This is a genomic window from Pseudomonas sp. NPDC088444 (genome assembly GCF_044900175.1).
Lineage (GTDB): Bacteria > Pseudomonadota > Gammaproteobacteria > Pseudomonadales > Pseudomonadaceae > Aquipseudomonas.
This window is the reverse complement of sequence record NZ_JBJDNK010000007.1, coordinates 345,170-388,965: the sequence shown is the minus strand read 5'-3', so window position 1 is coordinate 388,965 and position 43,796 is coordinate 345,170. Positions and strand designations below refer to the sequence as shown.

Genomic DNA, 43,796 nt, shown 5'->3' with positions numbered 1-43,796 from the left:
CCGATGCGACGCCCGTGGTTGATGCCGTACTGCACTTCGCTGATGCGGTTGCTGCTCAGCGCCAGGCGGCTGTCTTCGATGTAGTTGTTGGTGCGAAGGCTGGAGAGGCCGACATTGAGCGAGGTCTTGCTCAGGGCGTCGCGGTAGATGACCCGCTCGGCGCGCACCTGGTGGGTCAGGCTGTCGCCGCTCTGTTTGAAGTTGAAACCGTTGGCCTGCACCTGAGAGCGGAAATCGCTCTCGCTGTAGCTGTAACTGAAGTTCCACCAGCCCCACGGCAAGTTGTAGGCGAGCGAAGCGTTGTGAGAGGTGTGCGCCGAATCGGTCATCGCGTCGTGGCCGCCGCGCAGACTCAACTGATCGGCCAGACCCAACGGACCGTCCCACTCGAGGCCGGTGTTCCACTGCTGCTCGCCGGTGCTGCGCTGGCCGTCGTTGTTGCGCGACAGGCTGGCACGCCAGGGTTTCTGTGGGGTGTTCTTGACCAGCACGTCACTGCCGCCGACCTGCTGCCCCGGCGTCAATTCCATCTGCGCCTGATTGGACGGCAAGCGGTTGAGTTGGTCGACCATCTGCTCGATCTCGCGCAGGTTGACCAGCTGCCCTTCCCGCCCCGGGAACGCCATGGCCAGTTCACGATCAGTAAGGCCGCTACCGGTAGCGCTCTTGAGCTTTTCCAGCCGCCCTTCGATCACCAGCACTTGCAAGTGGCCCTTGGACAAATCCTGTTGCGGCAGGTAGGCGCGACTGGTCACCAAGCCTTTCTCGATGTAGAGGTCGGTGATGACCTTGAGCAGCTCGTTAAGCTGCGAGACGCCAAGGCATTGGCCAAGGTACGGCTGGGTCAAACGTTTGCGCTCAGACTCGGAAAGAGAATCGGCGCCTTTGAGTTCGATGGTCTGGATCGTGAAGCAGCGCGCATCCGCGGGCTTAATGGGTTGCGTTGGCGTCGCTTGCTTGCCGGGTAGATCCTTGAGTTCTTCAAGGCGGCGTTGCTGGTCTTGCAGCAGACGCTCCTGGCGATCGCGGATGAGGTCCTGTTCGCCTGGGGTAGGCGCGGCGACGGAGACAAGGGGTGATGTGGTCAGCAGGCAGAACAGCGCGACTCGACGAACGGGAAAACCCACGGAGCGTCCTTGCAATGGCACGGTGATATCAAAAGAGGTTGGATCCTATTCAGCCATTTGTTTGACGTCAATTAAATTATTTCAAGATGTAACCAACACGAAACGCAGTCGATACTCCCAACAATTTCCTACACGGCTGGAAAATCAGGATCGTACGATCAGCTACAGATACTGCGACTAGATTGCTCCAAACTTTGCACTTCATGAGGGCTGCGGTTACCGGGCTGAACCGGCAGCACCGCCCTGCCGCTGGCCTCATCGACGGGAAAGATCGAGTGTAAATTCGCCCTTCATAGTTTATTGACGTGCGTATTAACCGAGCTCGTCATCGGAACGATGTAGCTGGTGGTGCGGCAGAATTGACGACTGTCCGCTATGGGTTGATTCCTGCCGGTCAAGGCGCACCCAGTGCGGCAGGCAGATCCAACACAAACTACTGGTCAGGTCGAATGCAAATGGGTGGTCAAGTCCATGCAATTACACAACCAAGGGTGCTAGCGCGTGGGTTCCTTGTGTTAACGACGATGGTGTCGAGGTATTGCGACGCGCTCCCAAAAGTTAGGTCATTTGGGTGCCTTAACTCCAAAGGCCTACTAATTTTGACATTGCATATCAAGTCATCAAGAAAAAAGCTTTAAAAATCAATGGGCCTTATGCTGAGCAAATCTGGAAAGTGGGGCCTGCTTTCACGGTTTGAAATGAAAGGGGCTGCCAGCGATGGCGGCCTTTTTTACATGATCGGCTGACATGGACTCCATAAAAATCAGTGCAGCGCCATTATGGTAATCCTACGTGTCCAAAATCAGCTAATCGATAAGCCAATTCCAAACTGCCCTCAATCATGCCAAAATGATGGCACGTGGTATTCATTGGAACTGGACATGCTTGACAAAAATGAATTAATTCAGTTTCTCTACAACATCGAGAATTCTAAATATGCAAGGTTAGCGGGACTAATAATAGAACAATACTTATTAAAAGAATTAAAAAAATCTTTGAAAGCAAGAAATTACTCAGCCATGCAGTCGGGGTGGATTATACAAAACCCAAATATCAAGGCTGGTCAAGAAAATTGGTTCAAGCTGACAACACCCTCAACAGAGCTATCGCAGATTGATATAGAAGTCGTAAAAAAATTTTCAGATCCGAACAGAGATTTTTTTGTAGCGAGATGTTCCATTACGCCTCAACATGAAAAAATTTCCGTCAACATACAAATAAGCAAAATCTCAAAACACAACCAAAAAGAAACCTACCTGATCAATGCCACATCAAAAATGCAGGGGATTTTAGATGGATATATAGCCACAATAAAACAACAAACCACCAGCAAAAAACTTTTTTCGGACTGGTTTTTAAATTTCAGCCATTCGGAAATAGAGACACTAGTGATCCAGCGATGCTTCATGAACTCACTAGCTAACTGCATCGACATTGATGCCATAGCAATGAAGGAAGCAGAAAGCCGGCTTACATTCTTCGAATTCAAACGAAAATACGCTACAGCAAAAATATGGAAGATACCGAAAACAATTAGAGAAAAGTACAAATACATCTCAGAAAAAAACCAAACACTAATTCCTCTAATGAACGCCTTTCACAATAGACTGTCCAGCACACTGACGTACATGGAAAGGGGCCAGAAGCTGACAGAGGAGCTTAATCGCCTTTGCCTCTCACAACAAATTCCGCCACAATCCCGTGCAAGAAACCCTATATATTACAGCCTAGACTGGAGCCACTACGAAAAGTTACAACTATACACAACAAAAAACGTTGAGTATAAATTCATAGTCTGGAATTTCGATCCGCGAGGAATTGTAAATGCGCCTCAAAAATCAGAAGAGTATGAAACGCAAATAATGGAGAATTTACTTTCAAAAAATTTCAAAAGACATAACTCCGATTTCAGACATGCAGCACTAACGCCAGAGGATGCGTTAGGAATAACATTTACCCACGGAAGGAGCTCCGGTACTCTCAACAACGGGGTAAGATTTCAGGTTTTGTTCAACTTGGAAAACAACGGTGGTGACAGCCGAAAAAGCTAAACTATATTAGCGTCAATCTCATAATATATAGAGCCATGCAATAACCATTCAATAACCTTCTCAATCAAATTGGTATTTTTTTTCTTCATATCTCTCACCGCACACTCCCAGATTATGAGAATCCGCCACCCGTCAACAAGCAGCTTTGAAACATTTCGCTCATCACGTGTTTGGTTTTTTGAAATTTTTTCAGTCCAGAACTCAGCACGGGTCTGCGGCATCTTGAAATATTTGCAATTATGGCCGTGCCAAAAGCAGCCATGAACAAAGATGAGAGCTCTATATTTGGCAAGCACCAAGTCGGGTTTTCCTGGCAGGTCACTGACATGGATACGGAAACGAAATCCCCTTGCGTGCAGCGCTTTCCGAATCAGGACCTCTGGCGAGGTATTCTTGCCTTTAATCCCGGACATCATCCGGGATCTTGTAGCCATATCAACAATATCAACCATGAGAGCCTCCGCAATTCAAAGACTCTCTAATGACATCAGGCTGGCAGCAAAAATTCCAGCTGAGGCTGATGAGTTGATGCTTTTTCTTTCGCCAAAAGGATTCGGTCCTTCATAAGCCTTGCAACGGCCTCAAACACAGGGACCGCAACGGAGTTGCCGAATTGTCTGTATGCCTGAGTATCCGATACAGGAATCACAAACTTGCTCTCTCCCGGCTTGTCAAATCCCATCAAACGCGAGCATTCATGGGGGGTGAGTCTTCGGGGCCGGTGAAGCTGGTTTAGCTCGCTGTGAAAATCCAGGCGCTCGTCAAATCCTCGATCCACCAAGATTTCTGACCCGTCCTTGTGATATCGAGCGGATAGTGTACGAGCAACATCCCCCGGTCGCGTCAATCCAAAACCAAATCCATTGCCTTTTTGTCGATGCTTTTCGGCGTATTGGTAGAGGTACTCCCAAAGCTTCGGAGTAAGGATATATTTGCTGTCGACTTCTTTGTCAAGAAGTTCTCCGAAGCTAGGACGGTTCTTCGGGATAAGTTTCTCGATATCGCGTAAAGTGAAGCCATCGTGAACATTTAGATCACGACGAAACCCAACAATTACAATTCGCTCGCGGTGCTGTGGTACGAAATGTTTAGCGTCAATGATCTTAGGGTCGGATCCTTTGGGTGCATTCACATCCGCGACTTCGTAGCCAAGTTCGTCTAAAGCCTCGCAGATAATGCGAAAGGTGTTTCCTTTATCGTGGCTTTTGAGATTTTTGACATTCTCCAGCAGAAAAGCGGCTGGTCTCTTTGCCTTGATAATTCGAGCCACATCAAAGAATAAAGTACCTTGAGTTTCACATTCAAACCCATGCTTTCGGCCCAAGGAGTTCTTTTTCGACACACCGGCAAGAGAAAACGGCTGACATGGAAATCCGGCCAACAACACGTCATGATCGGGAATTTCCAGATTAATATTGCGATATGCCTCCTCTTCGCTGACATCAGGACTGTCTGAGAGAGTTATGGTTCGGATGTCCTGATTGAATCTGTGGCGATCAGGATCACAGTAGTGATTTGCTTTATAAGTTTTTACGGCATGTTCATTCCACTCGGAAGTGAATACACACTCTCCTCCAATCGCTTCAAAACCTTTTCTAATGCCACCAATGCCGGCAAATAGATCAATAAAAGTGAAGGAAGGTTTGTACGCCGGTTTCTTCGGAAGAAGTGACTGAAGGTGTTTGTACTCCCGGAAGGTAAGGCGAGGCGAAGCTTTACCTTTGATCCAGCGATTAACCGTCTCACGGCAGTGAGGCGATCCGATCTCATTCAGTTTTGCGGCAAGCTGACCTTGATCGTAGATCTCGAGGAGCTTCTGAAGCAGAGCCATGTCCTCCGCGGGGTGCGGATCAGGAAGAGAAACTGGCTGCCCCAGGGAGTCTGCTTCAGGTGTTGAGGTTTCAAAAAGATTCATGGGCCCTATTTTCTCTCTGGGTCAAACCTGTGACGAATGGTCACCATTCTATCCCTATCCTGCTGGAAGTAAATTGTTCATTTCTCCGCTAGGCTAGATGCGCTGCAGAGACTTCCGTGCACAAAAACTGTATATAAATACAGTACACCAGACGCCTTCGTCTTCCAAGCTGGAAGACGGCTCCGGGGTTCGCTCTGAGAAGGAAGTGGCGTGCTTTCCCACAAAATCGGAAACGCCCTACAGGCTTGAGCTGCGAAAGCGGCGTCCCCTAGAGGGGGAGAATGAACGCGGGACGTTTCTGCCGTAGCTCATCGTCAAAGAATTGTCTAAAGGTAAGGACATTGTCGAAATCGGCGTATGCCGACTCCTTCGCCTTCTTCAATGATTCAGGCACGACAAGCGAAATCGAGTTGCGCGCCATCTCCTCGATGGCCTCCGACGATACCCGGTCATCGACTGTCGCCAGAAAAATTGTCCCGAATGGCTTTTCCAGTGCCAGTTGCTTCCAGCGCTCACGAAGCGTTGTCTTTAAGGAGACAATGACGGCGTCGCCTTTCTCATTGAGCGCTCCCACATCAGGCAGCACAAAATCCGGGCGACGCCCCCCGAATACCGATTGGGCGCCATAGCGCACTCGCCCGTCCTTGAAAAGCCGCTCTACATGCAATTCAAAAGAAAGGCCGGCTCTGCTTTTTCTCATTTGAGCTGCGCTGAGAAATATTGAGTCCAGTTCAGAGAAGCTTCTGACAAGGTTTACGACAGGATCGCCACCACCGTGAAGAAGCAGCCGCGCTACTTGAGCAGCTCGGAACCGGACCTCGGCCTGCTTGTATATCGAATACTCAATGTCTCGACTGATGCTCATAACGGCATCGCCCGGATGCAGGATCGAGAATGGACTCAAATCTGCAAAGCCATTCTCCTCTAGCCATGCGTTCTGGGCGCGCGCAGCCAGGATACTTGGCGACGGAAGCGTCTGCTCCTTGATGAACTGCTCAAGCGTCCCATCTTTAACTGCCTTCGTGAGCTCTGTAATCAGTTGATCAGATTCAGACGCTGGCTCTGCTGAAACGGCAGGTTCAAACAAGCCGTAATGAAACGTAGCACCCAGCTCGAACCGAGTCTCGATGATCTCGGCCTCGTCACTCACTGAATCTACGACGATGTACCAATATTTGGTACCAGACAGCGTTTGCTTGAGCCGTCCAACAACCAGTAGAGAAGCAGGGGAAAGTGAGCGGAATTGATCCTTGGGAACTCCAGTGTGCTGCCACTCATACCTAGGCTTAGCTTTATCCTTATTATCGGGATTTCGCATAGAAAAGAACTTGATCGTGGCTGTCCTGATCTCACCTGAGGCAGGCCAAAACGCGGGGTACTCAGCATCCAGAATGTGGGGTTTGGCTGGATTAGTATTTTTCAACTCGGGGAAAAAATCAGATTCCGCGACGGGGCGAGGAATAAAAAAGCCGTTCTGATGCCCGTTTTTTGCGCTGTCCGCCCAAGAGGTGTCGTTACGTGAAAGCTTCTTGATGAAGAGACGCTCGCTTCGCTCAATCCAGGTGGAAATCTCACTCCATGCAGGATGAAACCCCATCATCACGCTCCATTTTTGAATTTTTGACCATGCGACCACCGCCGCCATCCAGATCAGACGAATGAACATCCAAATGATCGCGAGCCGTATCTCGATTTCGAGCCGCCTTACCGGTCGCGATCTTCTGCGAACTGTGGCATCGAAATCAAGCACATCAAAGACTCCAAACCACATCCCCCTTACCTCCCAGCGAGGGCGCCCTCACGCCGTCGCATACTCCCTTAGCAGTATGTGATCAATGTCGCACTTGAATTTTCAGAAATGCCCTATAGCACTGGCTATTACCGTGTCGTGCAAGTGGACAATTCGCAGTGACCGGGCGCAGAACGCGCGTTCCGAGGCGTTAAATCTGATGCGTAACCGTAAGGGTCGTTTGCCGAATGTGATGGTAGTGACGGCTGAGCCTACGCCTAGCCGTTTAGCCTCAATTGCGCTGGGCACAGGAGATATCGATTGCGTCTACCACTTCGCGCTGTATGAGCTTCAGGCAACACAGGAAGCGCTGAAAATGCACGATGCGATGGATATGCTGGCGATCATGGTGGACGGGAAGCGGCTGAAGGACATTAGCGATCTGCCGCTGGATTTGGCGAGTTGAAACGGGGGCTACCAAGATGTAAGCGCTACTAACAGCGCGAACGAAGAGAGTCGCCCATGTTTCACGCGCCATTTCGAAACGCCGCCTTCGCACGTGCTTCCTGCGCCCGGCTGAGCCGTCAGCGCTTGCGCGCCAACGCATTCAGATCGTTTTGCAGCGGATGAATACCGTTTTTTGCCACTCACCCTATCGATCTATTGAAATAAAATTCTAAAAATCCAGCAATTGCGACATCGCCCTTCCCCCCGTCCTGCCTGTTAACTGACGATCAGCGTGTAAAACCGCTCGCACCCTTCGTGGAAATGATTTATTTTTTGGAATCGAATTCTATTTTAATAACATACCGCCCCCGTACCGTCGGATCGCTTCAGGAGCACTCATGAGCTTCTTCCCCGCCCCAACCATCACCGAAACAACGGTCTTCACTCGTTTGCCTGAGCATTTTCGCAATCCACGACGGACGACGTGGGCCGATGCCAATCGCCAGGGAAAAGTCATCGATTCATTTCTGGAGGGTCCGTCTTTCGACAAGGAAGGCAACCTTTACGTCACGGACATCCCGTACGGTCGCATCTTCAGGATTTCTCCCTCTGGCGATTGGACACTGGTCTGTGAATACGACGGTTGGCCCAACGGCCTGAAGATTCACCAGGACGGCCGGATTTTCATCACGGATTACAAGCGCGGCATCATGTTGCTTGACCCGCAAAGCGGGAAGATCGAGCCGTTTCTGGAGTCGGCTGGCTCGGAAGGTTTCAAAGGGGTGAACGATCTGGTGTTCTCGCCAGCAGGCGACATGTACTTCACCGATCAGGGGCAAACCGGTCTGCAGGACCCAACCGGGCGCGTCTACAAGCTGGACGCCGCCGGTCAGCTCACGTGCCTGATCAATACCGTTCCCAGCCCCAACGGAATTGTGTTCGACCCCAAACTCAACCATCTGCTGATTGCGGTCACCCGTGCGCAGCAGATTTGGCGAATCCCGCTGGGTAACGGCTCAATCATCAGCAAGGTCGGCGTCTTCGCGCAGTTGCATGGCGGGCTCGGAGGCCCGGATGGCCTGGCGCTGGATGACGAAAGCAATCTGTATATCGCTCATACGGGGTTTGGCTCGGTCTGGCGACTCTCCAGAGTCGGCGAACCTACCCAGCGCTATGTCTCCTGCGAAGGTATCAGCAACACCAATCTCGCTTTCGGAGGGGCCGACGGCCGCACGCTGTTCATCACCGAATCGGAGACGGGTTCCATTTTGCAGGTTCGAACACCGGTGAAAGGCCTGCCGATGTATTCACATAGCTAAGCGGCTGCGAGACCACACACATGTCTTCTAAAACAACGATAAAAGAAGTGACGCCATGACTCCGGATACCAAAACGAACGCCCCGCTCTCCGATGCTGAAGGTGAAAAGCTGCTGCGCCGCGTTCTGCTGCGCATCGTTCCGTTCATCTTTGTCTGTTACGTGATCAGCTATCTGGACAGAACCAATGTCGGCTTTGCCGCCATCAGCATGAACAAAGACCTTGGCCTGACCGCGACGATGTTCGGTTGGGCGGCAGGCCTGTTCTTCTTCGGATACTTCATTTTCGAAATCCCCAGCAACCTGCTGATGCAACGCTTCGGCGCACGCATCTGGATCGCACGGATCATGATCACTTGGGGGCTGATTTCGGTCGGAACGGCATTCGCCACCGGCCCTGTCAGCTTCAGCATCATGCGCTTCCTGCTGGGGCTTGCCGAGGCAGGCTTCACGCCGGGGGTGTACCTGTATTTCACTTACTGGTTTCCCGGTAAATGGCGGGCGAAAGCCACAGCAACGTTTCTGCTGGGCATCCCCACCGCCAATATCTTCGGTTCCCCGCTTTCGGGATGGCTGCTGGACATGCACGGGGTTCTGGGCCTGAAGAACTGGCAATTTTTGCTGGTCGCCGAAGCGATCCCTGCTGTACTGCTGGGCATTGCCTGCCTGTTCGTCATGGTGGACACCCCGGCCAAGGCGCGCTGGCTGAGTGAGCGGGAGAAGACCTGGCTGCAAAACAAGCTGAGCAGTGAACAGGCCTCGATCAGCGCCAGCCATGGCAACACCTTGCGCGGCGCACTGACCAACCCCAAGGTCTTCGTGCTGGCAGCCATCAACTTCTGCTGCATCGTCGGTTCGATCGGCATCGGCATCTGGATGCCCCAGATCATCAAAAGCCTTGGCATGGAGAACAGCACGGTCGGGCTGGTCGCTGCCTTACCTTATGTGCTGGGCGCTGTGTCCATGACGATCTGGGCTCGATTGGCTAACGGCAGCAAGCACCGTCTGCCGTATGTGGTGGGAGCGCTGGCGTTAGCCGCGATCTCACTGGTCGCGGCTGCGTTGATCGAGCAACCAGTATTGAAGATCGCCAGTCTGGCCCTGGCGGTTGCCAGCATCCTGTCGTTCCAGGCGACGTTCTGGGCGATCCCGTCGTCGTTCCTGACCGGGCGTGCGGCGGCGGGCGGTCTGGCACTGATCGTTTCGATCGGTAACCTCGGCGGGTTCGTTGGCCCCTTCATGATCGGCTTGATCAAGGATGCCACGCAGTCCTACTCCGGGCCGTTCTATGCCGTGGCTTCGATTCTGATGCTAGGCACCTGCCTGATGCTGTGGCTTGGCGACCCAGCCAGGCAGCGGGCTAAGTCCGAGACGGTTTCAAAACCTGCTACCGAGTGCTAGTCGGCGCCGACGAGCGCGCTCGCCAGTAGAAGTGATCGAACACCACGTAGCCCAGCAGCAACACCCCGGCGGCTCCCATCGTCGCCGGGGCTCCCCAGACGACCGACACCAATCCCGCGAACAGACCACCAATCGCTTCGAAACCGAAGCGCATGGAGAGGTAGAACGCAACCACACGACCTCTCAATTCGGCGGGTGCCTGGCTCTGCAGAAGCATGTTGCTGCTGACGTTGCTGGCCGTGATCCCAAACCCCAAAACCGCCAGAGACACCATGGCCCAGCCCAACGGTATGTTCAATGCCAGGCTCGCCAGTCCGCACGCGCAGCACAGGGCGGCAACCACGATAAAACGGGTCAGTCGAGGCAATGAACCGGCCAGCGCCAGACCCAGCGAGGCCACGAACGCCCCGGCGCCGGCAGCGCCCCACAACCAGCCAAGCGTGGTGGCATCACCTTGATAGGACTCACGAGTGATCACAGGCAGCAACACGGCATAGATGGATGACAGCAGGTTGACCACGACCACGCCCATCAACAACCGACGCACTTCCAGGGTGTCCCACATGTAGGTAAGGCCCTCACGAAAGATTTGCCCGGTCTTGCCAGCCACCCGGGCTGAGGGCGCCCCTTTGACCTTCATCAAGGCAAACAACAATAAGGAAAATGCACAGGCGGTGACCAGGAAGCACACCGCTTCGCCGCTGTATGCGATGAGCGCTCCCGCCAACGGGGGGCCAACAAACCGCGCTGCATTGATCAGCATGGCATTGAGCGCCAGTGCATTGGGCAAGTCCGCTGGATCGGCAACGAAGCTGCCGATCAATGCCTGGCGAAGGGGCGTTTCGAACGCATTGAGCACGCCCAGCATGAGCGCCATCGCGATCAGCCAATAGCTGTTCATGTCACCCAGCCAGGTCATCACCGACAGAAACAACGACTGAGCAGCCAGCAAAGCCTGTGCGATCAACAGGAGCCGACGCTTGTCGTGCTTATCGGTCCAGGCGCCGGCGAGCGGACCGATGCACAGTTGCGGGGCCAACGACAGAAAGGTCAGCAACCCCAGCAATGAGGCCGACCCTGTGAGGTGATAGGCCAACCAGGTCAACGCAACCTGCTGTACCCATTTGCCAAGCGTGGAAACCGCCTGGCCGAAAAAATAAACCTGGAAATCGCGGTGAGCCAGCGCCCGAACGGGCGTCGGCCAAGGTTTACGGGACGGAATCTGGGACGTCATTCAGGCCTCTGTCGCGGGCCTCAGGCCGCCCGCTATGGATAGGAAGCAGGCGGCTCGCACAGGGTCGTGCATCGTGCGCCAGATTACTCCGGCAACTGACAGCCTTTCTTTTTCAATGCTTCGATGACCCAACTGCGGTCGTTTTCGCCTTTGGCAATCTGGTCCATCTGCTTGAGCTCCGCATGGTGCTTGGCGGTCGCGCGCTCGTACACCTCAGCCACGTGATCATACGGCACGCAGAGCAGACCATCATCATCGCCGATTACCAGATCGCCCGGCTCGATGACCATACCATCGATAGCGATAGGCACGTTGATTTCACCCGGCCCGTCTTTGTAAGGACCGCGATGGGAAATGCCTGCCGCGAACACTGGGAATTCACCGGCGCCAATACTGCCGGCATCACGGATGGCCCCGTTGATAACGATGCCGGCCACGCCACGCTTGACGGCATAGGCAACCATCATCTCGCCGATCAGCGCATTGCTCAGATCGCCGCCTGCGTCGACAACGATCACATCACCAGGCTGGGCGATATCGATCGCGTAATGCAGCATCAGATTGTCGCCCGGCCGCGCCTTGACTGTCAGTGCGGCGCCTGCCAGCACGCCTCCACGGTGCATAGGCCGCAGACGCGCACCGGCGGCAGTCATGCGGTGCATGGAATCGCTCACGTTGGCGACGGGGACTTCGCGATAGCGCGAAATCCACTCCGCGCTGACTTTACGGGAGGCATTCAGGACTCGGAATCCGATGGACATGGCATCTCTCTCTTGAAATTGTGGTGTGCCGACGGGAGCTACCCGACTGAAATAATAGAATCGCATTTCGATTTTCAGCATTCAACAGTTTTTATCTCAACCACACATACCCTTCATCGCCAAATTTATTTCATTATTGAAATGGCATTTCATTGTGCTAGGGTGATCCTGAGCACACGACGACCTCGTGGGTCGGTATTCACGATAAAAACAAGGTAGATATCCATGACTCGCAAAATCTTGCTGACAGGCCCGGCCCTGACGGCCGATGCCATGAATCACGCAGACAGCCTGGGCATCCAGATCATTCCCACCACGCCCTACATGCCCGCCGAAGCACTGACCGCCATCATTCGTGACGAGCAGCCGGATGCGATCATCGTTCGCCAAGGCAAGCTGACAGCAGCCATGATTGAGGCCTCAGCCAATCTCAAAGTGGTTGCCAAACATGGCGTGGGCTACGACTCCATCGATATTCAGGCGGCGGCAGAGCGAGGCATACCGGTCACCATCGCGGTGGGCGCCAACGCACAATCCGTGGCAGAGCACGCTTTCGCCTTGTTGTTCAGCGTTGCACGCCAGACTGCCTACCAGGACGCCCGGCTGCGCGCGGGGCACTGGGACAAATCGACGGCCAACGGCACCGAGCTCTTTGGCAAGACCCTTGGCCTGATCGGTCTGGGCTCGATTGGCGGGATTCTGATGGACCTCGTGGCTCCCTTGCAGATGAAGGTCAAAGTCTACGACCCCTTCCTGAAAGCCCTGCCTGATCGCTCACATGTCGAGCGTGAAGACGATTTCGACAAACTGATCGAGAGCAGCGACATCATCAGCCTGCACTGCCCGCTCACCGAGCAGAATCGCAACTTGTTCAGCACAGCCCAGTTCGCGCGCATGCGCCCGGGCAGCATTCTGATCAACACCGCGCGCGGCGAGCTGATCGACACTCCGGCGCTGGTCGAAGCGCTGCGCAACGGGCAGATCGCAGGTGCGGGCCTGGATACATTCCACCCTGAACCGCCACCTGTGGACAGCGAGTTGTGGTCCCTCCCTAACCTGGTGGCGACACCCCACGTTGGCGCCAACACCAGCGAAGCCCGCGACCGCGTGGGTCTGCTGGCCCTGCAACAGGTCATCAAGATCTGGGAAGGCGAAGCCATGGACCCAAGGTGCGTCGTTAACCGCCACTTGATCAATGACTGACCACACGATCGAATAAGTGCCGCTGCGCAGCGGCATGCGTCCGTTCCGAACCGTTTCTCCAAAAAAATAAACACAGGAGAGCACAATGGCCGTAAAGCCTGTCACCACCCCCGTCAGCGACCTCGAACGCGCCACGATGCATCGAGTTGCCTGGCGTCTGCTGCCGTTTCTGATTGTCTGCTACCTGATCGCAATCATCGATCGAGGCAACATCGGGATGGCGTCCCTGCAAATGAACCATGACCTGGGCCTGACGCCCGCCATTTTCGGATTCGCCAGCAGCCTGTTTTTTGTTTCCTACTTTCTGATCGAAGTGCCCAGCAACCTCGCGCTGCAGAAATTCGGCGCAAGAATCTGGATCGCCCGCATCATGATCACCTGGGGCCTCATCTCCGCAGGTACCGCTTTCGTCCAGGGTGCCAACTCGCTCTATGTCATGCGTTTTCTGCTGGGCGCAGCAGAGGCTGGCTTCTTTCCGGGCGTGCTGTTGTACATGACCTATTGGCTGCCGTCGGCATACCGGGCTCGCATGGTCGCGATCTTCATGGTGGCCATCCCCGGCGCCAACTTCCTGGGCTCGCCTCTGTCCGGCTTTCTTCTGACACTGGATGGCTGGATGGGGATGCGCGGCTGGCATTGGTTGTTCATCCTGGAAGGCATCCCTGCCGTCTTGCTCGGGGTCGCGTGCCTGTTCGTGCTTACCGACCGTCCAGAACAGGCAAAGTGGCTCAGTGACGAGCAGCGCACCTGGCTGGTCAACCGACTCGATGAAGAGAAGCAGCGCAAAACCAACATCGGTCACATCTCGCTGTGGAAGCTGCTCGGGCACAAGGACATCTGGGTCCTGGCGCTCATTTACTCCGGGGCCTCCGCCGCAGGCAGCACGATGAGCGTCTGGGCGCCTCAGTTGCTCAAGACCTTTGGCCTGTCCAACCTGGAAATCGGCTTCACCAACGCCATTCCATACGGCATCGCTTCGGTGGCCATGATCATCTGGGGACGCAGCTCTGATCGCACCAACGAACGTCGCTGGCACACCTCGCTCACGCTGCTGCTGATCGCCGCCGGTCTGCTGCTCGCGCTGGTGACCTCCTCGCTGCCCGCCACAGTGATGTTGCTCACGATGGTTCTGATCGGTGCCTACTCGATGAAAGGCCCGTTTTGGGCACTGGTGTCGACGTGGCTATCGAGCAGCACGGCTGCAGCGGGTCTGGCGGCGGTCGGTGCCTTGGCGAACCTGATTGGTGGCGGCCTGATGGTCAACGTCTATGGCTCCATCCATGACGCCACCGGAAGCTACGCACTGGCAATGATGCCACTGGCGGCCCTGTGCGCTGCGGGGGGTATTGCGGTATTGCTGATGGGCCGCAAGCACAAACACCCGTCCGTTGGAGAGCCCAGCTCGATCGAAGCACGTTGAGCCGGCAAACAGGCCCATCGCAACCTTTGGCCTGACGTCGCCGACCATCAGAAAGACGGCGTCGGTCGGCGCTCGAAAATCTCAGGCCTTCTGGGCTGGGAGGCAACGCATCACGGTGTTCAAGCCAGACTTGAGCACCTTTTTTACTCGACATCTACAACAATAATGAGAACTTCAGCATGACCATTAACCGTCGTCAGTTCGTTCAGGGTGGCGTTTGCCTGGGGGCTTTCATGTCGCTCAATGCGTTCGCAGGATTCCGCTATTCCAGCGGCGAGAACAATTCGAAGCTTGTGCCTCCGGCAGGTAGCGTGGATTGCCACATGCACCTGTACGATGATCATTATCCGGCAGCATCCGGGGCGACATTGCTGCCCCCCAATGCCTCGCTGGATGATTATCGTCAGGTGCAGCAACGCCTTCACGTCAAGCGCATGGTCATCGTCACACCCTCCACCTACGGAACCGATAACCGAGTCATGCTCAATGGTCTGGCCAACGCAAAAGGCGACGCTCGCGGCGTTGCAGTGGTCGCGGGCTCGATTTCAGACAAGGAACTGGAAGAACTCCACGCGGCAGGGGTGCGCGGTATTCGCTTCAACTTGAGCTATGGCGGCGCCAACTTGGACGATCTGGAACCGCTGGCCGCGCGCGTCAACGCACTGGGCTGGAACGTGCAGGTCGTTGCGCCTGGCACGCAATTGACCGATCTGGAAAGCCGCCTCGCGAAGCTGCCTTCTCGGCTGGTCATCGATCACATGGGCCACGTCCCTCAACCTGAGGGCGTGACCTCGGCCGCATTCGCGGCACTGACCCGACTACTGGACAACCAACGCACTTGGGTGAAATTGTCTGGGCCGTACATTCGATCCAAAACCGGGGCGCCCCGCTACGTCGACGTCGGTCAGGTCGCACAAGCGCTGGTCAAGATAAACCCGGAAAGGCTGGTGTGGGGCAGCGACTGGCCGCACCCGACAGTCGCCACCCACAAGCCCGACGATGCGGGCATTCTCGATCTGCTCACCGAATGGGCGCCATCGGAGCCTGACCGGACCCGCATCCTGCGGGACAACCCGGTCAGCCTCTACGGCTTCAGTTGATGTTTTCCAGGACGGGGGCGTGATGAGCGCCTTTGTCGTCCTTGAGAGTCTTGCCCCCCAGACTGCGAGTCAGGTCATCGGCCACTTCGATGAATACTTCGCGAAGGGATTTCGCGTAGTCGCTGGTCAGGCGGGTGGCCGGGCCTGAGAGGACCAGCGCGCCGATCACTTCCTGCGACGGCCCGAAAATCGGCAGCGCCATCGATGCCGCGTGGGGGTCGGTGGCGCCGCTGGAGTAGAACGGGTCCAACCCCTCCTTCGCGCGGCTGAAAGGCGTACGCAAGGCTTCCGCGCTCGCAGCACCATCCATCGGCCGCATGTCGCCGGGTTGCAGGTGAAGACGCAGGCGGTGCGGTGAGTTGACCCGGTACTGACAGAGCCGATAGGCGCCGTGACGCACATAGAACGAGGCCGTCTCACCCGTTTCATCCGTCAGTTTGTGCAGCCTGGGCAAGACATGCCGCTCGAGGTCCAGGGCATCCTGGTACACAGCGTTCAGCCGCATGACTTCGCTGGCCAGCATGTAGCGCCCGTCCGCCAGACGGTTGACGAAACCGTGGGTTTCCAGCGAGACCATAAGCCGCATGATGGTGCTTTTGATCAGATCGGTACGCTCGACCAACTCGACCAGACTCAAAGCGGTATCTCCCACCCTGAATGCAGAAAGAACGGTAAGCACACGATCCGCGGATGCCACACCGTTGACCGCCGGGCGCGGACGCGTTTTGACCATCGATGACTCCTTGCCGACTGACTGAACGTCGAAAGCGAAACTGACCGGCATTATCCGATAGCTGAAAAGGGATAGCTACCAGCTGGGTCAATCCGCGCGGGACAAGGTACCAACGGTTTCCCTGTCAACGTCGACACCTGGCCTTTCAAGAAGCAGCGCCCCGCTCAAATGTGTATTTTTGAAATTGTGTTTCAAAAATATCTTAAGAGTTCCCCTCTGGCGCCGACATAAGGATTTTCCACACCCCGTGGCAGTCCTTATCCCGCGCAGAGGTTAGTCCCATGATCCGCAACATCTCCATCGCTGCACGATCCGCGATCAGCTTCACCCTGATCGCTTCGATCGTGGTCATCGTCGGCATCTACGCCCTGTTCAAGATGTCTCTGATCGACAACACCAATCGCACGATCCAGCAGACGGGCATTCCATCGTCCGCCGCACTGGGTGCCATGAGGGAGGCCGTCCTTGGCCTGCGGATCAATTCACTCAAGCTGGCGCTATACGCCTCTGCCGACATGCGCGAGGACAGCAACCGCCGTCTGGAAGTCCAGCTCAAGAAACTCAGTGAAGCGCAGACCGCGTATGCCGCCAGCCTCGAAAAACCGGACGAGCGCGCCCTGTTCGAAAACATCAGGCCCATTCTGCAGGCCACCGAGCCCGGCATCCGGCAATTGATCGACCTGGGCAAGCAGGGCCGCGAGAAGGAGATGATCGAACTGCTCAACGGCACTCTGCGACAGAACTCCGAGCAGGCGTTTCCCAAGCTGTACGAGCTGACAGCCCTGAACGACCAAAACATGAAAGGGCTGTTCGAGGAGTCGACCCAGACCTACAGCAGCTCCCGTAATAACGTCGTGATGATCATTGTGCTCGCGGTACTGATTACGATTGCCGTCGCCCTTCTGGTCAGCCGCAGCATCGTGCGTCCGATCGGCAGCGCCCTGTCTGCCGCTGAGAAGGTGGCTGCCGGGGATCTGACCCAACCGATCGCCACAGACGGCCGGGATGAAGTGAGCCAGCTCAATGGCACGCTCCTGACCATGCAGGCCAACCTCAAGAACACCTTGCAGGAAATCGCTCGATCGGCCGAAGTCATCGCCTCCTCGTCCAGCCAACTGCGGGCGGTGACCTCGGAGTCCAATCAGAACCTGGCTCAACAGAACAATGAAATCGAGCAGGCGGCGACCGCCGTTACGGAAATGACAGCCGCCGTGGAGGAAGTCGCACGCAACGCGGTGGCCACCTCCCAGGCGTCGCAAGAATCCCGTTCGGCCAGCGAGCAAGGCAATGCTCGCGTCGGCGAAACCATCGAAGCGATCGAGTCACTGGAACGCAACGCCGCGCGAAGCGCCGAGCGAGTCGAGGGCCTGGCCGATCGCGTGCGGGAAATCGCCAAGGTACTGGATGTCATCCGCGGTATCGCCGAACAGACCAACCTGTTGGCGCTGAACGCTGCGATCGAAGCAGCGCGTGCGGGCGAAGCGGGTCGCGGGTTTGCGGTGGTGGCCGATGAAGTGCGCGCCCTCGCGGCCCGGACGCAACAGTCCACCTTCGAAATCGAATCGATGGTCACCACCATCCGGGAGGGCTCCGATCACGCAGTCTCTGCCATGAAGGAAAGCACCGAGCAAGCGACCCAGACGCGAGCTCTGGCACGCCAGTCCGGGGACGCCTTGCAGGAAATCATGGCCAGTGTGCTGCAGATCAACGAGCAAAACATGGTGATCGCCAGCGCCTCGGAAGAGCAAGCCCAGGTCGCTCGGGAAGTGGATCGCAACCTGATCAACATTCGTAATTTGTCGATCGTTTCCACCGAGCAGGCCCGCCAGACCGCTTCGGCCAGCGAGGATCTGGAGCAGTTGGGGCACTCCCTGACGCGCCTGGTTGCCAGCTTCAAAATGTAGCGCGGCGCTAAAAAATCGTATTAATGAAATGTCATTCTATTATTTGCCATTTCACTGAGATACCATTCTTCGCCCAGATGCCGCTGTGGTGGTTTGACGCACGCCTCCACAGCGCCCGCATCCTCCCCGAAACACCCACTTCCAAGATGGTCAGCAGGCCACTTCACAAGCACCCTCTGCCGCACGCCTGACGGAGCAACGATGACCGACACACCCAATTCACGACGCGAATTCCTGCGTCGCAGCGCCATTCTGATCCCCGCCGTAAGCCTGGGCGGCTATTCGGCAACGCAGTTAGTGACCCCGGCCCCGGTACAGGCCGCTGTCGCGCAGGACGAACCTGCCCCTGCGCCGCGTGCCTACGAGCCGAGCTTTTTCACGGACGCCGAGTGGCGATTCGTCAATGCCGCCTGCGCCGTCCTCATTCCTGAAGACGAGGAAGGCCCTGGTGCGCTGTCGGCGGGGGTCCCGGAGTTTCTTGACCGTCAGATGGAAACCCCCTACGCCTATGGTCGCCTGTGGTACATGCAGGGCCCTTTCATCACCGATCAACCCGTGGAAATGGGCTTCCAGTTCAAGCTGGTGCCGCGCGAGATCTATCGCCTGAGCATCGCCGAGGTCGACACTGCCTGTCAGACCAGACATGGCAAGCGTTTCGCCGAGCTGCCTGAACAGGTCCGGGTTGCAACGCTGACGGCGCTGGAAAAAGGCCAGCTCACACTGAATAACGTGCCGGGCGAGATGTTCTTCGCGCTGCTGCTGAAAAACGTCAAGGAAGGTTATTTCGCCGATCCCAAGTACGGCGGCAACCAAGACATGGCTGGGTGGAAAATGATCGGCTTCCCCGGTGCGCGCGCAGATTTCATGGACTGGGTAGATCGTCCCAACGAGCGGTATCCGCTCGGCCCTGTGTCCATCAACGGACTCAAGGGGTAAGAGCAGATGGCAATCAAGAAACCGGAAATCGATGCCGTCATCGTCGGTCTGGGTTGGGTGGGATCGATACTCGCCGCCGAACTGACCGAAGCCGGCCTGAATGTGGTCGCCCTCGAACGCGGGCCAGACCAGAACACCCCTGACGACGCGAGCTACCCGAAAGTCATCGACGAGCTCGCCTACACGGTGCGCGGCAAGCTGTACCAGGACTTATCCAAGGAAACCGTCACCATTCGGCACACCCCCGCCGACATCGCGGTTCCTTATCGCCAGCAAGGCACCTTCCTGCTGGGCAATGGCGTGGGCGGCGCGGGCTTTCACTGGAACGGTCTGACCTGGCGCCCACTGCCCAGTGACCTGAAACTGCGCAGCCATTACACGGAGCGCTACGGCAAGAACATGATTCCTGACAACATGACCATTCAGGATCATGGGGTCAGCTACGAAGAACTCGAACCGTTCTTCACCCGTTTCGAAGACGTCGCCGGCGTCTCTGGCAAAGCAGGCAACATCAAGGGCCAGCTCATTGAAGGCGGCAACCAGTTCGAAGGCCCGCGCAGCAAGGAGTTCCCGCTGCCACCACTCAAACCGGTCTACGGCGACACGCTGTTCGAAACAGCCGCGAAGGGCCTCGGCTACTCGCCTTTCAAAATCCCGGCAGGCAATGCGTCGGCGCCCTATACCAACCCCTATGGGGTTCGTCTGGGGCCGTGCAACTTCTGTGGCTTCTGCGAAAACTATGGCTGCTACATGTACTCGAAAGCCTCGCCGCAGACCACGATCCTCCCGGCACTTCGTCGCCGGAAGAATTTCGAATTGCGCGCGCTCTGCCACGTCACGAAGGTCAATCTGGATTCCACTGGAAAACAGGCGACCGGCGTGACCTACATCGACGCGCAAGGTCAAGAGACCGAGCAGCCCGCACGGCTGGTCATACTCAGCGCGTTTCAGTTGCACAACGTGCGCCTGCTGCTGCTTTCCGGCATTGGCAAACCCTACAACCCGCAGACCGGCGAAGGTGTGGTGGGCAAGAACTACGCCTATCAGATGCTCGGCTCGGTCAACGTGGTCATGCCCAAGGGCACCTACCTGAACCCCTTCATCGGCACGGGGGCGGGCGGATCGGCCATCGACAACTACAACGGCGACAATTTCGATCACACTGGCCTCGGTTTCATCGGCGGTGCCAACATTGGTCACCATCGCACCGGCGGGCGCCCTATCGGGCAGACCAGTGTCGCCAAGGGCGCGCCGAACTGGGGCAAAGGCTGGAAAGCCGCCGTCGCCGACAACTATCAGCGCAGCCTGAACATCTACACCCAGGGCTCGGTGATGGCCTACCGAGACACCTACCTGGACCTGGACCCGACCTACCGCGACTCGTTTGGCCAGCCGCTGTTGCGCGTCACCTTCAACTGGCATGACAACGACATCAAGATGTCGCAGTACGTGACAGGCAAGGCGGCAGAAATCGCCAAGGCCATGAACCCTGAGTCCTATCAGGTCAATGCCAAGAAAATCGGCACGCCGTACGACACCCGCTTCTACCAGAGCACGCACACCACCGGCGGCGCCATCATGGGCACCAGCCCGTCCAACAGCGTGGTCAATCGCTACTTGCAATCCTGGGATGTGCCCAACCTGTTCGTGATCGGCGCGTCTGCGTTTCCGCAGAACATCGGCTACAACCCGACAGGACTCGTCGGTGCCCTCGCCTATTGGTCGGCCAACGCCATCCGGCAGCACTACCTGAAGAACCCCGGCAAGCCGTTGGTGGAGGCCTGAGATGACGACGTTGAACACACTCCTGAAGTGGAGCGCAGTGTGCCTGGGCACGATCAGTTTGCAGGCCATGGCCGCGTCGGCAGATCCCCAGGCGATCCAGCGAGGCGAGTACCTGGCCCGCGCCGGTGACTGCATGGCCTGCCATACGGTCAAAGGCGGCGAGCCCTACGCCGGCGGCCTGGGTCTGGAAACCCCGATCGGGGCGGTCTACGCCACCAACATCACTCCCGATCCGGTACACGGTATCGGGGCATACACGCTGGAGGACTTCGACAAGGCCGTGCGTCACGGCATCCGACGCGATGGCTCGAGCCTGTATCCGGCGATGCCGTTTCCGTCATACGCGAAAGTGTCCGATCAGGACATCGCCGACCTCTACGCCTATTTCATGAACGGGGTGAAGCCTGCCGCAACGCCTAACCGGGACGCGGATATCCCTTGGCCACTGAGCATGCGCTGGCCGTTAACGATCTGGCGCTGGACATTCGCACCGGCGGTGGCGAGCACATTGCCCGCCTCGTCGGACCCGCAACTGGCGCGCGGGCAGTACTTGATCGAAGGCCTGGGCCATTGCGGCAGTTGCCATACACCGCGTGGTATCGGCATGCAGGAAAAGGCGCTGTCAGCCGATGCGCAAGGGCATTTCCTCTCGGGGGGCGCGCCGCTGGAAGGCTGGGTCGCCAAGAACCTGCGAGGCGACGCCCAGGATGGTCTGGGCGCATGGAGCGAGGCAGAAATCGCCGAGTTCCTCAAGACAGGCCGTACCGACCGGACAGCGGTGTTTGGCAGCATGACCGATGTGGTACAGCACAGCATGCAGTACCTGACCGACGACGATCGCCTGGCCATTGCTCGCTACCTCAAGAGTCTGCCTGCTTCTGGCGCTGCACCTGCTGCATCAGGCAGCTCCGACACCGCCAAGCAGATGGCCAGCCTGAACGTGCAAGCGGTTGGTGCACGAACCTATGCGGACAACTGCATGGCGTGCCATCGCAGTGACGGTAAAGGGTACGCGCAAGTGTTCCCGGCGCTGGCCGGCAATTCGGTGGTCAACGGCAAGGACGCAACCTCGCTGGTTCACATCGTGCTTGACGGCGGCTACCTCCCAGGCAACCAGCATGCGCCGACGGCGTTCGCTATGCCGGGTTTTGCATGGCGTCTATCCGACCAGGAAGTGGCTGACGTGGTCACCTTCATCCGCACAGGGTGGGGAAACACGGGCAAACCGGTTACCGCTGCCGCCGTACAGGCCCAACGTTCGACTAACCAATAAAGCACCACAATTTGCCGCCCACGTGCCTTTAGCGAGCCCCTCGGTGGACGGGGCTCGTCGTGGGCATTTCAAATCTGCCGCCGTCGCCGACAATTTGGGCGTCCGACAGCGACTGTCGATTGGAACGGGTCCGTTGTCGTTCTCAATTGATCGTATTCATGCATCAATCGATGAGAAATCAACGTTTATCACCCCGCGTTTTTTCCCCGAGAATCTCCAGTTACAAGCGCTTACAAAACACTCAAAAAAACGCTGGAGATCACAATGCCCAATCCAAGCCACGCGGCTAATGGGTCATCCAAGGCCGCCATGGTCTTCCGGGTGACGTCCGGAAACTTCCTCGAACAGTTCGATTTTTTCCTCTTCGGCTTCTACGCCACCCAGATCGCCGCTGCATTTTTCCCCGCTGCCAACGAATTCGCGTCACTGATGATGACGTTTGCGGTGTTTGGCGCAGGCTTTTTAATGCGCCCGCTAGGTGCCGTCCTGCTGGGCGCCTACATCGATGATGTAGGGCGCCGCAAAGGGCTCATTGTCACCTTGGCGATCATGGCCAGCGGCACGTTGCTCATCGTGCTTGTCCCTGGCTACGCCAGCATCGGCCTGTGGGCGCCTGCGCTCGTGTTGTTGGGGCGGTTGCTTCAAGGATTTTCGGCCGGGGCAGAGATGGGCGGTGTGTCCGTTTACCTTGCAGAAATGGCAACGCCAGGTCGCAAAGGCTTCTTCGCCAGTTGGCAATCCGCGAGCCAACAAGTCGCTATCGTGGTGGCGGCAGGGCTGGGCTACGCGTTGAATCTCTGGCTGGCACCGGCCGCTTTGTCGGAGTGGGGCTGGAGAATTCCATTCGCCATCGGATGCCTGATCATCCCCTTCATATTCCTGTTGCGTCGTAGCCTTGAGGAGACCGAAGCGTTTTCGACGCGTAAGCATCGTCCGACCATGAAAGAGGTCATGGCCACCCTCTACAGCAATGCCGCCATCGTGATACTGGGGATGTTGATGGTCGCCATGACCACGACCGCGTTCTACATGATTACCGTGTACGCCCCGACATTTGGCAAGTCCGTGCTGCAACTCAGCACCCGTGACGCACTCATGGTCACATTGCTAGTGGGCGTCTCCAACTTCGCCTGGCTTCCCATTGGCGGCGCCTTGAGCGACCGATTCGGGCGCAAGCCGTTGCTCATGGCAATGTCCGTGCTCACCCTGATCACGGCGTATCCAGCACTGTCTTTTCTGGCGCAATCGCCAAGCTTTTCGCACATGTTGGAAGTACTGCTCTGGTTCTCTTGCCTGTACGGTCTCTACAACGGTGCAATGATTCCGGCCCTCACTGAAATCATGCCAGTGGAGGTACGCGTCGCAGGCTTCTCGCTGGCGTACAGCTTGGCAACCGCCGTATTCGGTGGCTTCACCCCTGCCGTTTCTACCTGGCTTATCCACATGACCGGCGACAAAGCCGCACCCGCGTACTGGATGATCTTCGCCGCTGGCTGCGCGTTCGCCGCCACTCTGGTGCTTTACCGCCGCTTGGCAACTCAGTCACCTGCCACTGCCTGACATAAAGGAATGTCTATGAAACTGTTTACCCACTCTCTAACGGCACTGCTGATTGCCGGAAGCTTATACGGCGCGACTGCTCAGGCAGAAGAACTGACCGTCATGACCTCGGGCGGCTTCACCGCGGCCTATAAAGGCTTGGCTCCGCTTTACGCAAAGAGCAGCGGCAACACGCTGAACACCGTGCTGGGACCCTCCATGGGCAAAGCGCAGGAAGCGATCCCCAATCGACTCGAACGGGGCGAACATGCCGACGTGGTGATCATGGTCGGCTACGCGCTGGATGAACTGATCAAGCAGGGGAAGGTGGACGCCAGCTCCCGCGTGGAACTCGCCGATTCGCGCATTGGCATGGTCGTCAAGGCAGGAGAAAAGAAACCTGCGATCAACACTGATGCCGAGCTGAAGCAAGTGTTGCTATCGGCAAAATCAGTCGCCTATTCCGATAGCGCGAGCGGTGTGTACATTCAGAACGAACTGTTCAAAAAACTGGGTGTGCAGGCTCAATTGGCGCCCAAGAGCAAGATGATCGAGCGCATCCCTGTCGCATCCGTGGTTGCCAAAGGAGACTATGAAATCGGCTTCCAGCAGGTGGCTGAGCTGCTGCCCATTCCGGGGATCACCTTCGTCGGCAAGATACCTGAAGACGTCCAATCGGTGACGCGTTACGCCGCGGGAATCCCGAAAAACGCCGATCATCCCGCCGAGGCGAAGAAACTTCTGACCTACCTGGCGTCCCCGGACGCGCAGCCGATTGTTCGCTCCACGGGTCTGGATTCAGTGCCGCGCTAATCGGTCTGGCAACTCGCGAATTAACCGTTCCAGCTCCAGTGCCGCGGGCGTTAACGTGCGCCCGCGGCGCTTGAGCAACCCCATCTGCCTGACGACTTCAGGTTCGTTGAGCGCCACGCTGGTGAGAATAGGATGCGGCGCGACAGGCATGGCGATGGATGGCACCGCCGCCACACCCAATCCTGCCTCGACCAAGCCCAGTACGGTGGTGACGTGGCGCGCTTCGCAAATGCTTGCTTTCTCGACCCGAAGGCCCGGCAGTGCACGGTCTATGACAAGACGATTGCCCGATGACCTGTCGAGAGTGATGTAGTCGTACTCATAAGCCTGCGCCCAGGTCACCGCGTTTCGTGAAGCGAGCGGATGGTCGTTACGACAAGCAATGACGTATCGCTCCTCCATCAACAGGCTGAATTCGACCTCAGGCGCGAGATTGCCGGTAAAACCCACCCCGAAATCGGCCTCTCCCGAGGTCACCGCTGCGCTGACCTCGTTAGCCGAAGCATCGATCAGTTTGATTTTGATTTTTGGGTACTGTGCGTGAAAGCTTCGGATCGCATGGGGCATGAAATAGTAAGCGGCTGAGGGCACACAGGCGACGGTCAACGTGCCTGTCCGCAACGCGCCACCTTCCCCCACGCTCAACAAAGCAAGATCCAGATCGTCCAGCAAACGCTCCACTTGTGGAAGGAAGGCCCGTCCCACATTGGTCAACGATACCTTTCTCGTGGTCCTCTCAAACAGCTTAACGCCCAAAGCGGTTTCCAGCTTCTCGATGCGCCGACTCAAGGCCGACTGCGTGATACGTATCGAGTCCGCAGCACGCCGAAAACTACCCTGCTCCACCACCCCTCGAAAGGCCAGTAGGTCGTTTAAGTCAAATTGGATGCTCACCTGCGGCTCCGTACCGGTGATCGGACATAAGCATCAATGGTAGAGGTTTATGATTCAGATCAGCAATCGGGAGGGATACGGTTGAACCCACAGTCCGAGGCAGTCTTTCGCTCAGGTTGCTGCGCCCGACTCGCCAAGCACCTTCGGCCATTCAGTCAGGGCGGCAATACGGGACTTAACTCCTTATGGTAAATGCCGACCTATGCGTTTCGCCCAGCAATGCATCAAAGGCGTCCGCTTCCATTGGACGACTAAGAAAGTAGCCTTGACCCTCTGCGCAATCCACGGCTTTCAACAGCGCGAGATGCTCGGCGGTCTCAATGCCTTCTGCCGTCACTGTTAAAGAAAGCGCCTGCCCCAGACCGACGATCGCCTGAACGATGGCCTGATCATCTTCGCTCTCACCCAGCCGGGAGAGAAAGGAGCGGTCTATCTTCAGGCCGTCAAAGGGAAACGTTCGTAAATAACTGAGAGATGAGTATCCGGTACCAAAATCATCCATCGCGATACGTACCCCCAAGCGCTTGAGTTGGTGCATCAACTCCAAACCACCTACGGCGTCTTCGAGCATCACCCCCTCTGTAATCTCGAACTCAACGCGGGACGGTTCAATGCCACTATTGGTGAGTGCCTGTTGAACGCGGGCAATCAGATTGCCGCGCTTGAATTCAGCTGGAGAGAGATTCACAGAAACGAAAAGGTGGGACGGCCATTGTGCTGCATAGCTGCAAGCCGTCTTCATCACCCAATCGCCTAGCGGCAGAATCAGGCCGGTCTCCTCTGCAATCGGTATGAATTTCTCAGGCGACACCAAGCCTCGTTGGGGATGCTGCCAACGCACCAATGCTTCAGCGCCCACCATCCTGCCGTCAGCAATCCTGAACCGAGGCTGGAAGTGCAACCTCAGCTCACCATGCTTTATTGCAAAGCGCAGGTCACTCTCCAGACGTCGCCGCTCGATGATGCGGGCGTTCATGTCACCGGCATAAAACCGCCAGGTACTGCGGCCGCCGGCTTTTGCCTCGTATAAGGCGATGTCTGCGTAACGTAGCAATTCGGCAGCCTCTCGTGCGTCGGTCGGTGCCATCGCAATACCGATACTGGCGCTGACAAACACTTCCTGTTCATCGATCACCAAAGGAAGTTCGATCGACTCAATGAGACGTCGGCATAGCGACTCAACTTCCTCCGGGTCCTTGGCATCAGTGAGAATCAGCACGAATTCATCGCCACCTACCCGCGCGACGAGATCTCCATGGCGAATACACTCAGACAGCCGAGCTGAAATGTCGTTGAGTACTCTGTCCCCAGCAGCGTGCCCCAGCAAATCATTCACAGGTTTGAATCTATCCAGGTCCAGACTGAGCATGACCAACGGCTGCTCTTTGGTCGGCAACGCCTTGAACTTACCATCGAGAAACTCTTGTAGCCTTACGCGGTTTGGAAGACCTGTAAGGGCATCGTGCTGAGATAAAAACTCAATGCGCCGACGCGCTTGGACCTCCTCTGAAATGTCGGTGGCGGTTCCGCGGAAACCACCGTCGGGCAGTTGACGCGCAGAGAGGCGAGTGACGCGCTCTTCGCCTTGGGTATTGATGTATCGGCAGGACACTGTGATGTCCGGTTTGCGATTTGGAATCGACAACCATTGCGAAAGAGTCCCCATTTGACTGGTGAGCAACGCGTCTATGGACACGCCTATCCAGTCTTGCCGACAGAACGCGGTAACAGTTTCAAATCGCTCGGAGAGATAAGTGAAGCAGCATTCCTGGTCGATCTCCCAGACCCAGTCTGAACTGGCCTCGACGACATCGCGAAACCGGGCCTCGCTGGTCGCCAACGCCGCTTGGCTTTTCTGGAGCGAAAGGTAGCTTTCGTCCAGCGCACTGGCGGCAGCGGTCGTACGGCGCAAAATCACCCACGCCATCAAGCAGACCAGCAGGGCAGCGACGCCCGTAAGAGGTAATCCAAGGGCGAGGAGCCGATTACCCGGCTTGGGCGGCGTCCAGCGTAACGCACCACCCTCGCCGTTAGCGCCGAGCACAAAATCTGATGCCTGATGCGGCTCAGACGGTGTGGCGACACGAAGATCTTTCACCCCGTAATCCCGGCCCAGCGTCGCCAGCTTGTCGTCGGTCAGTAAGTCGACAAAAATCAGCACAGACGCCGCACGATCATCGGGTTCGATCGTCGGATCGGTGCCAGGGGTGATAGCGGCAGCGGCGACGATGGCGGGAACACCCTTTACGTTCATGAAAGAGGTTACAGGTCTCTCTTCCGATGCCACCTTCCGCGCTTGGGCTACCAGAGGCGCTAATGGCTGCCCTAGCCAGTCTTCAATCGAGATATTTTTTAGCTCACCGTTGACCACTGCATAAACGGTGCTCCCCCTCTCATCGACGACGAACAGCCCTTGGAAGCCGAAGTCAGCATAGAGCGTCGAACCGATATTCTGGCGGACAAATGCCCATTCAGGATCAACCTGTAGATGGAGGTGTTTGTATGCGTCGCCCCAAAATGCGTAATCCTTGAGCGTCGAACCCACACTCCTTTCTGAGGCATGCACGGCTTTGGCAGTATAAAAAGCGCTTTCTTCTTCCTCGGTTCTGTCCAGATCCCTTGCCAGGAAAAGCAACATAAAGCTCGCCAGCAAGAAAACCCCTGTCAGTAAGGCGACGAAATAAAAAAGGGAGCTGCGTGTCAGCGCAACGCTGGAGCGGCGGTTTTCCGACTTAAAGGATTTGGGCAGATTTTCCATAGTTTCCGTAGCGCTTTTTTTCGAGCCATGCTTACGAGCTGTATCGGCACGATGCGCTCGACGTTAAACCTGTTCGTCTGATAGCCGTGGCCTGCGTCGCCGCTCGCGATCCAAAACGGACCGTTGCCCACTGCAAGCGCCCCAAAGACCCGGCCGCCCGCGGCCCTATCGGCTGTCCGGAGACGCGGAGCGATATCGGGGCGGTGCGCAATGTTCGGGAAGTCTTGAAAAGAAGCTGGATGGGCCGGTTTGCCAGTCGGCCTCACGCAGGTGGCGGCCGACCGCTTTCAATGAGTGGTACGACCGCACACTGTATGAAGCAATGACTGGCGAGAAAAGACTCAGAAGCCACCCAAAAAACGGTATCAGTTGGCGATTGACTGGCTCCGCCTTTTCCACTCGGAAAACGCGTCAAAGTTCGGTCTGGCAAACCAGGCACACTTCACGATTTGTTTAACCTTTCGAGAGGATTTGGCGATCTGATTGCCTTCAGAGTAACTGGGCCGCTTGAGTTCAAACGCGGCAATCAAGGCGAATCGTCAGTGCGGTAGACGTTGATCGCCATGGCACGCCCGCTTTTGGGCCACTCTCTGAAGGAAATCCAAAAATGAACAAGATGATCGCAACTGTCTTTTCCGGCGTTTTGCTGTTAGCCGTTTCCGGTGCTTATGCGGCTGACACGATGTCCAAGGATGCGATGAGCAACGGCAGCATGAGCAATCAGAGCACGATGTCGCGCGACGCCATGAGCAAGGACAAAATGGCCAAACCCGAGGCCAAGCATGACGCGATGTCGAACGGTTCAATGAAGCACGATGCCATGTCCAAGGACGGCATGAAGAAGGATGCGATGAAGAAGGGCGAAATGAGTCAGTGACATCCAGAGCGCCGGGCACATCGGTGCCCGGCCACTTGTGCACTTGCCGGATGAGGCAGTGATCAGCCCTTGGTACGCTGCCGATACTCCTGAACCATTTCCTTGGTGACGTCTTCCTTAAAGCACAATGGCGAGTAGCCGCCTGCGCGATTATAGGCGCTACGTTTGCCACAGCGACTGCCATTGCGGGCCGCGTTGTAGGGGCATGGGCAATTGCCGGGGTAGGCGGCGATGGAGTCTTCGATGAGGATTTGCGCGATGGCGGCGTCAGTGAGGCGGGTTTCCTTCGCGGAAACGATGAAGGCGCTGAGCAGCACGAGTGCGGCGATGAAGCTGGTTCCTACCTTGAGCATGGCTATTCCTTAGCGTGTCGATGAATATTCCGACGCGCTTTTTACCATGACATCATTAAGCCACCACAGTATCTTTTCAGCGTACACTGTGGCGCCTTTCTCAAACCGAGTGAGCAAGGGTCTTACAGACGCTTCGCTTTTGTCTGACACAGATTGGAGATTGGCGGACAAGGCCCGGACGGCGGCGTTGACCGAAAGCACCCGCCTGCCCGTTTTGCCGTAAAAAGATGGTGATCAAGGTCGAACGTACGGGCGCCAATGCAGGCGGCAACTTCTGGGGTTGCACCGATTTTCCGAAGTGTCGAGGCATCCGCCCGATCTTCGCTCCCATGAAGACGATTTAATTCCCTCTCATCCACATAACATTTTCGCTAAACAATTTTTAAAGGGGTTTCATTTGATCCAGGGTCATTGAATTCTTACAGTGGCCTCACCTAATCGAACTTGCTCACGCAAGAAGGTTGAATCAAATGTTTAAATCCATCGGTATTATCAGCGCTCTGGCGGTTTCGTCTTTAATGGCCTCTCCTCTTGTTTTTGCAGAAGAGTCTCCTGCGTTCGTGGCGCGCAATGAAGCGATTCATACGAACTTCGAGCAGCACGAAGAAGCCCTGGCTGCCCAGGCCAAGGAACAGAGCAAGACCCAACAAGCGTCTACCTTCAACCCTCAAGAGGAGAATGCCAAACACACCTGACCTGTACGTAGCTTCTGTTTCTGTCGTTTTTTCATTGTGTTGTTTGCGTCACTGCTCCTGACGCAAGCGTTTAAGCTCCAAACTTCAGCCGCTTTCCCTAGCGGCTTTTTTTTGAGCGCGAAAAATAATAAGCGGTATTTATAACAATACAGTTCGACGTCTGTTCTCACTGCCGAACGCCAATAAAGTCTACGGGGATACTGATCTGTGAACGTCTCTTTCAAACTGAGTGCGCTGGTCGTGGCGATGACAGCCATTACCGCTACGTCTGTTTATGCCGATGATGCTACTGGCAGTAAGGATGGTTTTATCGAGGGGTCAAGCTTCAATCTCGACCTGAAAAACTATTACTTCAACCACGACCGGCACGATGGCAAGCAGGACAGCAAAGAGTGGGGCCAAGGCTTCATCGGGGTCTTTGAGTCCGGGTTTACCCAAGGCCCGGTGGGCTTCGGGCTCGATGCCAATGCGATGCTGGGCCTGAAGCTGGACGGCGGCGGTGGCAGTGGCGGGTCGAGCATTTTGCCGACTACCGCCCCCAATCCGAACAAGGACAATTTGTACGGCGATGCCCCGGATTCATTCTCGTCAGCGGGCGGCGCGGTGAAAATGCGTGCCTTCAATACCGTGCTGAAAGCGGGCGACATGTTCCTCAATAATCCGGTGATCGCGGGCGGTGCGACGCGGATGTTGCCGATGACGTTTCGCGGCTTCAGCCTGACCAACACCAGCGTCGATCACCTGACGCTGGACGCCGGGCAAGTGAGTTTCGACAAGCTGTTCAACCAGAGTGGCAACGGGCGTATCGGCACTTATTACGGCACCCTGCCCGATGGCGATAAGAGCAAGCACATGAGCTGGGCCGGGGCGACGTACACCGGCGTGCCGGGCATGACGTCGAGCCTGTACGCCTCGCAGCTCAAGGACATCTGGAACCAGTATTACTATGATCTGGACTACAACTGGGCATTGAACGATCTGGTCAGCCTCAATCCCGGTTTCCATTACTACCATACGCAGGACAGCGGGCATGCGCTGCTGGGCAGCATCGACAACAACACGTTTAGCGTGCATCTGGGCGTCACGGTCGGTCATCAGACGTTGACCACCTCGTTGCAGAAGGTCAACGGCAACACACCTTTCGACTACATCCGCGACGGCGACAGCGTCTATCTGGACAACTCCCAGCAGTACTCGGACTTCAACGCGCCGGGGGAAAAATCCTGGAAGCTGCAATATGCGTATGACTTCGCGGGCTGGGGCATGCCGGGGCTGACCTCGTCGCTGTCCTACACCCGAGGCACGATGGATCTGACCAAAGCGACGACCGCCGCTGACTCGGGCTACAGCTATTACAACGCTGATGGCGACAACGCCAAGCACTGGGAACGGGATGCCGACATCAAATACGTGGTGCAAGGCGGCCCGGCCAAGAACCTCGGCGTGCGTTTGCGCTGGGCGACCAACCGGGGGGGCGATGGGTATAAGACGGTGGATCACAATGCGGATGAATACCGGGTGATCGTGGATTATCCGATTAATGTGTTCTGATCGCGTTCGCTGAGGCCGAATTCACCTTTTGTGAGGGGCGATTTGCTGGCGAAGGCGGAGTGTCAGGTGACAGATCCATCACTGACGAACTGCTTTCGCCAGCAAGCCGGCCCACAGTGACGTGTGGCGGGCCATAAAAAGATGATCACCACCGAGATCGCTTACAGCAGTCAGCATGCGCCCAGTCACCCCACCAACATTTATCCAAATCACTCAGGCAAAATGCCTACCCTCTGTAGGAATCAGCATTTGAAGAGGTAGGAATGCGCTTGTTCACCCTGAAATCAGCCCTGATGTGTACTGCATTGACCATTGCGCTGGGCATCACAGGTGCGCAGGCGGCCACTGACGCCAAGCACCCTGCCAAATCGACCAAAAGCGCCCACACCGCCAAAAAGACCACCCCCGCCAAACCCACCGGCCAGAAAGTCTCGATGCTGGGCGGCAAGTTCGTGTTCTTCCTGCCCAAAGACTATGTCAAAGGGCCTATGGAGGAGATCGACGACAAAGCCAAGGCGGCGGGCGTCACCGGCTCGCTGTACATGAACAAACCCGCCAAGCGCGTAGTGATCATCACCGAAACGCCCTTGCCCGAGGGCAACACGGCGTCGTCCAACGACACGGAAACCCTGGACAACATCATTGCCGAAACCCTTGTTCAGCAGCAGTCCAGTTACAAGGACTTCACCAAACTGGGCGAGAAGAAACTCGTCAGAAAAGGCCTTGGCCTGCGTCAGCTCGATATCTCCGGCAGCGTCGACGGCGGCAAAGTCCTGAGCACCACCGTCGCGGCTGCGTCAGGCACGCGAACAGCGATGGTCAACGTCATCTCACTGGCAAAAGACGCCAAGGCCCATGGGGCGGTGGTGAAAGGCGTGACAGGCAGTAAATGATGGGGGATCGGCTGACGACTTTGTCAGCCTCCTACTTTCGTCCCTCCACCGCCATCCGCATGGCGAACCCGAACAGCACCGTTCCCATCAGCCAACGCTGGACATTGGCCCAGGTCGGCTTGGTCGTCAGAAAAGTCGCGATAGAGCCCGCCGCCATGGCGACCATCGCGTTGACCGTCAGACTGACGCCAATCTGCACGCTGCCCAACACCAACGATTGGCTGAGCACACTGGTGCCGTTACCGACCGTGATGAATTGCGGCAGCAGCGAGAGATAAAGCACGGCGACCTTGGGATTGAACAGGTTGGTCAGCAGGCCCATCAGGAACAATTGCTGGTTGCTGTCCTGAGGCAGATCCTTGACTTGAAATGGGGACCGCCCGCCCGGCTTGACGGCTTGCCATGCCAGGTACAGCAGGTACAAAGCACCCGCCGCACGCAGGGTGTCGTAAGCATAGGGCACGGCCATGACCAATCCGGTAATGCCGAACGCCGCGCACAACATGTAGAAAATGAAACCGATCCCGACGCCCCCCAGGGAGATCAAACCCGCCTTGCGGCCTTGTGAGATGGACCGGGAAATCACGTAGATCATGTTCGGGCCAGGTGTCAGGACCATACCCAGCGATATGAGGGAAAAGGCGATCAGATTCGAGAATTCGGGCATGGGAAAAGTCCTGCTCAGACGTCGCTGAAATCACCCGCCCGAGTGATTCGGGTGGGGGCGGATGCATTTCAGCCAAACCACAGGACGCCGTCCATAGACAGATGGACGATAAAACGACCGGGACAGATGCGTCACTCTCACGGGGTCCGGGTTTGCTGAACGACAGCCGGTGCTGTTCAACCGTCCAATAGTGGCAAATTGCTCTTCACAGAAACCAAATGCCGAGCGACACTCGAAGCGTGGCCGATGTTTCAGTCGGGATGCTGCGTCATCACCCGGTGAAGAGCTATGAACACTTCCATCCGCAGAGGTCTGTCGTATGCCCGGCGCATGCATGTGCCGCGCAGTGTAGGGCTGGGTATCGGCTTTTTCGCCGTCGCCGCCGCGCTCTACCCTTCACACCCACCCGCGTGGGTCTGGACAGCGATGGTCCTGCATGGCTACGTCTGGCCCCATGTAGCGTTTCTTCTGGCGAGGGTGTCGAAACAGCCTTACAAAGCCGAGCGCCGAAACCTGATCTACGATTCGCTGGCGGGCGGTTTTTGGGCTGGAGCGATGGGCCTTAACCCGCTCCCGACGGTCACTGCCTTGTCGATGATGGCAATGAACAACATTGCCGCAGGCGGTCCGCGATTGTTCCTGAGCGGTTCGTTGGCGCAAATCGTCGGCGCGCTGGTGGGATACGGAATTTTTCTGCCCGCGCTGTTCCCGACCATTACCCCCATGCAGGTGTACGCCTGCTTGCCGATGCTGGTGATCTATCCCCTGGCAATCGGCCTGGTGTCTTATCGCGTGGCCGTGCAGTTGTCGGAAAGCAAGAAATCGCTGGAAAAACTCAGCACGACCGACAGCCTCACAGGCCTGATGAATCATGGCGCCTGGAAGGACCGGCTCAGGGTCGAGTTCAATCATTGCCAGACGATGAAGCGACAGAACAGCGTGGCGTTGATCGACGTCGACCACTTCAAACACATCAACGACACCTACGGCCATATCATTGGCGACAATGTGCTCAAGCAATTGAGTGGCGCGCTGTCGACCAGCCTGCGCGCCACCGATCTGGCCGGACGCTACGGCGGCGACGAGTTCTGCGTGATCCTGCCAGACACTACACTGACCCAGGCCACCGAGATCCTCGAACGCCTGCGCCGCACAGTCCACGAACACAACCACAGTAAAATTCCCGAATTAAGGCTCAGCCTCAGCATCGGCATCGCTGCCTACGGCCCTCATCTCACCGACGCCGGGATGTGGCTGCACGAAGCGGACATGGCACTGTACGACGCCAAAAGTACCGGGCGAAACCGAGTCAACTCGGCGTCACCCGGAGTAAGGGCATGTCATTCATTGAGTACGGAGTTTTGAAGGATCAACGGCCCAGGCGCATCAGGGTTTCGAAGAGCGTGGGCAGCCCGGTTTTGTGTAGGTATTGGCGTACTGCTACACCTCACTGCAAAGGATCCGCAGACGCCATGACCTGCCTCAACAGCTCCAACGGTGTGAGCTTCTCAAGCAACGTCACCACATCGTCCTCGAACATCCACTCACCGTTCAACGCCTCTTCACGTTCCAGATGAGCCGCCTGAACCGCGCGATAGCCTACCGGGAAAATGCATTTCTCCAGCGGCATCAAGCGGTCGTAATGTTCCAGCAAGCCGCGAAAGACGATGCGTCGCTCTGACACACCGCGTGTGGTCGCGATCAGCTTGATGAAAAATGCCGAATCGAAATCGCGGATGGCCTCGTATGCGGTGTATCGCTCGACCAGCGTGTAATCCGAACGCTCACCGAAGGCGATGCAACACAAGGCCTCCCTCGACAACTCCTTCATCGGGTTGGGGGTGATCACCCGGCGGTTGCTTTTGGCGAGGGCGAAGGCAACGGCCTTCTCGGCGGCCTCCATGCGCTCAGGACATGCGAGCGACTGAACGTCCTGAAGCCCCGGCGCCTGCCGCCCCAACTGTTCGATCTCGGTGCACAGCGTGGCGAACAGTCCTCGTGGCCCCATCCACCTTCGGTGCAGCTCGATTAGATTGGCGCTGCCGTAGGACGCCTGCTCATGCACCAGGTCGTGAAATATCACGATGACCGGGTCTTCATCGTCCTCAAAATCGAGTTGAGGATCAGCGGGCAGGTTTTCGTCGTACGGCGGTTTTTCGGTTGTCATCGTGTCGCTCCTTCTTGTTGTTGGATTATTTCCAGGTCGGCAGCGTACGTTTGCCAGATCCGGAGGCTCCGACAATGACGTAGGTTTCACTGCCCTGTATCGAAAAGTTGGAGATCCTGAAGACTCATATCCTCTACGTGCCACTTTTTTTGCTCTGACTAACATTCTTCAATGTGAAAAACACCGACAGCTGTTCATCAGAGAATTCGTCTGCGGCAGTATCCTGACGATACCTGTACAAGCTTGTTTATTATCCATGGGGTTGTTTTAACAAATACCGGAAGGACTGTCACACCGGCATAAATAGACACTTCACTCGCTGCACCTGTAACTATTGACCATCCCCATTATGCGCAAACCGCTCCGCGATACAATCCGTCAAATGTAGGGGGTGTTCCTGTTTTTTCTTGCGCGGTGGAGCAACATGCAGGGCCAACAACTGTGCCCGGTTCTTCACCTGATTCTTTTTCAGCAACGCCGATACATGGTCGCGGGCCGTGTAATCACTGATGCCCAACTGCTGTGCGATGTCTTTGTTGGTACAGCCCAGCAGCACCAATGCCAGCACTTCGGACTCTCGCGGCGTCGTGCGTCTGGCACGTTTGCGCTTAGGCGCTCGTTCTTGCATTGATGAGCCTCCACCCTTTCTGATGACCTTCCATGGTATTAACGCCCCATCGGCATCGACGGGATTTTATTGAGCGAAATTTAAAACCCTGCACACTTTCACCGCAGACCTCTGAAGAAGTTATGGCCAGCACTGCAGACGGTAATTATTCCTACAAAAATTTGAGAAACATCCCTGACATTCCCCTATAGCACTGTCATCGAACATGAATAGCCCATGGCGCAAACAAGTGTTTGCACACGAATCGACACGCTCATATTTCGGGCCGCGACAATAAACGTAGAAAACTGCAAATACAATCACTCGTTACAATTGCGCGGTCATGAATAGTGAAGCAGGCCGAACACTTGCAGCATTAGGAAAGTGCGACCAACCCCAGAGAAACGGCTGGTCGCACTACATAAAAAAAGGAAATGGCTGACGACGTATCAGGACGTCGGCTGACTGAACATTTTCATGGCACGCTCACGAATTTCATCAGGTGTGAGGTCCTCCTTGTGAGTCCCGATGAACCAGAGATGCCCGAAAGGATCGCGGACGCTGCCACTGCGGTCGCCGTAGAACATGTCCTGAACCTCGGTGACCACTGTCGCCCCTGCCTCGACGGCGCGCTTGAATTGTTCATCGACATCGGGGACGTACAGATGCATGGCAAAGGCGGTCTTGCCACCGGGCTCGGGGCTGTTGAAGCCTCCCTGATCGCACGGCTCGGACAGCATCATGCGTGAATCGCCGATCTGCAGCTCGGCATGGCCAACGCGTCCGCCCGGCGCTTCCAGGCGGAACATTTCCTTGGCACCAAACGCTTTCTTGTAAAACTCGATGGCTTCGGCAGCGGGCGAAACGCCCATGTAGACGGTCAGGCTGTGCTGACCCTCGGGGATAGGTTTGACGCTCATGACGGCTCTCCTGTTTTTGTCATCAGAGGCACACCAGCGTCATCAGGGTAGTCCTGCACCGGGCGCCACTCAATGACGCCCCGTCAATCAGTTGCTGCACCCCGCAGGCAGCACGTCATCCACCTGCATGCCTTTGCGCAGGCCGAAAAACATCGCCGTCAGCAGGCCCACTGCGCCCATGATCGCGCAGTAGCCGACGCATACCCACGGGCTCCATGGCATCAGCGCGATCAGCGCCAGCGGCGTGGTGCTGGCCCACAGCGCGTAACTGATGTTGTAGGTCAATGAGATGCCGGACACGCGAATGTTCGCCGGGAACAGTCCGACCATGACCGACGGCACCACACCGACGATGCCACAGGCCAGCCCGGCGACTGCATATGCCAGCCCGACCGGCAACCACTGGACGACCAGGCTGGCGTACAACAGACCAACGCCCACTGGCAGCAGCAGGCTGTACAACACGACGCCCCACCAGGCGCCGATGCGGTCTACCAGACGCCCCGCCAGCACGCAGCCGATGTTCAGAAACACGATGCCGACGCTGCTCAGGGCGAACGTGTCGCTAGGGCTCATGCCAAACCGTTGCTGCATCACGGTTGGCGTGATCACCACCAGCGTGACGACCGCAGACGTCAGCACGCAGGTGAGCAAGGCGGCCGGAAGCAGCGACTGACGGTGTTCGCGTATGACAGCGCGCAACGGCAGTTCGGTCAGGCCTTCGCGCTGGGCGTTGAGCGCCATGAACACGGGCGTCTCGCTCAACCAGCGCCGCAGCCACACACCGATCACACCGAACACGCCGCCCAGCAGAAATGGAATGCGCCAGGCGAAATCGAGGATTTCCGCGTGGCTGAACACCTTCGCCAGCCAGGTCGCGGTCAGCGCGCCGATCAGATAGCCGAACGTCAGACCTGCCTGTAATACACCTAGCGCGTAACCTCGATGGCCTTTCGGTGCATGCTCGGCGACGAACACCCAGGCACTCGGCACTTCGCCACCGACCGCCGCACCTTGCAGCACGCGAAGGCCCAGCAGTGCCAGCGGCGCCCAGTAGCCGATTTCGGCGTAAGTCGGCATCACGCCGATCAGCAGGCACGGCAAGGCCATCATCATGATGCTGAGGCTGAACACCCGTTTGCGGCCGAGTTTGTCGGCGAAATGGGCCATGAGAATGCCGCCCAGCGGGCGAGCGAGGTAACCGGTGACGAAGATGCCGAAGCTCTGCAACAGCCGCAGCCATTCGGGCATTTCCGGCGGAAAAAACAGCTGGCTCAGTGTCAGCGCAAAGAACACGAAAATGATGAAATCGTAGATTTCCAGTGCCCCGCCCAGCGCCGCCAGGCCCAGGGTCTTGTAATCGCCCCGGCTGATCGGTTGTGGACGTGGTCGAAGAATGGCTGTCATGGAAGACCCCATTTGGCAGAGTGAAAAGCCGTCAGGTGCGGCAAAGGCGCGCAGGATAACAAAGCTTGCGCCCAACGGGCGGCTGGCAGACAACCGGAATCAGGTCACATCACAGGGCATAAGTGCCGGGCGTCATACCGAATTGGGCGCTGAAGGCACCAATGAAGGTGCTGACACTGTCGTAGCCCAGGCGTTGCGCCACGCGGTTGACGCTGTCGCCCTGGGCCAGCAGTTCCAGCGCGCGCTTCATCCGCGCGACGATGCGCCATTGCACCAGCGACATACCGGTCTCTGCACGAAAGTGGCGGGTGAGACCGCGCCGCGACATCCCCACACGCCGCGCCCAGTCGTCGAGACTGGTTTTGTTGGCCGGGTCGGCGACGATGGTCAAGGTCATACCCACCAGATGCGGGCTGCTGGGCATGGGCAGAAAAAGCGGGTGAGCAGGCGAAATCTTCAGTTCGTCGAACAAGACGTCCAGTTGACGGTTCTGTGGCGGAGACAGCTCGCCGGAATGATCAGGCCATTGCGCGATGCGTTCAAGCAGTGCGCCGGACAATGGGGTCATGTCGAACACAGTAGGTGTGGTCGGGAACAGCGGGCAGAGATCGGGGCGCAGGTAGACCATGCAGCCGGTGGCAGTGTCATGGACGCGCGCTGCATGAGCAACGCCAGGGGGGATCCAGCCGATGCGCCGAGCAGGCACGACCCAACTGCCTGTATCCAGTTCGGCGGTGATCACACCTTGCCGAACGGCCCACAATTGCCCTTCGCGGTAGCGATGCAGGATGTCGTCACTGCTCGTCTGCACGGGGGCTGTGATCAGCAGCGGGCGTCCATCCTGGATACGGCGTTGCAACGGGTACTGTGCTGGCATGGCCCAATTTCCCTGTTGAGTGACATGTCGACGTTAGCAAGCCAGAGGGGCCCAATGCCAGCGTCATCGCCGCCCAATACCCGAACCTGATTTTGTTCGTAACGCTGATCCCTGTCACAGTCCGACTTGCCGACGGACACGTGATCTCCTACAGAAACCACGAAAACCGCTTCGCGCTTCGAGGACAACGCTTTCACCCACGGCGAAAACCTCAAGACCGGCATGAACACCGCTTTGAAGTCAGCGCGAACGGGGTGAAAACCGCACAGGCTCGCCGAACACAATCCAGAGAGAAAACTGCGGAATCAGTGCACCGATTCCGCAGGCATGTCCCGCTCCATATACAGGCTGCGCAGGGTGATGCCGCTCGGGTGCTCATAGCCGTCATCGCGAATGGCGACAAACCCCATCGCCCGGTAGAAGTCCGCCGCATTCAGCGAGGCATACAGGTAAAGCCGAGTGAAATGCTCTTCGGCCGCGATGGCTTCCAGCCCCTCCATCAAGCGCTTGCCCACGCCCCTTCCTGCATGAGCAGGCTCGACGAACACCGCAATCACCTCGCCGCTCTGTCGGTCCAGAATCCCATAGCCCAACAGTTGGCCCTCCTCTTCGGCGATCAAGGCGCAGCGAGTGGCCAGCAGGCGCAGGTAAGACTCAGGCGGAGGAGACTCGCTCCAGACCTCGATCTGTTCCGGCGAGTAATGGCTGGCACATAAGTGCCGCACGGCCCGTGTGCGCAGCGACCACAACAAGGGGATGTCCGGAATGGAGCCTGGTCTGAGTTCGATCATGTTGCGCATCCGTCAGAAGAACACGCACGAACATGCCTGTCCGTGCACAGCCTGTTAACGCCAGAGCGACAGGATGCGCTTTTCCTCGCCAGGCTGGAAGGTGCTGGTGTCATCCCCTGCGCAAGATCACCTACCGCCCAGGCACCGAACAATCACGCTGCAAACACCGCCCCTGTGGGAGTGAGCCGAAAGGCTGCTCAAGTCACTTAAAAACTCACCGTCGCCGACAACCGCGCAGTACGGGGCGCGCCGAGGAACAGGTAGTCGTCGCCCAGGTATTCGCCGACATCACGCCAGTAACGTTTGTCGAACAAGTTATCGACCGTCAGCCGGAACACGGTGTCGTAACCGTCGATTTTGGTGCTGTAGCGACTGCCCGCGTTGAACACCGTGTAATCGTCGACCTTCACCGAGCCCTCGCGGTTGGCGTATTTGCTGGCGCTGTATTGCATGCCGCCCATCAGCGCCAGACCCGGAATCGGCAGACTGTAGTCCGCTGACAGACTGCCCCGGTATTTGGGCACGTTGATCGCCTGATGATCTTCGTACGCCGCCGTGCCGCTGTTCTCCACCCGCGCCTTGATCGCTGCGACGCTGGCGGCGATTTGCAGTTGCGAGGTCAGCCAGCCGTTGGCGCTTAGCTCCAGCCCGGTGTTCTTTTGCTGGCCCTGTTGAACGAAAGTCAGGCTGCCGTCGTCATTGGGTTTCGAATACTGATAGGCCTGACGGGTCTGGAACAGCGCAGCGGTGAAGCTCATGCGGCGCCAGTCGTACTTGACCCCGGCTTCCAGTTGGCGAGAAATCGTTGGCGCAAGGATTTCACCCACGTTGGTGTCGAACACCGATGCCGTACCGCCCAGTGACAGGCCTTTGCTGTAGCTGGTGTACAGGGAAACATTGTCCACCGGCTTGTAGATCAACGCGCCTTGCGGCAAGAAGATCGAGCGCTGGGTGTGGCGATTGTCACTGCCGTCTTCGTTGTAGGCCTTCTCGTCGAGGCGAACCTGTCGCCCGCCGATCACGGTCTGCCAATGCTCGTTGAAGCTGATGCGATCAGTGGCGAACAGCCCATACTGGCGGCTGTCCAGACGTCGCTCGGTGTGCCCTACCGGCAAGTCGGACGGTGCAAAGGTTTCAGGCGTTTGATTGATGTTTCCCGAGCCCACGTACTCGCTGAAATACGGGCGAGTATCCACAGTGCGGCGGAACGCGCTGGTGCCGAACGTCAGTTCATGTTTCAGCCAGCCGGTGTTGAACAGCCCTGTCATCGCGGCTTCGATTTCATCGTTGCGCCGCGTGTCGTCAGGGCTACGGAAATCGTAGATATCGTAACCACCGTCGGTGTTGAAATGGCCGGTCACCGGCGTTGCCGGGCAATCGGTCTGGTAATAGCAGCCATAGGCGAAGGCGCTGTAGTCGTCGATCACCACACGGCTGCGCGAGGCGCTGAGGCTGGCTTTCCAGTCGTCACTGAATCGGTATTCATAACGGCCGTTCATGTTCAACGAGTCGATGCCCACCGGATTCGACCAGCTCTGATAACCCAGCAGCTTGCGCGGTGACGCATCGTGAGGCAGCTCGGTGCCGCCGATCAATTGGTACCCCGGCACCGAGCGCTGCTCCTTGGTCTGGTACTCGACATCCAGTTGCAAGGTGGACTGGTCGTTGATGTTCCAGTCGAAGGCCAGGGAGGCGAAGTCCCGCTGCCCATCGGCATGCTCGACGTAAGAGCGGATGTCTTCGTGGGCGACGTTGGCGCGCAGGCCGACCTGCTTTTCGCTGCCGAACCAGCCGCCCACATCGGTGGCGATGTAACGCTCGCCGTGCTCATTGGTGGAGATCGTCACCGAGCGGACATCTTCCGGGCGCTTGGTCTTGTAGTTGACCACGCCCGCCGGCTCTGAAACGCCGCTTTGCAGGCCAGACAGCCCCTTTAGCAGCTCGACCTGCTCCTTGTTCTCCAGTGCCACGTTCTGCTCGCCGGTGATGCTGCGGCCGTTGATGCGATAGCTGTTGGCGGCATTGAGCGAAAAACCACGCACCACGAAGTTCTCGTAGTAGCCCACCGGGGCGTAGCTGTCCCCCACCGAGGCGTCGTTGCGCAGCACATCGCCGAGCAGCTTCGCCTGCTGATCCTTCAAACGCGCCTCAGTGAACACGGAAATGGACGCGGGCGTGTCACGCAGTGGTTTTTCGCCGAAACCACCCACCGATGCGCTGTCCGCCTGATACACCGACAACTCCTCGCCCGACACTTTCACTGCGTCCAGCGTCAGCGGCTCGGCTTCTTGCGCGGCCAGCCATGGCGAAGCAAAGGCAAGGCTCAGCGGCAGCAGGCGGCTGAAGCCTGCGGCAGATCGGTGCGAGGTGGTCATCGACGGTGAAGCTCCAGAGGGGATTTCGTGGGCGCACTTTTTACGTTCTGTACCGATTTTTTACAACTGCGCTACGCCCTCTTTAAACGTATGAAAAGGCTCGAAACTTAGTCATCCGCTCATCTACACTCGGGCATACATCCCGTCAGCACTTCCTTTTTTCCCATAAACAAGAAGAAGGCCCCCATGACTTCGTCTTTGCTGCTCGCCGTACTCGCCTCCGGTTTTATCTACGCCATCTCGCCCGGACCGGGCGTGCTGGCTGTGTTCGGCATCGGCGCGTCCAAAGGCCGTCGCGCAGGGGCGGCGTTTCTCAGTGGGCATCTGTTGGGGGACGTGATCTGGTGCAGTACCGCGCTGGCCGCGATCATCGGTGCGAAGGTGATCGGCACCACAGCGTTCGACGTGCTGGGCATCATCAGTGGCCTGTTTTTGTTCTGGCTGGGTTGGCGCGCGATCCGCGCCAAACGCAGCAGCGAAGGCGAACCCAAAGCCTCAGGTCGCCACCCGTTCTGGCACGGCATCATGTTCGGCCTGACCAATCCCAAGGCGTACCCGGTGGCCGTGGCGACCTTCACCGCGCTGCTTTCCAGCCGGGCCGATCTACTGAACTGGTCGATGCTGCCGCTGTTGATTCTGATCAGCACGCTGGGCGGGATCGTGGCCTACGGGATCATCGTTGGCGTGGTCGGCGCGCGGCAGGTGCGTGCGGTGTACCAACGCCATGAGCTCACCATCACGCGCTTGTGTGGGGTGATGTTCATTGGTTTTGCGATCAATGCGTTGATGCACGCGGTGCCGAGCCTGTTGCCGCGCAGGCCCTGACCCGGAACTACCCTGTGGGAGCCGCCTTGGTGCGGGCGGCGTTCCGACGAAGGCGGTTGGCCAGGCAACATAGAATCTCCCACAGGTTGGCGGCCTCAGCGTTTGAGGCTTTCCAGCAACACCCGGTTGAACTGTTGCGGGTCCTGAATCTGTGGCGCATGGCCCAGCCCCGCGAACTCGATCAAGGTGGCCTGTGGAATGCGTTCGGCGACCGCCTTGCCTAGCTCCGGGTAATTGCCCAATGTTTTGCGCAGTTCTTCAGGCGCGGCGTCCTTGGCGATGGCGGTGTTGTCCTTCTGCCCGATGAACAGCACGGTCGGCATCTTCAGCTTTTCGAAATCGTAGAACACCGGCTGATTGAAGATCATCCCGTAGGTCTGCGCCGAGGCCCGGGCCACTTCTTCCTTGCCCTTGCCGTTGAACATCCCCGCCTGCATGTCGACCCAATGAT

The 43,796-nt window shown here is 57.2% G+C and carries 37 protein-coding genes and 3 pseudogenes (1 of these 40 cut by a window edge); 21 read left to right on the top strand and 19 right to left on the bottom strand.

Translation table 11 applies throughout. From position 1 onward, the window contains the following. On the bottom strand, positions 1-1,127 hold a 1,127-nt coding region (locus ACI2KB_RS16550; protein ID WP_404636254.1), incomplete at its 3' end, for a ShlB/FhaC/HecB family hemolysin secretion/activation protein. An 881-nt stretch (positions 1,128-2,008) separates the two neighbouring features. Between ACI2KB_RS16550 and ACI2KB_RS16545 the strand changes: the two genes are divergently transcribed. After that, complete coding sequence (locus ACI2KB_RS16545) at positions 2,009-3,178, top strand: hypothetical protein (protein ID WP_404636253.1); 1,170 nt, start codon at positions 2,009-2,011, stop codon at positions 3,176-3,178. Here ACI2KB_RS16545 and ACI2KB_RS16540 read toward each other — a convergent pair. The 3 genes from ACI2KB_RS16540 to ACI2KB_RS16530 form a co-directional block, all read right to left on the bottom strand. Then, positions 3,175-3,630: a very short patch repair endonuclease gene (locus tag ACI2KB_RS16540; RefSeq protein WP_404636252.1), complete on the bottom strand. Its 456-nt coding sequence runs from the start codon at positions 3,628-3,630 to the stop codon at positions 3,175-3,177. The genes ACI2KB_RS16545 and ACI2KB_RS16540 overlap by 4 nt on opposite strands. 35 nt (positions 3,631-3,665) lie before the next feature. Continuing rightward, positions 3,666-5,093 (bottom strand): DNA (cytosine-5-)-methyltransferase, encoded by a 1,428-nt coding sequence (gene dcm / locus ACI2KB_RS16535; protein ID WP_404636251.1) that lies wholly within the window; start codon positions 5,091-5,093, stop codon positions 3,666-3,668. 268 nt (positions 5,094-5,361) lie between these two features. Beyond that, positions 5,362-6,759: a type II restriction endonuclease gene (locus ACI2KB_RS16530; RefSeq protein ID WP_404636250.1), complete on the bottom strand. Its 1,398-nt coding sequence runs from the start codon at positions 6,757-6,759 to the stop codon at positions 5,362-5,364. Between the two features lie 169 nt (positions 6,760-6,928). On the opposite strand from ACI2KB_RS16530, the gene ACI2KB_RS16525 reads away from it, so the two are divergent. The 3 genes from ACI2KB_RS16525 (at position 6,929) to ACI2KB_RS16515 (ending at position 9,987) form a co-directional block, all read left to right on the top strand. Next, the gene (locus ACI2KB_RS16525; protein WP_404636249.1) at positions 6,929-7,288 is read left to right on the top strand and encodes an NgoMIV family type II restriction endonuclease; all 360 of its coding nucleotides are present in this window, start codon (positions 6,929-6,931) and stop codon (positions 7,286-7,288) included. A gap of 379 nt (positions 7,289-7,667) precedes the next feature. Next, on the top strand, positions 7,668-8,588 hold the full coding sequence (locus ACI2KB_RS16520; RefSeq protein WP_404636248.1) for an SMP-30/gluconolactonase/LRE family protein: 921 nt from the start codon (positions 7,668-7,670) through the stop codon (positions 8,586-8,588). Between the two features lie 55 nt (positions 8,589-8,643). Then, entirely contained in the window at positions 8,644-9,987 is a 1,344-nt protein-coding gene (locus tag ACI2KB_RS16515; protein WP_404636247.1) for an MFS transporter, read from the top strand. Here the strand turns inward: ACI2KB_RS16515 and ACI2KB_RS16510 are convergent. Further along, a complete protein-coding gene (locus ACI2KB_RS16510) occupies positions 9,974-11,221 on the bottom strand; it encodes an MFS transporter (protein ID WP_404636246.1) in 1,248 nt (415 codons plus the stop codon). The two genes, ACI2KB_RS16515 and ACI2KB_RS16510, sit on opposite strands and share 14 nt — an antisense overlap. Positions 11,222-11,304: 83 nt before the next feature. Further along, entirely contained in the window at positions 11,305-11,982 is a 678-nt protein-coding gene (locus ACI2KB_RS16505) for an RraA family protein (RefSeq protein ID WP_404636269.1), read from the bottom strand. Between the two features lie 225 nt (positions 11,983-12,207). On the opposite strand from ACI2KB_RS16505, the gene ACI2KB_RS16500 reads away from it, so the two are divergent. The 3 genes from ACI2KB_RS16500 (at position 12,208) to ACI2KB_RS16490 (ending at position 15,705) form a co-directional block, all read left to right on the top strand. Continuing rightward, positions 12,208-13,185: a hydroxyacid dehydrogenase gene (locus ACI2KB_RS16500; protein ID WP_404636245.1), complete on the top strand. Its 978-nt coding sequence runs from the start codon at positions 12,208-12,210 to the stop codon at positions 13,183-13,185. Between the two features lie 85 nt (positions 13,186-13,270). Then, complete coding sequence (locus ACI2KB_RS16495) at positions 13,271-14,605, top strand: MFS transporter (RefSeq protein WP_404636244.1); 1,335 nt, start codon at positions 13,271-13,273, stop codon at positions 14,603-14,605. 179 nt (positions 14,606-14,784) lie between these two features. Further along, positions 14,785-15,705, top strand: coding sequence for an amidohydrolase family protein (locus ACI2KB_RS16490; RefSeq protein WP_404636243.1), 921 nt, complete (start codon positions 14,785-14,787; stop codon positions 15,703-15,705). Here the strand turns inward: ACI2KB_RS16490 and ACI2KB_RS16485 are convergent. Further along, a complete protein-coding gene (locus ACI2KB_RS16485) occupies positions 15,698-16,438 on the bottom strand; it encodes an IclR family transcriptional regulator (protein ID WP_404636242.1) in 741 nt (246 codons plus the stop codon). The two genes, ACI2KB_RS16490 and ACI2KB_RS16485, sit on opposite strands and share 8 nt — an antisense overlap. Before the next feature lie 281 nt (positions 16,439-16,719). On the opposite strand from ACI2KB_RS16485, the pseudogene ACI2KB_RS16480 reads away from it, so the two are divergent. The 7 genes and pseudogenes from ACI2KB_RS16480 to ACI2KB_RS16450 form a co-directional block, all read left to right on the top strand. Then, positions 16,720-17,484: pseudogene (locus ACI2KB_RS16480) on the top strand (MCP four helix bundle domain-containing protein); the annotation flags it as partial. A 126-nt stretch (positions 17,485-17,610) separates the two neighbouring features. After that, positions 17,611-18,342 (top strand): annotated as a pseudogene (locus ACI2KB_RS16475) (methyl-accepting chemotaxis protein); the annotation flags it as partial. 201 nt (positions 18,343-18,543) lie between these two features. Beyond that, entirely contained in the window at positions 18,544-19,278 is a 735-nt protein-coding gene (locus ACI2KB_RS16470) for a gluconate 2-dehydrogenase subunit 3 family protein (RefSeq protein ID WP_404636241.1), read from the top strand. A gap of 6 nt (positions 19,279-19,284) precedes the next feature. Next, a complete protein-coding gene (locus tag ACI2KB_RS16465) occupies positions 19,285-21,063 on the top strand; it encodes a GMC family oxidoreductase (RefSeq protein WP_404636240.1) in 1,779 nt (592 codons plus the stop codon). Position 21,064: 1 nt separating this feature from the next. After that, positions 21,065-22,336 (top strand): c-type cytochrome, encoded by a 1,272-nt coding sequence (locus ACI2KB_RS16460; protein ID WP_404636239.1) that lies wholly within the window; start codon positions 21,065-21,067, stop codon positions 22,334-22,336. Between the two features lie 264 nt (positions 22,337-22,600). Continuing rightward, positions 22,601-23,896 carry an MFS transporter gene (locus ACI2KB_RS16455; RefSeq protein ID WP_404636238.1) on the top strand — a complete coding sequence of 432 codons (1,296 nt, stop codon included), beginning with the start codon at positions 22,601-22,603 and terminating at the stop codon, positions 23,894-23,896. A gap of 15 nt (positions 23,897-23,911) precedes the next feature. After that, positions 23,912-24,688, top strand: coding sequence for a substrate-binding domain-containing protein (locus ACI2KB_RS16450; protein ID WP_404636237.1), 777 nt, complete (start codon positions 23,912-23,914; stop codon positions 24,686-24,688). Here ACI2KB_RS16450 and ACI2KB_RS16445 read toward each other — a convergent pair. Together ACI2KB_RS16445 and ACI2KB_RS16440 are read right to left on the bottom strand one after the other, a co-directional pair. Beyond that, positions 24,674-25,582: a LysR family transcriptional regulator gene (locus tag ACI2KB_RS16445; protein WP_404636236.1), complete on the bottom strand. Its 909-nt coding sequence runs from the start codon at positions 25,580-25,582 to the stop codon at positions 24,674-24,676. The genes ACI2KB_RS16450 and ACI2KB_RS16445 overlap by 15 nt on opposite strands. A gap of 175 nt (positions 25,583-25,757) precedes the next feature. Continuing rightward, positions 25,758-28,340, bottom strand: a complete 2,583-nt coding sequence (locus tag ACI2KB_RS16440; RefSeq protein ID WP_404636235.1) for an EAL domain-containing protein — start codon at positions 28,338-28,340, stop codon at positions 25,758-25,760. Between the two features lie 607 nt (positions 28,341-28,947). Here ACI2KB_RS16440 and ACI2KB_RS16435 point away from each other — a divergent pair. Then, positions 28,948-29,217 (top strand): pentapeptide MXKDX repeat protein, encoded by a 270-nt coding sequence (locus tag ACI2KB_RS16435; RefSeq protein WP_404636234.1) that lies wholly within the window; start codon positions 28,948-28,950, stop codon positions 29,215-29,217. Positions 29,218-29,279: 62 nt separating this feature from the next. Here ACI2KB_RS16435 and ACI2KB_RS16430 read toward each other — a convergent pair whose 3' ends face one another. Beyond that, the gene (locus ACI2KB_RS16430) at positions 29,280-29,570 is read right to left on the bottom strand and encodes a hypothetical protein (protein WP_404636233.1); all 291 of its coding nucleotides are present in this window, start codon (positions 29,568-29,570) and stop codon (positions 29,280-29,282) included. 191 nt (positions 29,571-29,761) lie between these two features. Between ACI2KB_RS16430 and ACI2KB_RS16425 the strand changes: the two are divergent. The 4 genes and pseudogenes from ACI2KB_RS16425 to ACI2KB_RS16410 all read left to right on the top strand — a co-directional run. Then, positions 29,762-29,914 (top strand): annotated as a pseudogene (locus ACI2KB_RS16425) (topoisomerase DNA-binding C4 zinc finger domain-containing protein); the annotation flags it as partial. Between the two features lie 126 nt (positions 29,915-30,040). Continuing rightward, positions 30,041-30,265 carry a hypothetical protein gene (locus ACI2KB_RS16420; RefSeq protein WP_404636232.1) on the top strand — a complete coding sequence of 75 codons (225 nt, stop codon included), beginning with the start codon at positions 30,041-30,043 and terminating at the stop codon, positions 30,263-30,265. A 207-nt stretch (positions 30,266-30,472) separates the two neighbouring features. Further along, positions 30,473-31,816, top strand: coding sequence for an OprD family porin (locus tag ACI2KB_RS16415; RefSeq protein ID WP_404636231.1), 1,344 nt, complete (start codon positions 30,473-30,475; stop codon positions 31,814-31,816). A gap of 263 nt (positions 31,817-32,079) precedes the next feature. Then, a complete protein-coding gene (locus ACI2KB_RS16410) occupies positions 32,080-32,709 on the top strand; it encodes a polyribonucleotide nucleotidyltransferase (protein WP_404636230.1) in 630 nt (209 codons plus the stop codon). Positions 32,710-32,740: 31 nt separating this feature from the next. On the opposite strand, the gene ACI2KB_RS16405 is transcribed toward ACI2KB_RS16410, so the two are convergent. Continuing rightward, positions 32,741-33,376, bottom strand: coding sequence for a LysE family translocator (locus ACI2KB_RS16405; protein ID WP_404636229.1), 636 nt, complete (start codon positions 33,374-33,376; stop codon positions 32,741-32,743). 288 nt (positions 33,377-33,664) lie between these two features. Between ACI2KB_RS16405 and ACI2KB_RS16400 the strand changes: the two genes are divergently transcribed. Next, a complete protein-coding gene (locus ACI2KB_RS16400) occupies positions 33,665-34,741 on the top strand; it encodes a diguanylate cyclase (RefSeq protein ID WP_404636228.1) in 1,077 nt (358 codons plus the stop codon). Between the two features lie 82 nt (positions 34,742-34,823). Here ACI2KB_RS16400 and ACI2KB_RS16395 read toward each other — a convergent pair whose 3' ends face one another. From ACI2KB_RS16395 to ACI2KB_RS16365, 7 genes are all read right to left on the bottom strand, one after another. Beyond that, positions 34,824-35,543, bottom strand: a complete 720-nt coding sequence (locus tag ACI2KB_RS16395; protein WP_404636227.1) for a hypothetical protein — start codon at positions 35,541-35,543, stop codon at positions 34,824-34,826. Positions 35,544-35,874: 331 nt separating this feature from the next. Further along, entirely contained in the window at positions 35,875-36,111 is a 237-nt protein-coding gene (locus ACI2KB_RS16390; RefSeq protein WP_404636226.1) for a LuxR C-terminal-related transcriptional regulator, read from the bottom strand. Positions 36,112-36,599: 488 nt separating this feature from the next. Beyond that, positions 36,600-37,070: a VOC family protein gene (locus ACI2KB_RS16385; protein ID WP_404636225.1), complete on the bottom strand. Its 471-nt coding sequence runs from the start codon at positions 37,068-37,070 to the stop codon at positions 36,600-36,602. 87 nt (positions 37,071-37,157) lie between these two features. Then, positions 37,158-38,477, bottom strand: coding sequence for an MFS transporter (locus tag ACI2KB_RS16380; protein ID WP_404636224.1), 1,320 nt, complete (start codon positions 38,475-38,477; stop codon positions 37,158-37,160). A gap of 109 nt (positions 38,478-38,586) precedes the next feature. Then, complete coding sequence (locus ACI2KB_RS16375; protein ID WP_404636223.1) at positions 38,587-39,354, bottom strand: AraC family transcriptional regulator; 768 nt, start codon at positions 39,352-39,354, stop codon at positions 38,587-38,589. 305 nt (positions 39,355-39,659) lie between these two features. Next, complete coding sequence (locus ACI2KB_RS16370; protein WP_404636222.1) at positions 39,660-40,145, bottom strand: GNAT family N-acetyltransferase; 486 nt, start codon at positions 40,143-40,145, stop codon at positions 39,660-39,662. A gap of 206 nt (positions 40,146-40,351) precedes the next feature. Then, positions 40,352-42,520, bottom strand: a complete 2,169-nt coding sequence (locus ACI2KB_RS16365) for a TonB-dependent siderophore receptor (RefSeq protein ID WP_404636221.1) — start codon at positions 42,518-42,520, stop codon at positions 40,352-40,354. A gap of 186 nt (positions 42,521-42,706) precedes the next feature. Between ACI2KB_RS16365 and ACI2KB_RS16360 the strand changes: the two genes are divergently transcribed. Next, positions 42,707-43,345 carry a LysE family translocator gene (locus tag ACI2KB_RS16360; protein WP_404636220.1) on the top strand — a complete coding sequence of 213 codons (639 nt, stop codon included), beginning with the start codon at positions 42,707-42,709 and terminating at the stop codon, positions 43,343-43,345. Positions 43,346-43,440: 95 nt separating this feature from the next. Here the strand turns inward: ACI2KB_RS16360 and ACI2KB_RS16355 are convergent, their stop codons facing one another. Further along, positions 43,441-43,796 carry the 3' end of an alpha/beta fold hydrolase gene (locus ACI2KB_RS16355; RefSeq protein ID WP_404636219.1) on the bottom strand. 640 nt of this gene lie beyond the right edge of the window, so 356 of the gene's 996 nt are visible here — the last part of the coding sequence; the start codon falls outside the window, past its right edge; its stop codon occupies positions 43,441-43,443.

Excerpts from the sequence above, each read along its gene's own strand:
- ACI2KB_RS16435 (WP_404636234.1), top strand. The coding sequence starts at position 28,948 with ATGAACAAGATGATCGCAACTGTCTTTTCCGGCGTTTTGCTGTTAGCC.
- ACI2KB_RS16450 (WP_404636237.1), top strand. The coding sequence starts at position 23,912 with ATGAAACTGTTTACCCACTCTCTAACGGCACTGCTGATTGCCGGAAGC.
- ACI2KB_RS16370 (WP_404636222.1), bottom strand. The coding sequence starts at position 40,145 with ATGATCGAACTCAGACCAGGCTCCATTCCGGACATCCCCTTGTTGTGG.
- ACI2KB_RS16525 (WP_404636249.1), top strand. The coding sequence starts at position 6,929 with ATGTCGCACTTGAATTTTCAGAAATGCCCTATAGCACTGGCTATTACC.
- ACI2KB_RS16430 (WP_404636233.1), bottom strand. The coding sequence starts at position 29,570 with ATGCTCAAGGTAGGAACCAGCTTCATCGCCGCACTCGTGCTGCTCAGC.
- ACI2KB_RS16520 (WP_404636248.1), top strand. The coding sequence starts at position 7,668 with ATGAGCTTCTTCCCCGCCCCAACCATCACCGAAACAACGGTCTTCACT.
- ACI2KB_RS16515 (WP_404636247.1), top strand. The coding sequence starts at position 8,644 with ATGACTCCGGATACCAAAACGAACGCCCCGCTCTCCGATGCTGAAGGT.
- ACI2KB_RS16405 (WP_404636229.1), bottom strand. The coding sequence starts at position 33,376 with ATGCCCGAATTCTCGAATCTGATCGCCTTTTCCCTCATATCGCTGGGT.
- ACI2KB_RS16495 (WP_404636244.1), top strand. The coding sequence starts at position 13,271 with ATGGCCGTAAAGCCTGTCACCACCCCCGTCAGCGACCTCGAACGCGCC.
- ACI2KB_RS16365 (WP_404636221.1), bottom strand. The coding sequence starts at position 42,520 with ATGACCACCTCGCACCGATCTGCCGCAGGCTTCAGCCGCCTGCTGCCG.
- dcm (WP_404636251.1), bottom strand. The coding sequence starts at position 5,093 with ATGAATCTTTTTGAAACCTCAACACCTGAAGCAGACTCCCTGGGGCAG.
- ACI2KB_RS16440 (WP_404636235.1), bottom strand. The coding sequence starts at position 28,340 with ATGGAAAATCTGCCCAAATCCTTTAAGTCGGAAAACCGCCGCTCCAGC.
- ACI2KB_RS16385 (WP_404636225.1), bottom strand. The coding sequence starts at position 37,070 with ATGAGCGTCAAACCTATCCCCGAGGGTCAGCACAGCCTGACCGTCTAC.
- ACI2KB_RS16505 (WP_404636269.1), bottom strand. The coding sequence starts at position 11,982 with ATGTCCATCGGATTCCGAGTCCTGAATGCCTCCCGTAAAGTCAGCGCG.
- ACI2KB_RS16490 (WP_404636243.1), top strand. The coding sequence starts at position 14,785 with ATGACCATTAACCGTCGTCAGTTCGTTCAGGGTGGCGTTTGCCTGGGG.
- ACI2KB_RS16460 (WP_404636239.1), top strand. The coding sequence starts at position 21,065 with ATGACGACGTTGAACACACTCCTGAAGTGGAGCGCAGTGTGCCTGGGC.
- ACI2KB_RS16500 (WP_404636245.1), top strand. The coding sequence starts at position 12,208 with ATGACTCGCAAAATCTTGCTGACAGGCCCGGCCCTGACGGCCGATGCC.
- ACI2KB_RS16485 (WP_404636242.1), bottom strand. The coding sequence starts at position 16,438 with ATGGTCAAAACGCGTCCGCGCCCGGCGGTCAACGGTGTGGCATCCGCG.
- ACI2KB_RS16360 (WP_404636220.1), top strand. The coding sequence starts at position 42,707 with ATGACTTCGTCTTTGCTGCTCGCCGTACTCGCCTCCGGTTTTATCTAC.
- ACI2KB_RS16470 (WP_404636241.1), top strand. The coding sequence starts at position 18,544 with ATGACCGACACACCCAATTCACGACGCGAATTCCTGCGTCGCAGCGCC.
- ACI2KB_RS16530 (WP_404636250.1), bottom strand. The coding sequence starts at position 6,759 with ATGTTCATTCGTCTGATCTGGATGGCGGCGGTGGTCGCATGGTCAAAA.
- ACI2KB_RS16400 (WP_404636228.1), top strand. The coding sequence starts at position 33,665 with ATGAACACTTCCATCCGCAGAGGTCTGTCGTATGCCCGGCGCATGCAT.
- ACI2KB_RS16410 (WP_404636230.1), top strand. The coding sequence starts at position 32,080 with ATGCGCTTGTTCACCCTGAAATCAGCCCTGATGTGTACTGCATTGACC.
- ACI2KB_RS16375 (WP_404636223.1), bottom strand. The coding sequence starts at position 39,354 with ATGCCAGCACAGTACCCGTTGCAACGCCGTATCCAGGATGGACGCCCG.
- ACI2KB_RS16465 (WP_404636240.1), top strand. The coding sequence starts at position 19,285 with ATGGCAATCAAGAAACCGGAAATCGATGCCGTCATCGTCGGTCTGGGT.
- ACI2KB_RS16395 (WP_404636227.1), bottom strand. The coding sequence starts at position 35,543 with ATGACAACCGAAAAACCGCCGTACGACGAAAACCTGCCCGCTGATCCT.
- ACI2KB_RS16380 (WP_404636224.1), bottom strand. The coding sequence starts at position 38,477 with ATGACAGCCATTCTTCGACCACGTCCACAACCGATCAGCCGGGGCGAT.
- ACI2KB_RS16455 (WP_404636238.1), top strand. The coding sequence starts at position 22,601 with ATGCCCAATCCAAGCCACGCGGCTAATGGGTCATCCAAGGCCGCCATG.
- ACI2KB_RS16540 (WP_404636252.1), bottom strand. The coding sequence starts at position 3,630 with ATGGTTGATATTGTTGATATGGCTACAAGATCCCGGATGATGTCCGGG.
- ACI2KB_RS16510 (WP_404636246.1), bottom strand. The coding sequence starts at position 11,221 with ATGACGTCCCAGATTCCGTCCCGTAAACCTTGGCCGACGCCCGTTCGG.
- ACI2KB_RS16420 (WP_404636232.1), top strand. The coding sequence starts at position 30,041 with ATGTTTAAATCCATCGGTATTATCAGCGCTCTGGCGGTTTCGTCTTTA.
- ACI2KB_RS16545 (WP_404636253.1), top strand. The coding sequence starts at position 2,009 with ATGCTTGACAAAAATGAATTAATTCAGTTTCTCTACAACATCGAGAAT.